52 protein-coding genes are annotated in these 55,692 nt (G+C 73.2%); 21 read left to right on the top strand and 31 right to left on the bottom strand.

Annotated features, from left to right (window positions below):
* Positions 1-110: 110 nt before the first annotated feature.
* The 6 genes from ACIP2X_RS11600 to ACIP2X_RS11625 all read right to left on the bottom strand — a co-directional run bounded on the left by ACIP2X_RS11600 (position 111) and on the right by ACIP2X_RS11625 (position 5,250).
* Positions 111-1,235, bottom strand: a complete 1,125-nt coding sequence (locus ACIP2X_RS11600) for a serine hydrolase domain-containing protein (RefSeq protein WP_401670672.1) — start codon at positions 1,233-1,235, stop codon at positions 111-113.
* Positions 1,232-2,149, bottom strand: coding sequence for a DUF6895 family protein (locus tag ACIP2X_RS11605; RefSeq protein ID WP_401670674.1), 918 nt, complete (start codon positions 2,147-2,149; stop codon positions 1,232-1,234). Before ACIP2X_RS11605 ends, ACIP2X_RS11600 begins: the two co-directional genes overlap by 4 nt.
* Positions 2,146-3,072, bottom strand: coding sequence for a DUF6895 family protein (locus ACIP2X_RS11610; protein ID WP_401670676.1), 927 nt, complete (start codon positions 3,070-3,072; stop codon positions 2,146-2,148). Before ACIP2X_RS11610 ends, ACIP2X_RS11605 begins: the two co-directional genes overlap by 4 nt.
* Entirely contained in the window at positions 3,069-3,758 is a 690-nt protein-coding gene (locus ACIP2X_RS11615) for a hypothetical protein (protein ID WP_401670678.1), read from the bottom strand. The genes ACIP2X_RS11610 and ACIP2X_RS11615 overlap by 4 nt, the downstream gene beginning before the upstream one ends.
* Before the next feature lie 22 nt (positions 3,759-3,780).
* Positions 3,781-3,969 carry a hypothetical protein gene (locus ACIP2X_RS11620; protein ID WP_401670680.1) on the bottom strand — a complete coding sequence of 63 codons (189 nt, stop codon included), beginning with the start codon at positions 3,967-3,969 and terminating at the stop codon, positions 3,781-3,783.
* A 129-nt stretch (positions 3,970-4,098) separates the two neighbouring features.
* Positions 4,099-5,250 carry an aromatic acid exporter family protein gene (locus tag ACIP2X_RS11625; RefSeq protein ID WP_401670683.1) on the bottom strand — a complete coding sequence of 384 codons (1,152 nt, stop codon included), beginning with the start codon at positions 5,248-5,250 and terminating at the stop codon, positions 4,099-4,101.
* 298 nt (positions 5,251-5,548) lie between these two features.
* On the opposite strand from ACIP2X_RS11625, the gene ACIP2X_RS11630 reads away from it, so the two are divergent.
* Positions 5,549-7,105 carry an APC family permease gene (locus ACIP2X_RS11630; RefSeq protein ID WP_401670685.1) on the top strand — a complete coding sequence of 519 codons (1,557 nt, stop codon included), beginning with the start codon at positions 5,549-5,551 and terminating at the stop codon, positions 7,103-7,105.
* A 75-nt stretch (positions 7,106-7,180) separates the two neighbouring features.
* Here the strand turns inward: ACIP2X_RS11630 and ACIP2X_RS11635 are convergent, their stop codons facing one another.
* The 5 genes from ACIP2X_RS11635 to ACIP2X_RS11655 all read right to left on the bottom strand — a co-directional run bounded on the left by ACIP2X_RS11635 (position 7,181) and on the right by ACIP2X_RS11655 (position 12,040).
* Entirely contained in the window at positions 7,181-8,389 is a 1,209-nt protein-coding gene (locus tag ACIP2X_RS11635; protein WP_401670688.1) for a cytochrome P450, read from the bottom strand.
* On the bottom strand, positions 8,386-9,096 hold the full coding sequence (locus ACIP2X_RS11640; RefSeq protein ID WP_401670690.1) for a tRNA-dependent cyclodipeptide synthase: 711 nt from the start codon (positions 9,094-9,096) through the stop codon (positions 8,386-8,388). Before ACIP2X_RS11640 ends, ACIP2X_RS11635 begins: the two co-directional genes overlap by 4 nt.
* Before the next feature lie 233 nt (positions 9,097-9,329).
* Positions 9,330-9,503: a CsbD family protein gene (locus tag ACIP2X_RS11645; RefSeq protein ID WP_401670692.1), complete on the bottom strand. Its 174-nt coding sequence runs from the start codon at positions 9,501-9,503 to the stop codon at positions 9,330-9,332.
* Between the two features lie 76 nt (positions 9,504-9,579).
* A complete protein-coding gene (locus ACIP2X_RS11650; RefSeq protein WP_401670694.1) occupies positions 9,580-11,112 on the bottom strand; it encodes an FAD-dependent oxidoreductase in 1,533 nt (510 codons plus the stop codon).
* A gap of 292 nt (positions 11,113-11,404) precedes the next feature.
* On the bottom strand, positions 11,405-12,040 hold the full coding sequence (locus ACIP2X_RS11655; protein WP_401670696.1) for a class I SAM-dependent methyltransferase: 636 nt from the start codon (positions 12,038-12,040) through the stop codon (positions 11,405-11,407).
* A gap of 141 nt (positions 12,041-12,181) precedes the next feature.
* On the opposite strand from ACIP2X_RS11655, the gene ACIP2X_RS11660 reads away from it, so the two are divergent.
* From ACIP2X_RS11660 to ACIP2X_RS11685, 6 genes are all read left to right on the top strand, one after another.
* Positions 12,182-13,048, top strand: a complete 867-nt coding sequence (locus tag ACIP2X_RS11660; protein WP_401670699.1) for a fructosamine kinase family protein — start codon at positions 12,182-12,184, stop codon at positions 13,046-13,048.
* Positions 13,049-13,183: 135 nt separating this feature from the next.
* Complete coding sequence (locus ACIP2X_RS11665) at positions 13,184-13,813, top strand: lipoprotein (RefSeq protein WP_401670702.1); 630 nt, start codon at positions 13,184-13,186, stop codon at positions 13,811-13,813.
* A 188-nt stretch (positions 13,814-14,001) separates the two neighbouring features.
* Entirely contained in the window at positions 14,002-16,539 is a 2,538-nt protein-coding gene (locus tag ACIP2X_RS11670) for a SpoIIE family protein phosphatase (RefSeq protein ID WP_401670705.1), read from the top strand.
* Between the two features lie 174 nt (positions 16,540-16,713).
* Complete coding sequence (locus tag ACIP2X_RS11675; RefSeq protein ID WP_401670708.1) at positions 16,714-19,509, top strand: SpoIIE family protein phosphatase; 2,796 nt, start codon at positions 16,714-16,716, stop codon at positions 19,507-19,509.
* Positions 19,510-19,675: 166 nt separating this feature from the next.
* Complete coding sequence (locus ACIP2X_RS11680) at positions 19,676-20,515, top strand: chitosanase (RefSeq protein ID WP_401670710.1); 840 nt, start codon at positions 19,676-19,678, stop codon at positions 20,513-20,515.
* A 209-nt stretch (positions 20,516-20,724) separates the two neighbouring features.
* Entirely contained in the window at positions 20,725-21,192 is a 468-nt protein-coding gene (locus tag ACIP2X_RS11685; protein WP_401670712.1) for a hypothetical protein, read from the top strand.
* A gap of 204 nt (positions 21,193-21,396) precedes the next feature.
* Here the strand turns inward: ACIP2X_RS11685 and ACIP2X_RS11690 are convergent, their stop codons facing one another.
* Positions 21,397-22,920, bottom strand: a complete 1,524-nt coding sequence (locus ACIP2X_RS11690) for a helix-turn-helix domain-containing protein (protein ID WP_401670715.1) — start codon at positions 22,918-22,920, stop codon at positions 21,397-21,399.
* A gap of 282 nt (positions 22,921-23,202) precedes the next feature.
* Here ACIP2X_RS11690 and ACIP2X_RS11695 point away from each other — a divergent pair, with 282 nt between their 5' ends.
* From ACIP2X_RS11695 to ACIP2X_RS11705, 3 genes are all read left to right on the top strand, one after another.
* Entirely contained in the window at positions 23,203-23,823 is a 621-nt protein-coding gene (locus ACIP2X_RS11695) for an L-threonylcarbamoyladenylate synthase (RefSeq protein ID WP_401670718.1), read from the top strand.
* Positions 23,824-23,954: 131 nt separating this feature from the next.
* Positions 23,955-24,710 (top strand): dienelactone hydrolase family protein, encoded by a 756-nt coding sequence (locus tag ACIP2X_RS11700; RefSeq protein ID WP_401670720.1) that lies wholly within the window; start codon positions 23,955-23,957, stop codon positions 24,708-24,710.
* A gap of 162 nt (positions 24,711-24,872) precedes the next feature.
* Positions 24,873-26,072 carry a glycoside hydrolase family 64 protein gene (locus tag ACIP2X_RS11705; RefSeq protein ID WP_401670722.1) on the top strand — a complete coding sequence of 400 codons (1,200 nt, stop codon included), beginning with the start codon at positions 24,873-24,875 and terminating at the stop codon, positions 26,070-26,072.
* Positions 26,073-26,134: 62 nt separating this feature from the next.
* Here the strand turns inward: ACIP2X_RS11705 and ACIP2X_RS11710 are convergent, their stop codons facing one another.
* Positions 26,135-26,467 (bottom strand): hypothetical protein, encoded by a 333-nt coding sequence (locus ACIP2X_RS11710; RefSeq protein WP_401670724.1) that lies wholly within the window; start codon positions 26,465-26,467, stop codon positions 26,135-26,137.
* A gap of 203 nt (positions 26,468-26,670) precedes the next feature.
* Between ACIP2X_RS11710 and ACIP2X_RS11715 the strand changes: the two genes are divergently transcribed.
* The 3 genes from ACIP2X_RS11715 (at position 26,671) to ACIP2X_RS11725 (ending at position 30,156) form a co-directional block, all read left to right on the top strand.
* A complete protein-coding gene (locus tag ACIP2X_RS11715; RefSeq protein ID WP_401670727.1) occupies positions 26,671-27,252 on the top strand; it encodes a gluconokinase in 582 nt (193 codons plus the stop codon).
* An 18-nt stretch (positions 27,253-27,270) separates the two neighbouring features.
* Positions 27,271-28,224, top strand: a complete 954-nt coding sequence (locus tag ACIP2X_RS11720) for a DUF389 domain-containing protein (RefSeq protein ID WP_401670730.1) — start codon at positions 27,271-27,273, stop codon at positions 28,222-28,224.
* A 93-nt stretch (positions 28,225-28,317) separates the two neighbouring features.
* The gene (locus ACIP2X_RS11725) at positions 28,318-30,156 is read left to right on the top strand and encodes a glycoside hydrolase family 15 protein (protein ID WP_401670732.1); all 1,839 of its coding nucleotides are present in this window, start codon (positions 28,318-28,320) and stop codon (positions 30,154-30,156) included.
* Between the two features lie 7 nt (positions 30,157-30,163).
* On the opposite strand, the gene ACIP2X_RS11730 is transcribed toward ACIP2X_RS11725, so the two are convergent.
* The 8 genes from ACIP2X_RS11730 to ACIP2X_RS11765 form a co-directional block, all read right to left on the bottom strand.
* Positions 30,164-31,930, bottom strand: a complete 1,767-nt coding sequence (locus tag ACIP2X_RS11730; RefSeq protein ID WP_401670734.1) for a cation:proton antiporter — start codon at positions 31,928-31,930, stop codon at positions 30,164-30,166.
* Between the two features lie 42 nt (positions 31,931-31,972).
* Complete coding sequence (locus ACIP2X_RS11735) at positions 31,973-33,013, bottom strand: cytochrome d ubiquinol oxidase subunit II (protein WP_401670736.1); 1,041 nt, start codon at positions 33,011-33,013, stop codon at positions 31,973-31,975.
* The gene (locus ACIP2X_RS11740; protein WP_401670738.1) at positions 33,010-34,494 is read right to left on the bottom strand and encodes a cytochrome ubiquinol oxidase subunit I; all 1,485 of its coding nucleotides are present in this window, start codon (positions 34,492-34,494) and stop codon (positions 33,010-33,012) included. Before ACIP2X_RS11740 ends, ACIP2X_RS11735 begins: the two co-directional genes overlap by 4 nt.
* A 50-nt stretch (positions 34,495-34,544) precedes the next feature.
* Entirely contained in the window at positions 34,545-35,384 is an 840-nt protein-coding gene (locus tag ACIP2X_RS11745) for an SDR family oxidoreductase (RefSeq protein WP_401670740.1), read from the bottom strand.
* Between the two features lie 163 nt (positions 35,385-35,547).
* Positions 35,548-37,128 carry a GMC oxidoreductase gene (locus tag ACIP2X_RS11750; RefSeq protein ID WP_401670743.1) on the bottom strand — a complete coding sequence of 527 codons (1,581 nt, stop codon included), beginning with the start codon at positions 37,126-37,128 and terminating at the stop codon, positions 35,548-35,550.
* Between the two features lie 127 nt (positions 37,129-37,255).
* Complete coding sequence (locus ACIP2X_RS11755) at positions 37,256-38,227, bottom strand: cyclase family protein (RefSeq protein ID WP_401670745.1); 972 nt, start codon at positions 38,225-38,227, stop codon at positions 37,256-37,258.
* 166 nt (positions 38,228-38,393) lie between these two features.
* Complete coding sequence (locus tag ACIP2X_RS11760) at positions 38,394-39,782, bottom strand: chloride channel protein (protein WP_401670748.1); 1,389 nt, start codon at positions 39,780-39,782, stop codon at positions 38,394-38,396.
* Positions 39,775-40,053, bottom strand: a complete 279-nt coding sequence (locus ACIP2X_RS11765; protein WP_401670751.1) for an SHOCT domain-containing protein — start codon at positions 40,051-40,053, stop codon at positions 39,775-39,777. The genes ACIP2X_RS11760 and ACIP2X_RS11765 overlap by 8 nt, the downstream gene beginning before the upstream one ends.
* A 352-nt stretch (positions 40,054-40,405) precedes the next feature.
* Between ACIP2X_RS11765 and ACIP2X_RS11770 the strand changes: the two genes are divergently transcribed.
* The gene (locus ACIP2X_RS11770) at positions 40,406-41,437 is read left to right on the top strand and encodes an LLM class flavin-dependent oxidoreductase (protein WP_401670753.1); all 1,032 of its coding nucleotides are present in this window, start codon (positions 40,406-40,408) and stop codon (positions 41,435-41,437) included.
* Position 41,438: 1 nt separating this feature from the next.
* On the opposite strand, the gene ACIP2X_RS11775 is transcribed toward ACIP2X_RS11770, so the two are convergent.
* A complete protein-coding gene (locus ACIP2X_RS11775; protein WP_401670755.1) occupies positions 41,439-42,407 on the bottom strand; it encodes a TauD/TfdA dioxygenase family protein in 969 nt (322 codons plus the stop codon).
* Positions 42,408-42,587: 180 nt separating this feature from the next.
* On the opposite strand from ACIP2X_RS11775, the gene ACIP2X_RS11780 reads away from it, so the two are divergent.
* Both ACIP2X_RS11780 and ACIP2X_RS11785 read left to right on the top strand, forming a co-directional pair.
* Positions 42,588-43,418: an aldo/keto reductase gene (locus ACIP2X_RS11780; protein ID WP_401670758.1), complete on the top strand. Its 831-nt coding sequence runs from the start codon at positions 42,588-42,590 to the stop codon at positions 43,416-43,418.
* Positions 43,419-43,463: 45 nt separating this feature from the next.
* The gene (locus ACIP2X_RS11785; RefSeq protein ID WP_401670761.1) at positions 43,464-44,069 is read left to right on the top strand and encodes a DNA polymerase ligase N-terminal domain-containing protein; all 606 of its coding nucleotides are present in this window, start codon (positions 43,464-43,466) and stop codon (positions 44,067-44,069) included.
* A gap of 39 nt (positions 44,070-44,108) precedes the next feature.
* On the opposite strand, the gene ACIP2X_RS11790 is transcribed toward ACIP2X_RS11785, so the two are convergent.
* The 4 genes from ACIP2X_RS11790 to ACIP2X_RS11805 all read right to left on the bottom strand — a co-directional run bounded on the left by ACIP2X_RS11790 (position 44,109) and on the right by ACIP2X_RS11805 (position 46,975).
* Positions 44,109-45,140 carry an alpha/beta hydrolase family protein gene (locus tag ACIP2X_RS11790; RefSeq protein WP_401670763.1) on the bottom strand — a complete coding sequence of 344 codons (1,032 nt, stop codon included), beginning with the start codon at positions 45,138-45,140 and terminating at the stop codon, positions 44,109-44,111.
* 27 nt (positions 45,141-45,167) lie between these two features.
* On the bottom strand, positions 45,168-45,653 hold the full coding sequence (locus tag ACIP2X_RS11795) for a peroxiredoxin (RefSeq protein ID WP_401670765.1): 486 nt from the start codon (positions 45,651-45,653) through the stop codon (positions 45,168-45,170).
* Between the two features lie 77 nt (positions 45,654-45,730).
* A complete protein-coding gene (locus tag ACIP2X_RS11800; RefSeq protein ID WP_401670768.1) occupies positions 45,731-46,252 on the bottom strand; it encodes a MarR family winged helix-turn-helix transcriptional regulator in 522 nt (173 codons plus the stop codon).
* A 72-nt stretch (positions 46,253-46,324) separates the two neighbouring features.
* Complete coding sequence (locus ACIP2X_RS11805) at positions 46,325-46,975, bottom strand: TetR/AcrR family transcriptional regulator (RefSeq protein WP_401670770.1); 651 nt, start codon at positions 46,973-46,975, stop codon at positions 46,325-46,327.
* Positions 46,976-47,724: 749 nt separating this feature from the next.
* Between ACIP2X_RS11805 and ACIP2X_RS11810 the strand changes: the two genes are divergently transcribed.
* From ACIP2X_RS11810 to hemC, 4 genes are all read left to right on the top strand, one after another.
* Positions 47,725-48,414, top strand: coding sequence for a response regulator (locus ACIP2X_RS11810; RefSeq protein ID WP_401670772.1), 690 nt, complete (start codon positions 47,725-47,727; stop codon positions 48,412-48,414).
* Between the two features lie 73 nt (positions 48,415-48,487).
* The gene (locus ACIP2X_RS11815; protein ID WP_401670775.1) at positions 48,488-49,471 is read left to right on the top strand and encodes an ATP-dependent DNA ligase; all 984 of its coding nucleotides are present in this window, start codon (positions 48,488-48,490) and stop codon (positions 49,469-49,471) included.
* A 143-nt stretch (positions 49,472-49,614) separates the two neighbouring features.
* Positions 49,615-50,391: an NPP1 family protein gene (locus ACIP2X_RS11820; RefSeq protein ID WP_401670778.1), complete on the top strand. Its 777-nt coding sequence runs from the start codon at positions 49,615-49,617 to the stop codon at positions 50,389-50,391.
* A 49-nt stretch (positions 50,392-50,440) separates the two neighbouring features.
* Complete coding sequence (gene hemC, locus ACIP2X_RS11825) at positions 50,441-51,373, top strand: hydroxymethylbilane synthase (RefSeq protein ID WP_401670781.1); 933 nt, start codon at positions 50,441-50,443, stop codon at positions 51,371-51,373.
* Positions 51,374-51,392: 19 nt separating this feature from the next.
* Here hemC and ACIP2X_RS11830 read toward each other — a convergent pair whose 3' ends face one another.
* The 4 genes from ACIP2X_RS11830 to ACIP2X_RS11845 form a co-directional block, all read right to left on the bottom strand.
* A complete protein-coding gene (locus ACIP2X_RS11830) occupies positions 51,393-51,914 on the bottom strand; it encodes a hypothetical protein (RefSeq protein ID WP_401670784.1) in 522 nt (173 codons plus the stop codon).
* Between the two features lie 178 nt (positions 51,915-52,092).
* On the bottom strand, positions 52,093-52,941 hold the full coding sequence (locus ACIP2X_RS11835) for an ABC transporter permease (protein ID WP_401670786.1): 849 nt from the start codon (positions 52,939-52,941) through the stop codon (positions 52,093-52,095).
* Positions 52,901-53,746, bottom strand: a complete 846-nt coding sequence (locus ACIP2X_RS11840; protein ID WP_401670789.1) for an ABC transporter ATP-binding protein — start codon at positions 53,744-53,746, stop codon at positions 52,901-52,903. Before ACIP2X_RS11840 ends, ACIP2X_RS11835 begins: the two co-directional genes overlap by 41 nt.
* Positions 53,743-54,234, bottom strand: coding sequence for a MarR family winged helix-turn-helix transcriptional regulator (locus ACIP2X_RS11845; RefSeq protein ID WP_401670792.1), 492 nt, complete (start codon positions 54,232-54,234; stop codon positions 53,743-53,745). The genes ACIP2X_RS11840 and ACIP2X_RS11845 overlap by 4 nt, the downstream gene beginning before the upstream one ends.
* Before the next feature lie 256 nt (positions 54,235-54,490).
* On the opposite strand from ACIP2X_RS11845, the gene ACIP2X_RS11850 reads away from it, so the two are divergent.
* A complete protein-coding gene (locus tag ACIP2X_RS11850; RefSeq protein ID WP_401670795.1) occupies positions 54,491-55,285 on the top strand; it encodes an RNA polymerase sigma factor SigF in 795 nt (264 codons plus the stop codon).
* 24 nt (positions 55,286-55,309) lie between these two features.
* On the opposite strand, the gene ACIP2X_RS11855 is transcribed toward ACIP2X_RS11850, so the two are convergent.
* Complete coding sequence (locus tag ACIP2X_RS11855) at positions 55,310-55,642, bottom strand: ANTAR domain-containing protein (RefSeq protein WP_401670796.1); 333 nt, start codon at positions 55,640-55,642, stop codon at positions 55,310-55,312.
* Positions 55,643-55,692: the final 50 nt, after the last annotated feature.

Below are 55,692 nucleotides of genomic sequence, written 5' to 3' on the forward strand. Positions count from 1 at the left end.
CCCCCCCGCGGGGGGGGGTGGGGGGGGGGGGGGGGGGGGGGGGGGGGGGGGGGGCGCGCCCCCCCCCCCCCCCCCCCCCCCCCCCCCCCCCGCCCCCGTGGCCGGCGCCCTCACCCCTCCGCGAGCAGCGCGTACGCCGCGGCCGCGAACGGGTCCCCGGCGCGGAAGCGGCGGGTGCACAGTGCCGCGACGGCCGTGCCGGTGTCCGGCCGGAACCCCAGGAACGCCTGCTGCCCGAGGGTGGCGCCGCTGTGGAAGTACATCGGTCCGCCCGCGGAGGTGGGGTGGCGGAACCACGCGACGGTGTGGACGTGCCGGTGACCGAGCCCGCGCCGCAGCACCGGGGTGCGCACCGCGCTCAGCGCGCCCGCGAGGGGTGAGCCGCCGGGGTCGAGATGCGCTTCGAGGAACGTCAGCAGGTCGTGCGGGGTGGCCCGGACCGCGCCCGCCGCGGTGAAGCCCCCGGCGTCGAAGGCGGGGAGCGTCCCGGTGCCGTCCTTGGTGTGACCGACGGCGTCCAGGTGCGGGCCGCGGGCCCGCAGGGCGGTGCCGCGCAGGCGCAGAGGGCGCAGCACGTGCTCGGTGAGCAGGTCCTCCCAATCGGCGCCCAGGGCCGGGGCCAGCGCGTGGCCGAGGACGGCGACGCCGAAGTTGGAGTAGTGCCAGCGGGTTCCGGGCCGGTGCCGGGGGCGGTGCCGCAGGAACGCGTCGACGACCCGTGCCGCGGGGTAGCGGGCGTAGGGGTTGGTGTGCCAGGCGGGCATGGCCCGGAGGTAGAAGTCCCGGGGCAGGGCGGGGAGTCCGGACGTGTGGGTCATGAGGTGGGCGAGCGTGACGGGGGCGCCGCCGGTGTCCCGGCCCGGTCCGAGGAGGCCGAGTGCGGGCTCGCCGCCGGTCAGCCGGCCACTGTCCACGAGATGGGTCAGGAGCAGGCCGGTGAAGGCCTTGGTGGCGGAGCCGATCTCGTAGCGCAGGTCCTCGCGGGGCAGGTTCGGGGGCGGTGCGGTGCCCCCGGAGCGCAGGGTGCGGCGGCCGTGGCGGGTGACGGCGAAGACGACGTCGGGGGCGTCGGAGGCGGCGACCGCGTCCTCCAGGAGGAGTGCCAGCCGTCCGTCCTCCTCCCAGGTGACCGCCGGTGCCTGGGGCAGGGGCTGCACGGTGGCGAGGGGGGCGGCGTCACGCGGTGGCTCCGTGTCGAACGGTGCTCCCGGCCACGGCGTGCGGGCGCCGGTCATGAGGCGTGGGCCAGTTCGCTCAGGGCCCGGGAGGTGGCCAGCACGGAGGCGAACGCGGCGACCAGCGTGGGGTGGTAGACGAGGTCGAAGACCTCGTCGGGGCTGCCCTCGGGCATCGTGCGCAGCGCCGGCATCGCCCCGTCGGGCTGCTGGGCGGCGGCGAATCCCTCCCACGCGCGCGGGTCCAGGGTGGGGCGGGGCAGGCAGGCGTCGACGACGAGCAGTTCGCCGAGCAGGTCCCAGCGTCGCAGGTCCAGCCAGTCGTCGAGCCACACCGGCAGCCAGGTGGCGAGGTACTCGGCGAGGTCGGGCGGCAGCCGGTCGGGGTGCTCGCCCCAGTCGGTGAGGTGGAACACGGTGTGGGTGACGGTGTAGGCGATGTGGCCCTCGACCGTCCACGGCTCGGGGGTGCGGGCGAGCCAGGTGGCGCCGAGGGCCTCGGCCTCGGACGGGCGCGGCGCGAGTCCGAAGCGGCGCTGGAAGGCGGACAGGCCGAGCCGCCGGGTCGGGTTGGCCTCGAACGCGGACCAGCTGCCGAGGCGGTGGTTCAGTACGGCGGCCCGCTCCACCTCGGGCTGGCTGTAGCCGAGTTCCTTGAACGGCAGGTACACCTCGAACGGGATCGGCGAGATCGGCTCGATCCGCTGGCCGCGTACCAGCATGCGGCCGCCGTCGAGGGTGTCGCGCCAGGTGTGGTCCAGCAACGCGCGTGCCATCCGGGCCTGTTGCGATCCGGCCACACCCTCGCGGAACAGCACCTTGCAGATCAGGGCGAGTTCACCGATCGGCTTGAAGCGGTCCAGGAAGCCCACTTCGGGGTCGACGTCCGGCTCCAGCCGGAAGTGGTCGCGGTGGGTCCACAGCCACTCGATGGCGGCGACGCCGACGTGGTGCATCAGGCGGGTCTCGGTCATCGGAGCACCTCCAGCTGCTCGCGGCCGGTGGGACGGAGCGTCGACGCGGCGGCGAGGACGGCCATCAGGGTGGAGTGGTAGCAGTGGGCGAAGCCGTCACCGTCGTGACCGCCCTCCTCCGGGACGGCACCGGTGGGCAGTTGCGCCGCCGCGACGTGGGGCCAGACCGCCGACGCCGTGGCCGCGAGGCGGGGCACACTCCCGGCCACGGCGAGGAGTTCGCAGCTCAGGTCCCACATCCGGGCCTCCACGCAGGTGTCGAGCCAGGCCGGGAGCCAGTCGGCGAGGTAGGACTCCAGTTCCGGCGGCAGGCCCCCTTCGGCGCGTCCCCAGTCGGTGAGGTGGAAGACGACGTGGGTGACGGCGTATCCGGCGGCGCGTTCGAAGGTCCAGGGTTCCGGCAGGCCGCCCAGCCAGGTGCGGTCCAGCGCCGCCGCCCACGGGCCGTGTTCCGGGACGCCGCTGCGGGACTCGGCGTTGAGCACGCCGAGGCGCCGGGTGGGCTCCTGTTCGGTGAGCCGCCAGCCCCGGGTGCGGGCGACGACGGCGGTGGCGGCTTCGTACGGCTCGTACCGCAGTCCCGCCGCGGCCAGGGCGGCGTACACCTCCAGGGGGTAGGTGGCGAAGGGTTCCAGGCGCTGGAGCCGGAGGAAGAGCTCGCCCTGCCCGGTCTGTTCCCAGGCGAACGCCAGCAGCTCGCGGGCGGGCGCGTGCAGGGGGTCGCAGGGCGGCCGGGTGCGGGTCACGGTCGCGCAGACCTGGGCCAGTTCGCCGAGCGGTTTCCAGCTGGCGTCGACACGCCCGTCGGCGGCCAGCGCGTCCTCGCCCAGGGCGAACTCCTCGAGGTGCGCGCCGAGCCAGGCGAGGGCGGCCGCGGCGAGCTCCGCGACGCCCCGGTCCTCCCGCACGTCGGCGGCGGTCACGCGAACGCACCCTGCCGCGTCAGTCGTGCCGCCTGCAGGTGCAGGGCCACGCGCGGGTCCGCCCCGCCCATCAGGTCCACGAAGTCCAGTCCCGCGTCCAGGCCCAAGGTGTCGGGCACCCCGGGCAGCAGGGTCAGCCAGCGTCCGGCGCCGGCGGCCTGGTACCAGTCCCTGCGGCGCACCGCCCGGACGAAGCCCCGGGCGACGTCCACCGGGCGGCGCTCGGCCACGCGGGTGACCGCGCAGTGCTCGCCGGGCCGGGCCAGCGGGGCCAGCACCGCGAGCTGGTGGGTCAGGTGCTGCCAGCCGGCCTCGTCGAGCCAGGCCGTGCCGGGTTCCCCGGCGACCGGTGCGCCCGCGTCGAACAGGCGCAGCGTCCGGGTCATCGCCCAGTGGCTCCAGGCGACGGTGCCGCCCGCGCCCGGACGGGGCGGGTAGGTGGCCACGGCCTCCCGGAACAGGCCGAGTTCGCCGGGGGTGGGGGTGGTGTGCAGCAGTACGTGCGGCAGAAGCACGTCGGCTCCCACCACCCGGACCGCCGCCGAGGCGATGCCGTGTTCCGACTCGCCCGTCACCGCGGTGCTCTCCTCTCGCATGTGGTCTCCGCTCCGAAGAGCGGAGACCACACCGGAAGCGAGCTCCCGCACCGCGCCCTCCAGGAGGGCGGAAGTGCCAGACTGCTCCATGTCGCTGCTCCCGTCGATCCGGTCAGCCCTTCTTGGGCCGCGGGGTCGGCGGCGACAGCAGCAGCGAACCGCCGCCCTCGGACAGGGCGAGCGCCGCGCACTCGCGGCTGTCGCGGTAGACGCCGTCGGCCTCGGCCGGGTCGAGCACCGCGTCGAGGTCGGCGTTCTCGATGCCGGTGATTTCCGTGGTGATCTTCTCGGTGGAAGGCATGTCACCATCTCCCTCAGGGTGTACTGCGGATCCTTCGGCTACCGGTGTCACCGCATCCACGCGAATGATGCGAACGCCTTCAAAATTCGCATAGTTACCCAGTTCAACTTCTCCTCGGGTGACGCGGCGTCACTCCTCCGGGCGCGCCTCGCGGGGCAACTGCTCCGCGAGGCGGCCGGCCTGCGCCAGCAGCGCGCCGTGGACGGCCAGCGCCTCGGGGTCGTCCTGGACCGATCCGGGCAGCCGCGCGCGCAGGGCGTCGAGGGCCTCGTCGAGTCTGCCGACGGCCGCCCGCAGCTCGTCCTCGGACCCGTCGCCGAAGCGGGTCCGGGCGTAGAGGTGGATAGCCTCGGCGGCGCGGCACAGGAAGTCCGCGTACGGGCCGGTGATCCGCGGGTCGGGACGGCGCGCTCCGCGCCTCTCCTCGGCCACCTCCATGAAGGTGCGGGTCACGCCGGCGGCGTGCACGGCCACGTAGTCCAGGACGGCGACGGCGTCGTCGTACGCCGGGCCGGGCGAGTGGCGCCGGCGCCAGCCGAGCGGATTGACCCGCAGGCTCTCGCGGCTCCAGCCGAGCGAGGAGCGGGCCTGGTCGACCAGCCGCCGCAGGCGCAGCGCCCGTTCGTGCCGGCCCTCGGCGCGGTGGGCGTCCCGCTCGTCGTCGCGGATCCCGTCGGCGACGGACATGAGGATGGCGCGGGCCTCCCCCGCCGCGTCCTCGAGGGCGGCCCGGGTGTCGCGCAGGTAGACGGGCGGGCGGATCAGCGCGTTGACCGCGATGCCCACCAGCGCGCCGAAGACGGCCTCGGCGATCCGGGCCGCGGACCCGGTGACGCTGACGTGGGGGTCGGTCAGGACGAAGAGCGCGCCGGTGGCGGCGTAGATGCCCTGGCTGCCCAGCTGCCGCCAGCTGCCCACCAGGACGGCCACGGGGAGGACGACCGCCATCGCGGCCATGGCGTCGCCGAGGGCCAGTACGCCCGCGGTGGCCACCACCGTGCCGAACGCGATGGCCGCAAGTTGCTGCAGACCGTGCGCCAGCGACCGGAACACGGTCGCCTCCACCAGGACGACCGCCACCCAGGGCGCGACGAACGCCATGGGCGCCTGGAGCCACCACCCCACCACGGCCCACGCGACGCACGCGGCGAGCGCGGCCTTGCCCGCCTGCACCGCCAGGTCGCGTTCCCGCCCGGGGGCCGCGCAGGCCCGTCGTATCGCGTCCACGGCGGCGTCATAGCCACGCCGCCCCCGGTGTCCTGTCGTGCGCATCCATCCCATGCCCCCCAGGTGCCACGTATTCCGGGGCCTCCAACCTGCGGAAAGGTGAACGGGCGCGAGGGCGGTGTGGTGCGGATCACTCGGAAAGATCACGAGGCGCCGCACGGGGCCTCGCTGCGATTACCGAATATCGGACAGCGGGAAAACGACTTTGGAACTCCGGAGTGACACCCCTCATCAACCTTTCAATCACAGGTTCCATGCAAGACGCACCGTCGAATGAGCGGAACTTGCCCTCCGGTCGCCGTCCGCGTCAAGGCGAGCCGGCACGGATACCGCAGGAATTAACGTCCTGTTCATGACTCAGCTGGACGTACGGCCCCAGGCCGGAGACACGGGCGGATCCCCCACCGGGGGGATCCGCGCCAAAGGCCTGAGCGGGAACTCCGTCGGCCTGCTGGGCAGCGCGGTCATCGGTGTGTCCACCGTGGCCCCGGTGTACTGCCTCACCTCCACACTCGGCTCCACCGCGGGAGAGGTGGGCGTGCAGATGCCCGCCGTGTTCCTCGCGGGGTTCCTGCCGATGCTGCTGGTCGCCTTCGCCTACCGCGAGCTGAACAAGGTGATGCCGGACTGCGGCACCTCGTTCACCTGGACGGTCAAGGCGTTCGGGCCGCGGGTGGGCTGGATGTGCGGCTGGGGCCTGGTGATCGCCACGATCATCGTGCTGTCGAACCTGGCCGGCGTGGCCACCTCGTACTTCTGGCTGCTGGCCGGCGAGGTCACGGGGAGTGAGTCCGTCGCCGCGCTGGACGGGAACAAGGCCGTCCACATCCTCACCTGTCTCGCGCTGATCGCGCTCGCGACCGTGATCAGCTATCGCGGCATGACCGCGACCAAGGGGGTGCAGTACGCGCTGGTGGCGCTCCAGCTGGTGGTGCTGGCCGTCTTCGTGGCCATGGCCTTCGGCAAGGCCGGCAGTGTCGACTTCCCGACCTCGGTCCCGTTCTCGTGGTCGTGGCTGAATCCCTTCGCCGTGCAGTCGTTCGGCGCGTTCACCGCCGGACTGTCGCTGTCGATCTTCATGTACTGGGGCTGGGACGCCTGTCTGACCGCCAACGAGGAGACCAGCGGCAGCAGCCGCACCCCCGGCCGCGCGGCCCTGGTCGCCATGGTCGTGCTGGTCGGCTCGTACCTCGCCACGGGTGTCGCGGCGCAGATGGTCGTCGGCTCCGGCGACCAGGGGCTCGGCCTCGCCAACCCCGAGACGTCCGACAACGTCTTCGCCGCGCTCGCCGGTCCGGTGATGGGCCCGGCGCTCGGCATCCTGCTCTTCGTCGCCGTCCTCGCCTCGGCCGCGGCCAGCCTGCAGACCACGTTCATCCCGGTGGCCCGTACGGTGCTGGCGATGTCCACGTACGAGGCCCTGCCCGCCTCGTACGCCCGGGTGCACCCCCGCTTCCGGACGCCGGGGCGGGCGACGGTGACCGCGGGTGTCGCGACCGGTGTGTTCTACACGGTGATGACGCTGGTCAGCGAGCATGTGCTGGTCGACACCATCTACGCGCTCGGCCTGATGATCTGCTTCTACTACGCCCTGACGGCCTTCGCCTGCGCCTGGTACTTCCGCGGGGAGCTGCTGCGCTCCGGCCGCGACCTGGTCTTCAAGGGGCTGTTCCCCGTGGTCGGCGGCGCGCTGCTGGCGGCGGTGTTCGCCAAGACGCTGATCGACATGTGGGACCCGGCGTACGGCAGCGGCTCGTCGGTGCTGGGGGTCGGGTCGGTGTTCGTGATCGGCGTGGGGCTGCTCGCCCTGGGCCTGGTGATCATGTCCGTCATGCGGTGGCGCAGCCCGGCCTTCTTCCGGGGCGAGGTGCTGACGGCCTCGACGCCGGCGCTGGTCGCCGAGGACTGACGCGCCGGGCCGGTGAGCGGCCCGGCCGACGAGCGAGGCCCCGTCCCCGGGTGGGGGGACGGGGCCTCGCTCGTGCTACCAGGCGACCGGCAGCCGCTCGGGGATCCGCTTCATGAAGCCCGTGCGCCACACCAGCTGCTCCACCGGAACGGCGAGGTTCAGCTCCGGCAGACGCCGCTGGAGCACCTCCAGGGCGATCCGGGCGTGGGCGCGGCCCAGGGCGGTCGCCGGGCAGTAGTGGGAGCCGCCGCCGAAGGAGAGGTGGTCCCCGGCGTTCTCGCGGTACGCGTCGAAGCGGTGCGGGTCGGGGAACTTCTCCGGGTCGAGGTTGGCGCCCTCGACGAGGACCAGCACGAGTTCACCCCGCCTGATCCGCACGTCGCCGAGCCGGACGTCGGCGAGGGCCAGCCGGGGCAGGGCGTCGCCGATGGAGAGGTTGACCCTCAGCAGCTCCTCCAGGCCTCGGTCGAGCACTTCCGGGTGGTCCCGGAGCAGGTCCCAGGTGGTGCGGTGGACGAGCAGGTGGACCAGCGCCATGGCGAGGAACCCGGCGGTGGAGACGACGCCCGCGCCGAACAGGGTGACGCCCACGGTGGCCAGCATCTCGTCCGTGAGGTGCGCGTACTCGGGGTCGTCGCGCAGCGCGGCGAGCTCGCCCATCAGGCCCTCGGACCCGGGATCGTCCAGCAGCGCGGTCATGCGGCCGATGTCCCGGTCCCAGTTGATCTTCGCCCCGGTGACGGGGCAGGGCGAGTTCATGAACGCGATGTCGAGGCTGCGCAGGAACCGCGGCGCCTCGCTCTGCGGGATGCCGAGTATCCGGCAGTGCATCGCGGCCGAGTACGGATCGCAGAACGCGCCCCGCAGGTCCGCGGTGGGCCCGGCCTCCACCAGGGCGTCGACGAACCGCTCGGCCTCCGCGCGCATCCAGTCGCTCAGTCCCGGCGACTTGGGGCTGAGCGCCTTCATCACCGCCCGGCGCAGTCCCGCGCCGGTGATGTTGCCCATGTTGTTCACGACCTCGGGCGGGATCGTCAGGGCGTACTGGCGCGGGACGCCCGCGGCGGAGGTGTCCTTCAGGGAGAACCGGTCGTCCTCCAGGACCTGGCGGCACAGGCTGTGGGAGGACACCAGCCAAGCCTCGTCGCCCGCGATCGTACGGACCCGCCGTACCGGGGTCGTGGCGCGCAGCGCCGCCACCTCGGCGGGCACCCGCGTCCCGTCCCACGAGAACGGGAAGTCGAGGACGTCCGTGGCGCGAGCGGCGTCAAGGGCGGTGGTCATGCGGTGGCTCCTTCGGCGGTGGCGGGGGTGACCACGGCGTGGCCCTGGTTGCGCGAGGCACGCAGGCCGGCGCCGCGCGAGTAGAGCAGTTCCGCCATCGGCAGGAGCTGGTGGTAGCAGTTGAGCGAGGACGGCACACCGAGGATCGCCGGGGTGTCGAGGAAGAGCGGGGCCTCGGCGCACACGTACTCCAGGCACACCGCGCGCCGCTGCTCGCTCGCCGCCTCCCCGCGGGCGGCCAGGAAGCGGCTCACCAGGCCTTCGCAGACCGCGCGGAAGTCGTCGTCCGTGAGCAGCCGGTCCTTCAGCCGCCGGTGGATCTCCTGGTAGGACGGGTTCGCGCGGAGGTCGGACATGGGCTGCCAGCGCAGCCGCGCTCCGCCCGGGTCGGCGGCCGTGACGGCGTCACGGACCTTGGCGCGCACGCCCCTGAGGTTCTTGACCGCTTTTCTGCGGGCGTCGTCGGGGGTGTAGCCGGACGCCTCGTACATCTCGGCCAGGTACAGGTCGGTGTAGACGAAGTCGATCTTCTCGAACTGGTCCAGCCCCCAGCGGGCGAGGTCGTGCAGTCGCCGGGCGGAAAAATAGCTGTTTCCCGGCGAGACACCGATGACGGCATGTGCGCCCTCGGCGTGGATCACCTCGCAGTGGGATGTGTAGGGCTGGACCTGGAAGACGTCGGCCATCAGCACGGATGCTGTGGTCAAAGGGGTAGGCCTCCGCCGCGCGCAAGTCCCTGCGGGGCCCTGTGCCCCCGGTGTGGCGACGCGGCGCGCTCACGCTATCCGCACGGGACGTGCCCGCCTAGTCACGCTCTGAGTTTGGCCGAAAACGTTCGTAGCAACGGTCGAGGAACGGGGCCCGCACGCAGAGGAGCCGGGGCCCGCACGCAGAGGAGCGGGCCCCCCGCTACAGGGACCCGCTCCTCGTTGCGGCACGTTCAGTGCTTGAACGTGTCCTTGGTCTTCTCCTTGGCCTGGCGAGCGTCGCCCTTGGACTGCTCCGCCCTGCCCTCGGCGGTCATCCGCTCGTTGCCGACCGCGCGGCCGGCCGCTTCCTTGGCCTTGCCCTTGGCCTGTTCCATCTTGGCCTTGGCCTTCTGGTCTCGCGCCACGATCGTTCACTCCAAGCATCGACGGCGTTCGCTGGCCCCTTCCGAGTGGCCCGAATCGGCGAGTCCCAAACGCCGCTCAGATGTCCCGCTGCTCCAGGGGGTGTACCGCCGGACCCTGCAGGACCCGGCCGTCGGGGGCGAAACGGGAACCGTGGCACGGGCACTCCCAGGCCTGTTCGGCCCGGTTGAACGCCACGAGGCAGCCCAGATGGGTGCAGCGTGCCGACACGGCGTGCAACCGCCCGTCCTCGTCGCGGTGGACCGCGCAGCGCCGGCCGCCCACGTGCACGACGGCGCCGTCACCCGGGGCGAGATCGTCCACGCCCGGCCGGGTCAGGCCGGGCAGCCGGTCACCGATGAAGTGCCGGGCGACGGTGGCCTGGTGGCGCAGGAACTGGCCGCCCTCGCGCAGGACGGGGGTGATGCGGCGCGGGTCGTACAGCTCGCTCCACGGCGGCACCTGGCCGCCGGTGATGCGGTCGCTGAGCAGCCGGCCGGCCATGATGCCGCCGCTCAGGCCCCAGCCGCCGAAGCCGGTGGCGACGTGGACGTGGCGGCTCGCGTGATGCAGCGGGCCGACGAGCGGGACGTGGTCGGTGGAGTCGTTGTCCTGGGTGGCCCACCGGTGGCTGAGGTGCAGCGTGCCGAAGTGGCGCTCGGCCCAGCTGGTGAGCTTCGCGAACAGTTCCTCGGTGTCCACGCCGCTGCCGGGGGTGAAGTGCTCGCCCGTCACGATGAGCAGGCGCTTGCCGTCGGCGTACGGTGCCGTGCGCACCGAGCGGGTGCGGTGCTCGGGCGTGATGTACATGCCCACCGGCGCCTGGGCCGCGTCGACGGGGGCGGCGATCACCAGCTCGCGGCGGGGCGAGAGACGGGTGAAGAGCAGGGCGCGGTCGAAGACCGGGTAGTGCGTGGCGACCACGACGGACCGGGCGCTCACCCGGGCGCCCTCCTCCGTGGTCAGCACGCACGGCTCCCCCTCGGTGAGTCCGGTGACGCGGGTGCCCTCGTACAGCTGCCCGCCCTCGGCACGCAGCGCGTCGGCCAGGGCGAGCAGGTACTTGCGCGGATGGAACTGCGCCTGGTCCGCGACCCGCACGGCGCCCTCGACCGGGAACGGCAGGTCCGTCTCCGTGACGAACTCGGCGGCCAGGCCCGCCTCCTTGGCCGCCTCCGCCTCGGCCCGCAGCTCGGGGACGCGGCGCCGGCCCTGGGCGAAGGTGTAGGCGGCGGTGTCCTCCCAGTCGCACGCGATGCCCAGCTCGTCGACGATCTCCGCGGCACGGCGGACGGCCTCCGTCTGCGAGCGGGCGTAGAGGCGTGCGGCCTCGGCGCCGCGGGTGCGGCGCAGCCGGTCATAGATCAGGGTGTGCTGGGCGCTGAGCTTCGCGGTGGTGTGCCCGGTGACGCCGGCGGCGATCCGGTCGGCCTCCAGCACCGCGACCCCGTGCCCGCGCCGGGTCAGCTCCCACGCCGTGCTGAGACCGGCGATGCCGGCGCCGATGACGGCGACGTCGACCTGGACGTCGCCGGCCGGCGGGGGCGCCGGTTCGCCGGGCGGGGCCGTGTCGAGCCAGTACGACGCGTGGAATGCTGCCTGCTCGGTCATGGCCGCCGAGTGCCCTCGGCGGGTGCCGATCACACGGAGCTGTTCGCACCGGGCGGAAGACACCGCTGTGCGGGGCCGTGGGGGGCTCCCGTCGTGCGGGGTGCGCGCGGGGCGGAGGGCACCGGCACGCCAGGCCGGCCACGCCGCCCCAGGGAGTCGAGAGCTCCCGTCACGCCGGCCCGCCGTACCGGGCAGAGGACGCCGGGCTGGGCGGCAGGCGCCGGGGCCGGACCGCAGGTGGCGGCCAGGACCGCAGACGCCGGACCGGGCAGCAGGCCTCGGCACGGGCGCGTCAACGGCGCCGGAAGCGCCACACGTTGTCCTCGCGGAAGCCTTCCTCGCCCTCGGGCGACACGCTGGGCCGCCGTACCGTCTCCGAGGTCTCGACCGTCCAGTGCGCCTCCGGCAGCGCCAGTTCGGCCATCACGCTCTCCCGCGTGGGGAAGACGTGGGCGAAGGGCGGCTCGGTCTGCCAGGAGGGCCAGCCGGCGTGCATCACCACCAGGAGCGTGCCGTGTTCGGCGACGGCGGCGGCGGCGCTCCGCAGCACCGCCTGCTGGTCCAGGCCGACCGGCGACTGGAGGTACTGCGCGTTGACCAGGTCGAAGCGGCCCTCGGGGAAGCTGAGGCCGAGTTCGTGCCGTTCCCAGGCGGTGCGGTCGCCGACCCCGGCGTCGGCGGCGTGCCGGGCCGCGCGTTCCAGGGCGGTGGGCGAGATGTCCACGCCCGTGACCCGCCAGCCCTGCGACGCCAGCCACACCGCGTCGGCGCCCTCTCCGCAGCCCAGGTCGAGGGCGGTGCCGGGCCGCAGACCGGTCACCTCGCGCACGAGCAGGGCGTTGGGGCGGCCGCTCCAGACCCGGTCGGTGTCGCGGTAGCGGCTCTCCCAGAAGGCGGCGGGCTCGGTGGGCGCGGGGAGTTCGGTCATGGTCTCTCCTCGGTGGCGACGGCGCTGATCGGCGCCGGTCGGGCGCCCGTGACCGAGCCTGTCCCGGCCCGGACACGCGCCACAAATGTCTTTGCCGATACCGCAACTGCCCCTCCTTGGCGCTGCCGTACGGTGGTGGCCGTGCAGACCAGCGACCAGGGGCCCGAGGCGGCGGCGACCCGGTTCACCGGGCGGGCGCCGACCGGCGCGCGGCGCGTGTCCGGCACGCTCGCCGAGGTCACCCTCGACGACGGGCGGGTGGTGATGGTGAAGCGCCAGGACGCGCCCGGTGGTGTGGGAGCAGAGGCGGCGGGCCTGCGGTGGCTCGGTGCCGCCGGCGCGGTGCGCGTTCCCGCCGTCCACGGTCACGACGAGCGGTGGCTGGTGACCGACCGGGTGCCCGCCGGACGGCCCACCGCGCACACGGCGCTGCGGTTCGGGCGGGACCTGGCCGCGCTGCACGCCTCCGGCGCGGCGGCGTTCGGGGCTCCGCCGCCGGGCGGCCCCGCGCAGGCCTCGATCGGACTCGCCCCGATGCGCAACGTCCCCGGCACCGACTGGCCCCGGTGGTACGCCGAGCACCGCGTCCTGCCGTACCTGCGGCGTGCCGTGGACGACGGCACCCTGCACGCCACCGAGGCGGGCGTCGTCGAGCGGGTCTGCGAGCGGCTCCCGCACCTCGCGGGGCCCGCCGAACCACCGGCCCGGCTGCACGGCGACCTGTGGAACGGCAATGTGCTGTGGGACGCCGACGGACACGCCTGGCTCATCGACCCGGCCGCGCACGGCGGGCACCGCGAGACCGACCTCGCGATGCTGCGGCTCTTCGGATGCCCCTATCTCGACGAGGTGCTGCACGGCTACCAGGAGAGCGCCCCGCTCGCCACGGGGTGGCGCGACCGGGTCGCGCTGCACCAGCTCTTCCCGCTGCTCGTGCACGCCGTGCTCTTCGGGCGGTCCTACGCCGTGCGGGCGCTGGAGGCGGCGCGGGCGATCCCGGCCGGCTGAGCCGACGGGCGCCCGTGCGCTCGCCGGGCCCGCCCGCCGCGCGTGTCGGCGCCCGGGATACAGTTCCGCCTTCGGCCGAGAGGAGAGACGACGGTGCGGGTCGGGGCGGGGTGCACGTGGCGAGGGCTGGTCCACGTGGCGTTGGTGGCGGGGCTGTTGACCGGCTGCGGGGCGGCGGGCGACTCCGAGCAGTCCTCGGGCACGTCGGCGGACGGCGCCGGGCAGCGGGCCGACAAGGGGGACGCGGGCGAGCGTGTCGCGAGCGGCGGCACGATCGGCGCCGAGGGCTCCCCCTGTGAACTGCCCGTCACCTTCGACATCGCCGCGCAGTGGACGGCCGAGTCCGTCAGCGGCCCCGGCAAGGACGCGCCCGAGGATCTCGCGGACATGATGTGGCGGCAGGGGCCGGTCACCGCCGCCTGCGAGGTGGACGCCAAGCCCGCCGGGCACATCGGCTTCCTGCGGGTATGGACCGGTGAGCCGGGTGCCGCCGACGCGCGCACCGTGCTGGAGGGGTTCGTCGGCGCCGACACGGGCGCCGGCGAGGAGAAGTACCGGCGGTTCGAGGCGGGGGGCCTCGTCGGCGCCGAGGTGGAGTACCGCTACACGAGCGAGCTGACGGAGGACACCAAGACCGAGCACGCGCTCGCCGTCGTCACGCCGGCCGGCCCGGTCGTCCTGCACCTCGGAGGGCTGGACACCGCCGAGCACGAGGCGATGCTCCCCGCGTACGAGCTCGCGAAGCGGACCTTGCGGGCATCCTGACCCTCGCGGCCACCGGCCCGCGCCACCGGACGCGCCCTTCGGCGGATCGGCGCCGTCCGGGCGGGTTCCGCGGAGCGCCCCATGGCGTACGCTCCGGACTCACTCCCGCCCGGGTGCGGGCAGGGGGCGTCGTGGCGCATTCTTGCTGTGTCGCCTGCGCGACAGCGCGCATGGACGAGGTAGGGCCGATGACTGGGAGCGCGAGCGCCGAAGGCCGCAGCGGGACACCCGGTGGGCTGGCCACGCTGCTGGCCGACGCCGCCTGCGAGGCCGTCCGCGCCACGGACGGTCGCGCCGCGGGCATCTACCTTCCGTCCAGCAGCCCCGGTGTGCTGCGGCTCGCGGTCCTCGTCGGTCTGCCCGGCCGGCTGTACCGGCCCTGGTGGCGGCTGCACGTGGACCGCCGGTTCCCGGTCGCCGACGCCTACCGGCTCGGCGTGAAGGTGGTGCTGCCCAACAGCACCGAGAGCATGCGCCGCTATCCGCAGTTCGCCGCCGGGCTGCCGTTCCCGGTCGGCACGATCAACGTGCCCGTGATGGGGTCCTCGGCACCCTTCGGCGTACTGACCGTGCTGCTGCCGTCCGTCGCCGACGGCACCGAGCTGCTGGCGCGGCGGGACCGGCTCGCCGAGATCGCCGAGGAGCTGGCGACCGGCGTGCGGCGCTTGCAGGGGGCCGGGGTGCCGCTCGTGTGGGAGGACGAGCCGCTGTGCATGCGACCGCCCGGAACGCGCCACGCCCCGGGGCGGATCGGGCGCTTCACCTGGCAGCCGGCGACCGATGTCGTCACCGTGGACGACAGCGCCCGGACCCTGCTCCGGCTGGCCGAGGAGGACCGGCCGTGGGCGTCGGAGGCGCTGGTGCGCGCGGTGGCCGCGGAGGACGCGGGGCGGTTCGCGGATCTGCTGCGCGAGGCGGCCGGCGGCAGGCAGCCGTGCGGTCCGCTGCGGGTGCGCACCCTGGAGGGCGCGCCGCGGCTGGTGGAGCTGTGGAGGCCGGACGCCGCCGAGCACGGCCCGGACGAGCCGGTCGGCGGGATCGTGCTCGACGCGAACTCGATGGCGGACGCGGCCGCCGACCAACTGCCCCAGGGCGTGTTCTGCATGGACCGGCTGGGGCTGATCGTCTACGCCAATCCGCGCGCCGCCGAGCTGCTGGGCGAACCTCGGGCCCGCTTCCTCGGGCGTGCGCTGTGGGAGGGCGTGCCGTGGCTCGGCGGGTCGGCGTGCGAGGACCATCTCCGGGCCGCGCTGCTGGCCCCCGAGCCCGTGCACTTCCACGTCCGGCGGCCGCCGCCGGGCGAACGTGAGACCTGCTCCGAGTCGGCCGAGGCGTACGACGGTGACTGGCTGTCCGTCTCCGTCCATCCCGGCCCGGACTTCCTCACCTGCACCGTGATCCCCGGCCATCGCGGTGCGCGGGCCCCAGAACCTCCCGAGGCACCGGCCGAGGTGACGGCGGCGGACGACGTGCCCGGCACCGAGGTCGCCAGGACCTCGCTGGTGCACCGGCCCATCGTCCTCGCCATCGCGCTCACCGAGGCGACCACCGCCCGTCAGGTCTCCGCGGTGGTGATGCAGGAGCTGCTGCCCGCGTTCGGCGGCCGCCGGCTCGCCATCTACCTGCTGCAGGAGCGGCACCTGTACCTGGCCTGGGAGACCGGCTTCCCCACCGGGTTCCTCGCGCCGTTCGAGGGAGTGGGCCTGGACGCCCGGCTGCCCGGCGTGGAGACGCTGACCACCGGCCAGCCGCTGTTCTTCGACTCGATGCAGCAGCTGGCGGCCACCTACCCGGGCATTCCCCTGGACGCGACCGAGGGGGCGCGCGCCTTCCTGCCGCTGATCGCGTCGGGACGGCCGGTCGGCTCCTGCATCCTCGGCTTCGACAGGTCCCGCAGCTTCAGCACCGAGGAGCGCACGGTCCTCACCGCGCTCGCCGGACTGATCGCGCACGCCATGGAGAAGGCGCAGCGCTACGAGACCGAGGCCGCGCTGGCCCGCGGGCTCCAGCGTGCCCTGCTGCCGCGGCGGCTGCCGGTCCATCCCCGCGTGGAGACTGCGGGCCGCTATCTGCCCGGCACCCAGGGAATGGACGTCGGCGGCGACTGGTACGACGTCGTCGAGGCCGGGGACGGGCTCGCCCTGGTGATCGGTGACGTGCAGGGGCACGGGGTGCAGGCGGCGGCGACCATGGGTCAGCTGCGCAGCGCGGTGCGCGCGTTCGCCCTCGACGACCGGCCGCCGGACGACGTGCTCAGCGGCACCAACCATCTGCTCATCGACCTCGACCCGGGCCAGTTCGCCACGTGCTGCTACGTCCGGCTCGACCCGCTCACGGGCCGGGCCATGGTGGCGCGCGCGGGGCATCCGCCGCCGCTGCTGCGCCGCCCGGGCGGCCGTACGCTCGTGCTCGACATTCCCGGTGGTGTGGTGCTCGGCGTGGATCCGCTCGCCCATTACCCGGTGACGGAGCTGGTGATGGACCCCGGCGCGGTGCTCGCGCTGTACACGGACGGGCTCGTCGAGCGGGCCGGCGACGACATCGACGTGGGGATCAGCGCGCTGCGGGTGGCGCTGGCCAAGGCCGGCGCGTCGGCGAGCCGTCCAGGCGGCCGTTCCCTGGTGAGCCTCGCCGACCGGCTGACGGCCACCGCCCGGCACTCCGCGAACCGCCCCGACGACATCGCGTTGCTCCTCGCGGCCCGGCGGGCCGGCAAGCCGGTCTGAGACCCCGGACCGCGGACGGTGCCGCCGGCCCGGAGGCAGGCCCGGCACCGTTGCCGGCGCCCCGGAAGAGCCGCCCGAAGACCCTGTTCCCGGGCCCCGTCACCTGGCACAAGCGGCTCACCACACGGCGTGACTTCCCTCGCCTCCTCGGGCTCGGGAGTGTAGACAGGGCTCATGGTCCGCCCATTGGGCCGGTCGCGGACTCGGCCCACCCGTCCTCCCGCAGCAGAGCACGCCGCACGCACGCCTGTTTCCGGGCAGAGCGAGCGGCGGCCCCGGTCTGCCACGGGCGACGGGCCCGACGGGCCACGGCACGGCGGCCGTTCACGGTGGAGTCCCGCCGCGGCGGTGCGCTCCGCGCTGAGCGGACGCAGCGTCGCCGGACAGGTGTTCGTCTTCCAGGTCCTGATCGTGCTGCTGCTGGTGGTGGTGGCCGTGGTGGCACTGGTCCTGCAGAGCCGCAGCGACACCACCGAGGAGGCCCGCAACCGGTCCCTGGCGGTCGCCGAGACCTTCGCCAACGCGCCGGGCACCCGTGCGGCACTGAAGAGCCCCGACCCGTCGGCCATTCTGCAGCCGAGCGCCGAAGCCGCGCGCAAGGCGACCGAGATCGACTTCATCGTCGTGATGAACACGGACGGCATCCGCTACACGCACCCGGTCCCGGACCGGATCGGCAAGCAGTTCGTCGGCACGATCGGGCCCGCGCTGGCCGGGGGGACCGTCGTCGAGGAGGTCGAGGGGACCATAGGGTCGCTGGTGCAGGCCGTGGTCCCGGTCAAGGACCCCGACGGCAAGGTGGTCGGTCTCGTCTCGGCCGGCATCACCACCGAGCACGTGGGGGGCGCGGCGAACCGGCAGCTGCCCCTGCTGCTGTTCACCGCGGCGGCCGGGCTCGTCATGGCGACGGCGGGCACGGCGCTGGTGAGCCGGCGGCTGCTGCGCCAGACCCGGGGCCTCGGCCCGCGCGAGATGACCCGGATGTACGAACACCACGACGCGGTGCTGCACGCCGTCCGCGAGGGCGTGCTCATCGTCGGCGCCGAGGGCGATCTGCTGCTCGCCAACGACGAGGCCCGCCGACTGCTCGGTCTGCCCGACGACGCCGAGGGCCGTGCGGTCGACGACCTCGGGCTGCCGGCGGACATCGCCGCGCTGCTGGCGTCGGGGCAGGCCGTCACGGACGAGGTCCGGCTCGTCAAGGACCGGCTGCTGGCGATCAACCAGCGCCCCACCCATCTGCGCGGTGGCCCCCACGGCAGCGTCGCCACCCTGCGCGACTCGACCGAACTGCGGGCCCTGTCCGGCCGCGCGGACCTGGCGCGCGAACGCCTCGACATGCTGTACGCGGCCGGTGCGGGCATCGGCACCAGCCTGGACGTCACCCGGACCGCAGAGGAGCTGGCGAACCTGGCCGTGCCCCGGTTCTCGGACTTCGCGACCGTGGACCTGTTCGACGCCGTGCTCAGCGGTGAGCAGCCCGAGGCCGGGACCGAGATGCGCCGCACGGCCCTCGCGGGCGTGCGCGACGATCCGCCGCTGTATCGGGTGGGCGCGCGGATCCAGTTCGTGCACTCCTCGCCGCAGGCCCGCAGCCTGCGCGCCGGGCAGGCGACCCTGGAGCCGCGCCTGCGCGACGCGCCGGGCTGGCACGCGCAGGACTTCGAACTCACCTCGCAGGCCCTGGACTACGGGATCCACTCGCTGATCACGGCGCCGCTGCGGGCGGGCTCCCTGATCCTCGGCATGGTCACCTTCTGGCGCGGGGCGGGCTCCGCGCCCTTCGACTCGGAGGACCTGACGCTCGCCGAGGAGCTGGTCGCCCGCGCCGCCGTGTCCATAGACAACTCCCGCCGCTACACGCGCGAGCACACGATGGCGGTGACGCTCCAGCGCAGCCTGCTGCCCCGCACCCTGCCCGAGCAGAGCGCCCTGGAGATCGCCTACCGGTACCTGCCCGCCCAGGCCGGGGTCGGCGGCGACTGGTTCGACGTGCTGCCGCTGTCCGGCGCCCGCGTCGCCCTGGTCGTCGGGGACGTGGTGGGGCACGGGCTGCACGCGGCGGCCACGATGGGCCGGCTGCGCACCGCGGTGCACAACTTCTCCTCGCTGGACCTCGCGCCCGACGAACTGCTCGGCCTGCTCGACGAACTGGTCGGCCGGATCGACCAGGACGAGGAGGCCGAGGGCGGCACCGCGCCGGTCACCGGCGCGACCTGCCTGTACGCGATCTACGACCCGGTGGTCAGCCACTGGTCGATCGCCCGCGCCGGCCACCCCCCGCCGGCGCTGGTGCGGCCGGACGGCACCGTGGAGTTCCCCGACGTGCCCGCGGGGCCGCCGCTGGGACTCGGGGGTCTGCCGTTCGAAACCGCGGAGATCGAGGTCACGGAGGGAAGCCGGCTGGTGATGTACACCGACGGGCTGGTGGAGGACCGGGACCGCGACATCGACGTCGGCCTCGAACTGCTGCGCGCCGCGCTGGAGCAGGCCGGGCCGTCGCCGGAGGACACCTGCCGGGCGGTCCTGGACTCCCGGCTGCCGGCCCGGCACAACGACGACATCGCCCTGCTGGTCGCCCGCACGCAGGCCCTCGGCCCGGACCGGGTGGCCGCCATCGACGTACCGTCCGATCCGGCGGCCGTGGCCGAGGTGCGTGCCACGGTCACCCGGCGCCTGACCGAGTGGGGCCTCGAGGAGCTGGCGTTCACCACGGAACTCGTCCTGAGCGAGCTGGTCACCAACGCGATCCGCTACGGCGGCCCGCCCATCCGGGTGCGGGTGCTGCGGGACCGGAGCCTGATCTGCGAGGTGTTCGACGGCAGCAGCACCGCGCCGCACCTGCGGTACGCGGCCATGACCGACGAGGGCGGGCGCGGCCTGTTCCTGGTCGCGCAGCTCGCCGAACGCTGGGGGACGCGCTACCTGCCGGGCGGCAAGGTGATCTGGGCCGAGCAGCCGCTGCCGTGAGCTGAATCCCGCCCCGGTCCGTACCTGATGGTGCCCGAGGTGTTCTCAGCGCGCTCCATATCTGGTAGGAAACTTTCCTGTCGGTTCGCGCCGTGCGCCTGTCACGGCACGCGCGCCCCCCACAGGACCCTTCCCCCACCCCCCCCCACCTCATCGGGAGCCCCCCGTGACACACCCCTCGCACGACGCGAGCACCTCTCGCCGTACCGTCCTCGGACTGATCGGCGCCTCCCTGGCCGCCGTCCCGCTGCTGGGCGGCGCACCCGCGTCCGCCGCGGGCACGCCCGCGACACGGGCGCCGGGACTGGACGACCCGGCCAAGAAGGAGATCGCGATGCAGCTGGTCTCCAGCGCGGAGAACTCCTCGCTGGACTGGAAGGCCCAGTACCAGTACATCGAGGACATAGGCGACGGGCGCGGCTACACCGCCGGCATCATCGGCTTCTGCTCCGGCACGGGCGACATGCTCGACCTCGTCGAGCTCTACACCGCCCGGAAGCCCGGCAACGTGCTGGCGTCCTACCTGCCGGCGCTGCGCCGGGTCGACGGCACCGACTCGCATGCCGGGCTCGACCCGAACTACCCGAGGGACTGGCGCAGGGCGGCCCAGGACACGGCGTTCCAGCAGGCGCAGAACGACGAGCGCGACCGGGTGTACTTCGACCCGGCGGTGCGGCAGGGCAAGACGGACGGGCTGCGGGCGCTGGGCCAGTTCGCCTACTACGACGCCCTCGTGATGCACGGAGACGGCACCGACCCGCTCAGCTTCCGCAGCATCCGCGGGCGCGCCCTGCGCAGCGCGCTGCCGCCGGCGCAGGGCGGCGACGAAGTGCGGTACCTCGACGCCTTCCTGGACGCGCGGGTGTGGGCGATGCGGCAGGAGGAGGCCCACAGCGACACCAGCCGGGTCGACACCGCGCAGCGCGTGTTCCTGCGCAACGGCAACCTGGACCTGAACCCGCCGCTGGACTGGAAGGTGTACGGGGACAGCTTCCACATCGACTGACGGCACCCCGCACACCCGAGGGCCCGGCCGTACGGCGCGCGACGCGCGGGTGGCCGGGCCTGCGTGATGCGGACACACGGCCGGACGTCGAACGGAATCGCCGTAAACGCCAGCCCGCGCCACCCCTTCCGCCGGATAGAAATATCTACCAGCATGCATATGCCAGATCGGCCCCGTCGGGACCGGACGGACAGCACCCGGAGCGGAACATGAGCGAGCTCGGCTGGACGCGCGCGGTGGAGTGGCTCGCCGCCGCCGCACCCGATCCCAGGGCGTGCAAGCGGGACTGGGACCGGGGCGAGGGCGTCGCCCTGCTGGAGGCCGGGCGCTTCTGGGACGTGCTGAGCGTTCCCGACCAGCTGGGCCTGCTCACGCTCGATCTGCTGTGGCGGCCGACGCTGCCGATGCCGGGCCCGACACTGGTGGACATCGCCGCCCACCGGGTCGGCTTCTTCCTGCCCCCGGACCCGGACAGCAAATGGATCGGCGCCGGACTGCGCACCGCCGGCCGCGGCGCGTGGCTGGCGGCCCCGCCGCCCTACCGGTCCACCCGGTGCCTGGAGTGGCTGATCCCGCCCGACGGCACGGGCGCGCTGCACTCGCCGACGACACTGGAACTGGCCCTGCGTCAGGCGAACAGCAGCCTCGCGGTGCTGGCGCCGATGTGCGGCACCTGAGGTTCGCGCGCTTGCGGGCGGGTGCCTTCGTTCCTGGCGTTCGGCCGGCGGGAGTGCCGGTACGGCTGCGGAGCCGAGGCGGGGCACCGCCCGGGGCCCGACCGGTCCCCCGTTCCGGTCGTGCCCCTGCGGCCCGCCTCGAACCTACGTGCACGGTCGGCCCCTTGTGAATCGCGTCCATGCCCGTTCCGGGACGGCGAGGACTCAACCGTGCACAGGTGCGTCCGGATGGCCCGAATTCGCCCCGTGCAGGACGGGCTGGTCCAGGTCACCGAGCGCCAGATGGGCCAGCACCACCTCGTAGAGATCGCTGCCTCCGGCCAGAAGTTGCCGTTCGAGGACGGGCTCGGCGCTGCGCACGTGCTCGCGCACGGTCTGCGCGTGGACGCCGAGAAGATGCGCGGCGCGTTCGGCGTTGCCGCCTGCCGCGATCCAGGTGCGCAGCGTACGACGCGGGTTGCGGGTGTCGGAGTCCAACCGGCACAGCAGCTCGCCGGCCCAGGTGCGCAGGGCGCGGCCCGCCAGCAGATCGGCAAGGCGGGTGTCCGCGCCGCCGTCGCCGTCCGGCAGCTGGGCCTGGCAGGCCTGGGTGTTGAGGGCCAGGTGGACGGTGGCCCGGACGGTGAGGTCCGACAGATCGGTGCCCAGCAGTCCCTCGGCGCGCTCCATCCGGGCGCGCACGGTGTTGCGGCTGACGCCGAGCACCGCGGCCGCGTTGACGGCCGTGAACTCCAGCCCCAGCCGGGTGGTGGCGAGGAGTTCGGCGCGGGTGTGGTGCGGCAGCGCGTCGAGCGGACGCAGCACTCGCGCCGCCCAGTCGCGCAGCGCCGCCGGGTCCATGAGCCGCTCGGGGTGCGTGCGCTCGGCGTACACCGCCGCCCGGTCCGGGCGGAAGTGGGCGACGGCGAGGGCGCTGACGGCCTGTCCGTACGCGGTGGCGGTCCGGGCGAGGCTCTGCCGGGCGCTGCCGCCGAGAAAGGTGCCGGGGCGGTCGGTGACCAGCTCCCGCAGCTCGGCGCCGGCCGCGTCGCCCGGCGTCACGACGATCACGTGCGCGTCGATGGCCGGGCACCGCACGACGAGGGCCTGCTCCGCGGTGGCGCTGACGCACTCCTCGGCGAGCCGGTCACGGTCCTCGGTGCGGCTCTCGGCGACGTAGACGCAGGCCGTGTCGGTGTCGAGGAGCCCGGGCCAGAGCCCGGCGGCGACCCGGCGCGCGGAGACGGTGTCCTCGACCATCAGCAGTTGCAGGATCGCCAGCCGCAGGTCCGAGGTGGCACGCCGCAGGCGGTGTCCGGCGGCCGCGGTCTCCCGGGCCCGCAGCAGGAGTTCGAGGACCCCGGCGGTGTGGGTGACGATGTCCGCGGTGCGCCGGTCGAAGGGGGCGGACCGGGCGACGGCCAGGACGCCCGCCCCGGCGGGGGACGGGAGGTCGACCCTGACCAGCCGGAGGTGACGTGCGTGGTCCTGGAGCGCGGCGGAGGCGATCCGGCCGGTGGTGATGTCGGCGGCCAGGCCCTCGTCGAGGGGGATGCGGGTGCCGGCGAGGAGGGTGCCGGCGTCGTCCTGGAGCGCCACGTCCGCCCGCGCGGCGCCGGAGAGCCAGGCGACCACCTTGGCCACGTCGCGCCCGGACGGCCGGAGATGGTCGAGCAGCTCCTGCGCCCACGTCACGTCCGCGCCCTCCGCCGACTCCGCGCGACGGCCCTCGCCCTCTCGCCCGGCCACGTCCTCTCCCTGCCCCTTCACCTCGCTTCGCGCCCGCAACGGGCACATAGGTCGGGGACCTTACCTCAAGGTGAACGGGACGGCGCCGCGACCTTCGCGTGACGGCGGGGCGGACTGGCGGGGAAACGGGCGGGGAACGGGCATCGCTCGCCGTGCCGAGGACGGAGCCGGTGCCCAGGCGCGACACCGCTCCCCGACGGCACCGGCCCCGACGGCACCGGATGACCGCCTCACCGCCCGGCCCGTTCGTCCGCGCGCGGCCGCGCGGCATAAGCTCGGCAGATGGCGAAGTACTACGACGTGCACCCCGACAACCCCCAGCCGCGCACCATCACCCAGATCGCCGACAGTGTCCGGTCGGGGGCGCTCATCGCATACCCCACCGACTCCTGCTACGCGCTCGGCTGCCGGCTGGGCAGCAAGGACGGCACGGACCGGATCCGGTCCATCCGGCGGCTCGACGACCGGCACCACTTCACCCTGATGTGCCAGGACTTCGCGCAGCTCGGCCAGTTCGTGCGGGTCGACAAGGACGTGTTCCGGGCGGTCAAGGCCTCCACGCCGGGCAGTTACACGTTCATCCTGCCCGCGACGAAGGAGGTGCCGCGCATGCTGCAGCACCCCAAGAAGAAAACGGTGGGCGTGCGCATCCCCGACCACGTCGTCACCCAGGCGCTGCTCGCCGAGCTGGGCGAGCCCCTGCTCTCCAGCACGCTGCTCCTGCCGGACGAGGAGGAGCCGATGACGCAGGGCTGGGAGATCAAGGACCGGCTCGACCACGTCCTCGACGGGGTCGTCGACTCCGGGGACTGCGGGACCGAGCCGACGACGGTGATCGACTTCTCGGAGGGCGAGGCCGAGATCGTGCGGCGCGGGGCGGGTGACACCACCCGGTTCGAGTAGCCCGGGCGAACGGCGGAGCCCGGCGGGTCGGCCGACGGGGCTCTTACCTGCGCGTGCCACCATGACCGCCGTCGGGCCCGCCGAGCCGGCGGGCCCCTCGTCGCCGGACCGCGCAGAGAGGCAGCACCGCCATGACAGCCGTACAGGGAACGGACATCGACATCCCCACCGAGGACGGCATCGCCGACGCCTATCTGACCCGTCCCGCTGACGGCGGCCGGTACCCGGCGGTCCTGTTCTACATGGACGCCTTCGGCCTGCGGCCGCAGCTGAGGTCGATGGCCGACCGGCTGGCCGGGGCCGGCTACACGGTCCTGGTGCCGAACCTCTTCCACCGCCACGGGCGCGCCCCCGTCGTCGCGTTGCCCGACTTCATCGACGACGCGTCGCGCGGCGGGTTGTTCCAGCACATCCTGCCGATGCTGCAGGCCCTGACGCCCGAGGTCGCGATGCGTGACGCCGGGGCGTACCTGCGCCGGCTGGCGGAGCTCCCCGAGTCGGCGGACGGTCCGGTCGCGGTGACCGGCTACTGCTTCGGCGCGCGGCTGTCGCTGCTGACCGCCGGCAGCCATCCGGAGCGGGTCGCGGCGGCGGCCGGCTTCCACGGCGGCCAGCTGGCGACCGACGACCCGGACAGCCCCCACCTGCTGGCCGACCGGATCACCGCGGAGCTGTACTTCGGCCACGCCGACCACGACCCGTCGCTGCCTCCGGAGCAGGTCAGGCGCCTGGAGGAGGCGCTGACGGCGGCGGGCGTACGGCACCGCTGCGAGGTCTACCCGGACGCGCCGCACGGTTTCACGCAGGCCGACACGGGCTCGTACCAGGCTCAGGCCGACCAGCGGCACTGGGCCGCACTGCTGGACCTTCTCGACCGCACCTTCTGACAGCCGACCCCGTACCGCCCCTCCCCGGCGGCGCCCGCAACACACGGGCGCCGCCTTTCTGTTGCCGAAGTCATTGACATGCTCGCGCCCTGGCGCAAATCTGAGAGCGCTCTCAAAAACAGGTACGGACCAACTCCCCCCACACCCGCACGGAGGTGGAGAGTGCTCGCACGCCTCACACACCGGCTCCTCACGGCAGCCGCGGCGTCCACCCTGCTCGGCGCCCTGATCACGTTCGGCGCCGCACCGCCCGCGGACGCCGCGGTGCCCGCCACGATCCCCCTGAAGATCACCAACAGCTCCGGCCGGGGCGACCCGGTCCACATCTACACCCTCGGCACCTCGCTGACGACAGGTCAGCAGGGCTGGGCCGACGCGAACGGCACCTTCCACGCCTGGCCGGCCGGCGGCAACCCGCCGACCCCGGCACCGGACGCGTCGATCCCCGGCCCGGCCGCCGGGCAGTCCAAGACGATCCGGATCCCCAAGCTCTCCGGCCGGATCTACTTCTCCTACGGCCAGAAACTCGACTTCCGGCTCACCACCGGCGGCCTCGTCCAGCCCGCGGTGCAAAACCCCAGCGACCCGAACCGCAACATCCTCTTCAACTGGTCGGAGTACACCCTCAACGACGCCGGTCTGTGGCTCAACAGCACACAGGTCGACATGTTCTCGGCGCCGTACTCGGTCGGGGTGCAGCGCGCCGACGGCAGCGTGGCGAGCACCGGCAAGCTCAAGTCCGGTGGCTACACCGGGGTGTTCAACGCCCTGCGGGCCCAGGGAGGCGGCTGGGGCGGACTGATCCAGACCCGTCCCGACGGCACGGTCCTGCGGGCGCTGTCACCGCTGTACGGGGTGGAGACCGGGGCCCTGCCGGCGTCGGTCATGAACGACTACATCGACCGGGTATGGCAGCGGTACGCCACGACGACGCTCACCGTCACCCCGTTCACCGACCAGCCGAACACGAAGTACTTCGGCCGGGTCTCCGGCGGCGTCATGAACTTCACCAACGGTTCCGGCGCGGTCGTCACCAGTTTCCAAAAGCCCGACGCGAGCAGCGTCTTCGGCTGTCACCGACTGCTCGACGCCCCCAACGACCAGGTGCGCGGCCCCATCTCGCGCACCCTGTGCGCGGGCTTCAACCGCTCGACGCTGCTGACCAATCCGAACCAGCCGGACACCTCGTCGGCGAACTTCTACAAGGACGCGGTGACCAATCACTACGCCCGGGCCATCCATGAGCGGATGGCCGACGGAAAGGCGTACGCCTTCGCCTTCGACGACGTCGGCCACCACGAGTCCCTGGTGCACGACGGCAACCCGCAGCAGGCGCAGCTGACGCTGGATCCGTTCAGCTGACGCGACCTCGCGGTGCCGGGCCGGGGCCCTCGGGTCCCGGCCTTCGCCGTGCGACGCGGCCCTCAGTGCACGACGGTGAAGCTGCGCCACAGGCCCGTGGCGCGGACCGCCTCGTCCGACGTCTCGGTGGGCAGGTAGACGCTCTGCCCGCCACGCGGCTCGGTGCAGTCGGGTGTGGTGTACAGGATGATGTCGTTGAGCGTTTGATTGTTGACGTGCACCACCCCTTCACGGAAGCGGTTGCACCCTTCGACCGGGGGGTCCGAGAGGATCTCGACCGTCTCGCGCTCGGTGCGCACCTCGATCGTGCCGAGCGCGTGATCCTCGCAGGCTGTCACCACGAGGCCGAGCGCCACGACCCCGGTGAGCGCGGTCAGCGACCGTCTGGCGGCCATCGAACCTCCTGTGCGTGGCGAGGAGCCGGCTGGAACGTCGTCCCGGCACCACTATCCGCCGCCACCGCCGGATGCGCCCGGTGGGGACGGCCGTTGCGGGGACGCGGACGCGCGGCGCGCGCTGCGCGGGCGGGCGTCCCGGGCGACAGTGGACGGAGACCGAAGGACGTTCCGGTGTCGTCTCGGAAGGCTGGTCGGCCGGCATGGTCCAGGGAGCGCGGGTGGTGATCGTCATGGGGGTGTCGGCCTCCGGGAAGTCGACCGTGGGCACGCGTCTCGCGCAGCGGCTCGACGTGCCGTTCCTTGAGGGCGACGACCTCCACTCCGCGGCGAGCCGGGCCAAGATGGCGTCCGGACACGCCCTCGACGACGCCGACCGCCGGCCCTGGCCGGCGGCGCTCACCGAGTGGGTCCGGTCGGCCGGGGCCAGTGGACGCGGGGGCGTCGTCACCTGTTCGGCGCTCAGGCGGGAGTACCGGGACGGGTTTCGGCGTACCGGCGCGGACGTGTGGTTCCTGTACCTGGCCCTGGACCGCGCGGTGGCCGCGGAGCGTATCGCGCACCGCACGGGCCACTTCATGCCCCCGCGGCTGCTCGACTCCCAGTTCGCCCTGCTGGACCCGCTCCAGGCGGACGAGCCGGGCGCGACCGTGGACGCCTCCGGCAGCCCGGGACACGTCCTGGCGGCGGCCCTGCGGGCGTCGCCCCGGGCGACGGGTCCGAGGGCGGCCCGCCGTACCGACGGCCCTGACCCCCAGGGGCCCGCCGTCCGCGGCACACCCTGACCCCCGGGAGGCGTTCGGATGGACCTGGTCCACTTCCGCGTGGTCATGCCGAGCACGCTCACCCGGCCGGTCGTCGACCTGCTCGACGCGCACCGCCAGGTGCTCAACCTCGTGGTCGTGGCCGCGGGCCGTCCGCCGGACCGCGACGCCCTGGAGTGCGACGTGGTGCAGGGGGCCGCGAACGAGGTGCTGGGCGACCTGCGCGCACTGGGTGTCGACCGTGCCGGGTCGATCGCCGTCGACGGCGTCGACCTCATGTTCTCGCGGGAGGCGGAAGCCATCGAGGCCGCGCAGCCCCGGGTACTGGTCCGCACCCCGTTGTGGGCCGCCGTCGAGGCGCGCATCCGGGCCGAGGCGACGTACGCGCCGTCCTTCTACCTGTTCCTGGTCATCGCCGGCCTCATCGGAGCGGTCGGCATCATGACGAACTCGCAGATCCTCATCGTGGCGGCCATGGTGGTCGGCCCCGAGTACAACGCGATCACCGGCGTCGCCCTCGGTCTCGACCGCCGTGACCGCCGCAGGATCCGGGAGGGCACGCGCGCGCTAACGGTCGGCTTCCTGCTCGCCATCGCGGTCACGCTGGGATTCGCCGCGCTGTCCCGGGGCGCCGGACTGCAGTCCGAGGCGTTCGAGCTGGGACTGCGGCCGGTCTCCCACCTCATCGGCACGCCGAACTTCTTCTCCGTCGCCGTGGCGTTCCTGGCCGGCGTCGTGGGGATCGTCTCCCTCACCGAGGCCCGCGGCAGCGCGCTGCTCGGTGTCTTCATCTCGGTGACGACGATCCCCGCCGCCTCGGACATCGCCGTGTCGCTCGCCTTCACGGCCTGGCGCCAGGCGGCGGGCTCGCTGATCCAGCTGCTGCTCAACGTGCTCGTCCTCGTGGCGGTCGGCATCCTCACCCTGCGCGTGCAACGCCGGCTGTGGCACCGCGCGACGCGACGGGCGGCGGCGGAGCGCCCACCGCGGTAGCGCCCCGGTCCGACAGGCCGAACCAGGGCCTGCGGCTTAACCTGATCCGGGGGGCGCGTTCGGGTGAATCGCACACCGGAAGGGGCCGCCCCGATGGACGACTACCCACTGATCGAGGACCACGGGCTGATCGGCGACCTCCAGACCGCGGCGCTCGTGACGACGCACGGCACCGTCGACTGGTTCTGCGTCCCGCGCTTCGACTCGCCCAGCGTCTTCGGCGCCCTCCTGGACAAGGACAAGGGCGGCGAGTGCACCGTACGGCCCCGGCACACGACTTACGCGACGCGGCAGTTGTACTTCCCCGACACCGCGATCCTCATCACCCGGTTCATGACCGAGGCCGGCGCCGGCGAGGTCATCGACTTCATGCCCGTGACGGGCACGACGGCCACGGACAGCCACCGCCTGGTACGCATGGTCCGCTGTGTGCGCGGCTCCATGACGTTCGAGGTCGGCATCGCCCCGCGCTTCGACTACGGGCGCACGCCCCACCGGCTGCACCTGACCGAGCAGGGAGCGGTGTTCGCCGCGGAGGACGGCTCGCGGCTCACCGTGCACCCGGTCCGCGAGCCGGAGGACGATCGGCTGCTGGACGTCCTCGTGGACCGGGAGAACGACCTGCACTTCACCCTGACCCTGCAGGCCGGCCAACAGCGCGGGCTGGTCCTGGAGTCGGCCGCCGCCGGGCCGCCCCGCCAGATCACCCTCGCCGAGTACCAGCGACTGCACGACGACACCGTCCACTACTGGCGCTCCTGGCTGCGGCAGTCGCAGTACTCGGGGCGCTGGCGGGAGGCGGTGGAGCGTTCCGCGATCACGCTCAAGCTGATGACGTACGCCCCCAGCGGCGCGCTGGTGGCCGCCCCCACGGCGGCGCTCCCCGAGCAACTGGGGGGCGAGCGCAACTGGGACTACCGGTTCACCTGGATCCGCGACGCCTCGTTCTCGGTGTACGCCCTGCTGGGGCTCGGCTTCACCGAGGAGGCACGGGCGTTCATCCAGTGGATCGGCAACCGGGTCACGGAACGGGCCGAGCGGGGCAGCGACACCGGTCCGATGAACATCATGTACAAGGTGGACGGCTCCTCCGACCTGGACGAGGAGACCCTCGACCACTGGGAGGGGTACGCGGGTTCCGCGCCGGTGCGGATCGGCAACGGCGCCGCCACCCAGCTCCAGCTGGACATCTACGGCGAGGCGCTGGACAGCATCTACTTCGCGCACCGGCACGGGCTCCAGGTCGGGCACCGCGGCTGGAACGAGCTGCTGACCAAGCTCGACTGGCTGGCCGACAACTGGGACCGGGGCGAGGAGGGCCTGTGGGAGACCCGCGGCGGCCGGCAGGACTTCACCTACGGCCGGGTGATGTCGTGGGTGGCCTTCGACCGCGCCCTGCGGCTGGCGGAGGCGACCGGCCGTCCCTCCTCGGCCGCACGCTGGAGCAGCACCCGGGACGAGATCTACGGGCAGGTCATGGCCAAGGGGTGGAGCGAGGAGCGTCAGGCCTTCGTCCAGCACTACGGCAGCGAGGTGCTCGACTCCTCGCTGCTGCGCATGGCGACGGTCGGGTTCATCACCCCGGAGGACCCGCTGTGGACGTCGACCCTCGACGCCATGGAGAACGAACTGGTGAGCGACAGCCTGGTCTACCGCTACAACCCCGAGGCCTCGCCCGACGGCCTGCGCGGCTCGGAGGGGACCTTCTCGCTGTGCACCTTCATGTACGTCGACGCGCTGGCCCGCGCGGGGCGGACCGAGCAGGCTCGCCTGGTGTTCGAGAAGATGCTCGGATACGCCAACCACCTGGGCCTCTACTCGGAGGAGATCGACCCGACGGGCCGTCAGCTGGGCAACTTCCCGCAGGCGTTCACCCACCTCGCCCTGATCGACGCGGCGATCACCCTGAACGGGATTTTGTGCCGGAGGTAGCCGGCGGTCAGACGGCCCGGGCGGGCGTGGGCCCCAGGGACACCACCGAGTCGCCCTCCCCCGCGCCGGCCGGCAGGGCGTCGGTCACGGGCTCCAGCCGGCCGTCCCGGGTGACGAGGAAGAGGGGCTCGTCACCCGGCGGGGGCGGCTCCGCCGCGGACCGCACACGGAAGGCGGCGCCCTGCTGGTGACGCGTGCTCAGGACGTGGCGTGGGAGCCGCGCTCCGAAGACGGTGTCCCCGGCCGTGTACGGGGCGAGAACCCCCTCGCTGTCGGGGGGCGGGCCGACCCGGTGGACCGGTCCGTCGACACCGTCGCGCAGGACGGCCGAGGCGAGCGCGTTGAAGTCGTCGTCGTCCGTGAGGAGGTACACCGACGTCACCCCTTCCAGACGGGCCTCCGGTTCGGCGGCCACGGCCATGAACTCCCCGGCGGCCAGCTCGATCCCCGCCTCCCTGATCCGGCCCCGCTCCTCGGCGGACCCCGCCCACATCAGCACGTCGACCCCGGCCGCGCGCAGCGACCGGGCCAGATCGACGGCCCAGGGAGCGCCGCCCACCAGCAGCGGCCGGGCACGCGGGGGCCGTACGACGCCCATCCGGGCGGCCATCGGGGCGGCGGTGAGCGCGTAGAGCACCACCGTGCCGACGATCACCAGAAACGTGATGGGGAGGATCTGCTCGGCCCCGCGCAGTCCGGCCGCGGTCAGCGAGGCGGAGAAGGTCGTCGCGGTGGAGGCGGCGACGATGCCGCGCGGTGCCATCCACCCGACGAAGGCACGTTCCCCGGTGGTGAGGTCCGTTCTCGCGGTGGACAGCAGGGCGACCAGGGGCCGCACGACCAGGACGAGTACCGCGACGAGGACGAGGGCGGGCAGCAGCACGGGAGTGAGGGAACGCGGCGTCACCGTGGCCGAGATGGAGACGAACAGCAGGCCGATGATCAGCTGTACCAGCGTCTCGAAGAACGGCCTGCGGGCGGGCATGTCGAAGCCGGGCAGGTTCGCGGCGATCAGGCCCGTCACGATCGCGGCGATGAGGCCGGTGTCGTCGTACGCCATGTCGCAGGCCGCGGACACGACGACCACGGTGGCCAGTTGGGCGAGCGTGCCGAGCGTCTCACCGAGGCGGAGCAGCCGGAGGGTGAGCCAGAGCAGCGCGGCGCCCACCGCTCCCCCCACGAGCCCGATGGCGATGCCGCCGAGGAAGGCGCCCACGTGGAAGTGTCCGGGCCGCAGCCCGCCGGCGAGCAGGGAGTGGAAGACCACGGCGCCGAGGATGCCGCCGACGGGGTCGATGAGGGACCCCTCCCACAGCAGCACGCGCCGGACCTTGTCCGAGGGGCGGACGTGCTCCAGCAGCGGGCCGACCACGGTGGGCCCGGACACCACGAGGATCACGCCGATCATGCTGGCCGCCGCCACCGGCAGGCCGAACAGGACCGGCCCGAGCCCGAGGACGGCCACCCACGTGAGCAACGTGCCGCACAGCAGCAGCCGCAGGACGACGGCGCGTGTCGCGCCCCTGAGGCGGCGCAGGTCCAGCGCCAGCCCGGCGTCGTAGAGGATGAGCGCCACCGACAGCGACACGAGGGCGGAGAAGTCGTCCCCGACGAGCCGGTCGGGGTGGACGACGTCGGTGAGTGCCCCGGCGGCGAATCCGGCCGGCAGCAGCACGATCAGGGCGGGGATCCGCAGCCGGCTCGCGAGGATCTGGGAGCCGACCGCGAGGGCCACGGTCAGACCGAGGCCCAGCAGGATCTCGTCCTCCGTCACCGTGCCGCCACCTCCCGCGGGCCGCCCGGTGCCGGCGCGAGGTCAGCCCTCGTCAACGGCACCACCGCGCCGCAGGTCGGCGTCGGTGAGGCCCTCCAGCTCCCCACGGGTGTCCAGCCAGTACAGCAGGGCGACCGCGGGCAGGACGAGCACCACCGCGACGAGGGTGACGAGGCCCAGCCAGCGCAGCGAGGTGTGCGCGCCCGCGCCGTCGGCGACGGTCAGGGAGGTCGGGACGAGGTACGGGCGCTGCGCCATCCCCCAGGCGATGACGGCCGACGCGACCACGCCGACCGCCGCGATCCGTGACCAGGCCCCGGAGGGACGGATCAGCAGCCAGGCGGTCAGGAGCGTGGCCAGCGCCGCCACGACGACGAAGAAGAGCCCCACGCCGTGCGTGAGCCCGCGCCAGACGTAGGGGGCGTCCTGATGCGTGACCGCCAGGGTGATCACGGCGAGCACGGCGACGACGGCCAGGGCGCCCAGGGCGCGGCGGCGGAAGTAGCCGTCCAGGTCCGGCGCGTCGAACCGCCGGGCGTCCGCGGCCAGGAAGACCGCTCCGAGCAGGGCCGTGGTCGCGACGGCGAGCAGCCCGAAGAGTACGGAGGTGGGGTTGGACCAGGCGTCCGCCGACGCCGTCGTCCCGGCCGTCACCCGCCCCGAGGCCACTCCCCCGGCCGCGGCGCCGAGGAAGAACGGCGTCAGAAGGGAGGCGACGGCGAAGATCGCCCCGTACAGACGACGGCCTGCCAGCCGCCGTGCGGGCTTGCGCAGGGCGAAACCCGCGCCGCGCAGCACGGTGCCTACGGCGGCCAGGGCCAGCGGCAGCCACATCGCGGTGAACACCTGCTGGAAGAGGACGGGAAAGCCCGTCCACATGATGACCAGCACGAAGATCAGCCAGACGTTGTTGACCTCCCACACGGGGGCCATCGCGTGGTCGATCAGCCAGCGGGGGCGCTTGCCGCGCTCGGCGCCGCCGGCGGTCAGGTCCCAGAACCCCGCGCCGTAGTCGGTGCCGCCGGCGCAGGCGTAGGCGGCGATCGCGAGCAGCAGGACGACGGCGATGACTCCGGCGATCATGGCTGGTCTCCCGGTGACGAGGCGGTTCCCTCGCCCCCGGGCCCGGCGGCGCTGCCGGCCGGGACCCTGGAACGCGGGCCGTACGGGGTGTCCGTCTCCGGTGTCCGGGCCGTCGCTCCCGGCTCACCCGCCTCGCCCGCGAGCCGCCAGCAGGTGCGCATCTTCAGCAGCACGGCGAGGAACGAAGCGAAGATGAAGACGTACACCACGACGACGAGGCCGAACATGATCCACAGACCGGTGGACCGGGTCGCGGTCACCGCCTCGGCGACCCGCATGTTCTCGTAGACGATCCAGGGCTGGCGGCCCACCTCCGTGGTGATCCAGCCGCATTCGACGGCGACGACGCAGGCGACCCCGGCCACCGCGGCGGCGCGGTAGAACCACGGCGAGGCGGGCAGCCGCCGGCGGCGCAGCCACACCAGGCCGTACCAGAGGGCGAGCAGCAGCAGGGCGGAGCCGATGCCGACCATGATGTCGAAGGCCCAGTGGGCGATCGTGGCCTGGGTCGGGTTCGGCCGCTGGTCGGCGGGGACGGAGGTCAGTCCGGTCACCTTGGTGTCCGGGCTGAACCCGGCCAGGATGGAGTCGAGTTGCGGGATCTTGATGCCGCCGGTGACGGTCCCGTCCGGGTGCAGCCTGCCGAAAAGGTACTCGGGGACGCGGGTGTCGGTCTTCCAGACGATCTCCATGGCGGCGAACTTCACCGGCTGCTTCTGGAAGACCTGGCGCGCGATGGAGTCGCCCAGCACGAACTGCACCGGCGTCAGCACGGCGGCGACCGTGAAGGGGATCGTGAACCCGAGCCGGTGGTAGCGGTCCCGGCGTCCGCGCAGCCAGCCCGTGGCGTAGACCCCGGCCACGACATAGCCGGCGGTCAGCAGCATGGCCACGACGAAGTGCCAGTACTGAGGGCCGAACATCGGCGTGAAGATCGCCTTCCAGATCCTCACGTCCGTCGGGTTGCCCGCGGCGTCCAGGGTGAAGCCGCGCGGGGTGTTCATCCAGGAGTTGGCGGCCAGGATCCCGAACGCGCCGAGCAGGGCCGCGGCGGGCAGCGGCAGTCCGAGCAGGAAGTGGGTGCGCGCGGGCAGCCGCCGCCAGCCGTAGAGGTAGATGGCGATGAGGACGGCCTCCAGGAAGAAGGCCCATGCCTCGACCCCGAACCCGATGCCGAAGACGTCGCCCCACCTGCCCATCAGGCCCGGCCACAACAGTCCGAACTCGAAGGACAGCACCGTGCCGGTGACGACGCCGATCGCGAACTGGACGGCCATCACCGCCGACCAGCGCCGCGCCAGCAGCAGGGCGGTCGCGTCACCGCGGCGCAGTCCGTAGCCGTGCATGATGAGCGTGATCAGCGGCAGCGCCACGCCCAGGGGCACCAGGATGATGTGGGAGGCGAGGGTGAAGGCCATCAGCGATCTGGCCGGGAGCAGTTGCGCGGGCGCGTCCGCGAGCAACTGGACCGTGTCGTGCATAGGACTCTCTTCATAGGACCGGCCGAGGGAGCCGAGGCGGGTGAGGTGCGTCAGCCGCCGGTGGCGAACCCCGGGAAGAGAGTCATGCCGCCGTCCACGTAGAGGGTGGTGCCCACCACGTAGTCCATCAGGTCGGAGGCGAGTCCGACGGCGACGTGGGCGATGTCGTCGGGCTCGCCGATGCGCTCGTAGGGGATCAGCTTCAACAGGTCCGTCTGCGCGTCGGGGGTCTCCCAGGCGCTGCGGTTGATGGGGGTCTTGATGGCTCCCGGGGCGATCGCGTTGACCCGGATCTTCTTCGGCGCGAGCTCCTGGGCCAGCGTCTCCATCATCATCTGGACGCCGCCCTTGGACGCGGCGTAGTTGACGTGCCCCGCCCACGGGATGATCTGGTGCACGGAGCTCATGCAGATGATCTTGCCGGCGGCGCGCGAGACCTCGGGGACGACCCCGCGCCGCATGAACTCCTTGGCCGCCTCACGCGCGCACAGGAACTGCCCGGTGAGGTTGACGTCGATGACCTTCTGCCACTGGGCGAGCGTCATCTCCGTGAAGGCGGCGTCGCGCTGCATGCCGGCGTTGGCGACCAGGATGTCGATGGTGCCGAACTCCTCGACCATCCGGTCCGTCATGGCGACCACCTGGCCCTCGTCGGAGACGTCCGCCTGGTAGGCGGCCGCCCGCACGCCGAAGGAGGCGATCTCCTCGACCACCTTGTCGGCCTCCTCGGGGCCTGCCACGTAGTTCACCACCACGTCGGCGCCGGCCCGGCCGAGGGCCACGGCGGTGGCCTTGCCGATGCCGGAGTTGGCGCCCGTGACCAGGGCCTTCTGGCCCTTGAGCAGTTGTGCGGGGATCACGCCCTGGGGTGCGCCCTCGGGGGAACTCACGATGACCGTCTCCTCGACTGGTAACCCGGACCGGCCGGGCCGGGCCCGGACGTTCAGCCGCACACAACCACCGGGCCCGGGCGGCGCAGCGCCGGGCGCGTGCCCGTTGCGCCGACCGGCGCAGGATCTTCACCCCGGCAGGCCGCCCCGCGGGCGGGGCCGCTCAGCTCAGCCGCTCCACGAGGTGGTCGCCCACCCGCAGGGCGTTCGCGATGGCCGTGAGGGACGGGTTGACCGCCCCGATGCTCGGGAAGAAGCTCGTGTCGACGACGTACAGGTTGTCCAGGTCGTGCGCCTTGCAGTCGACGTCCAGCGCGGAACTCGCCGGGTCGGTGCCGAAGCGCACCGTGCCCGCCTGGTGGGCGGTGGCGCCGATGGGCATGCCCTTGTGCAGGTAGATGCTGTGCGACAGCAGATGGTGCTCGTGCATGCCGAGACGGCCGAGCATGTGCTGGAGTTTGTGGCGCAGGCGCCCCAGTCCGGCGACGTTGTTGTCCTCGTCGAGCGTGAGCCGGATGCGGCCGTCGCCCTCCAGCGTGACCCGGTTCCCGGGCAGCGGCAGGTCCTCGCCGCACAGCCAGAAGTCGACGGCGTGGTGGGCCAGGACCTCGAAGGGCATGTCCGGTGCCACCGCGCCGGCCCAGCGCGGCGCCTCGCCGTGGATCTGCTCGGCGTCCGACTTGCCGAGCATCTGGATGCCGCCGAGCGGGTACTCCCAGTCGTCCGCGCCCAGATACCAGTCGTGCAGGGCGAGGGTCTTCTGGAACTGGGTGTCGTTCGGCTCCTTCGACACGGCCATCAGGGCGAGGTTGTTGTGCCGCATGTAGTGCCGGCCGACCACGTCCGAGCTGTTCGCCAGACCGTTCGGGTGCGCCTCGTTGGCCGAAGCGAGCAGCAGCGCCGCGGAGTTGACGGCGCCGCAGGCGACGACCACGACGTCCGCCGAGAAGCGGGCCTCCTCCTCGCCCTCGAACCGTACGACCACCGCGGTGACGTTGCGTCCCTTCGGGTCGGTCTCCAGCCGCGTCACCCGGGCGTGGGTGAGCATCTCCACGTCGGGGTGCAGCAGGGCCGGCTCCACGCAGATCACCTGGGCGTCCGACTTGGCCCGCACCAGGCAGGGGAAGCCGTCGACCCGGTTGCAGCGGATGCAGGCGCTGGCGTGCGTGGCCCGGCCGTCCTCGCCCTGGGTCAGGTCCACGCCGATCGGCAGGTGGAAGGGGTGCAGTCCCTGCTTCTCCAGGTCGTCGCTCAACTGCTGGATACGCGGCTCGTGTTCGACGGGCGGATGGGCGTACTGGGCGCCGCACTGTCCTTCCCAGGGGTCCTCGCCGTGCCGGCCGTGCACGCGGTAGAGGTGCTCGGCCTGCGTGTAGTACGGCTCCAGGTCCTCGTAGCGGATCGGCCACGCGGGAGAGACGCCGTCGTGGTGGCGCAGTTCCGCGAAGTCCTCGGGCCGCAACCGGAACAGGGCCGCGCCGTAGAACTTGGTGTTCCCGCCGACGTAGTAGTTGACCTCGGGCGGGAACTCGTCGCCGTGCCGGTCGAGCCAGAACTCCGGGGCGCGGTACTTCCCCTTGACGAACACCGCGGTCGAGTCCCAGTTGTCGCGTTCGCGCGGCAGGTAGTCGCCGCGTTCGAGGATCAGGACGCGTTTTCCCGAGGGCGCGATCCGGTGGGCGAGCGTGCCGCCGCCGGCACCGCTGCCGATGACGATGACGTCGTAGTGGGGGAAGTCGCCCATGGCGGCCCCCTTTCCTCGCTGTCGCGCCCTCCGGCGACCGCCGGGGCGCTGCGGCTCTGGCCCCTTTTCGAACGTACGCGCCCTGCGGCCGGGCGGCATTTCGAGGCGGCGGGCGGGTGCGGACCGCTCAAAGGACGGCGATCGGATTCACCGGGGACCCCGTTGCCGCCGGCAGCCGCAGCGGAGCCACCACGCCCAGGAAGTGCCACCGGGACAGCCGTTCGCACTGCGTCGCCAGTTCGTCGAGGTCCAGGTAGTCGAGGAGCGGCATCCCCATGGCGTGCACCGCGAGGACGTGCATCGGGAACCCGATGGCGGCCACCGCGCTGGGGGCCGTGTCGTTGTTGCCGTCCGAGCCGAGGACGGCCACGCGCCGCTCGGCCAGGAAGCGCGCCGCATCGGGATGCAGACCGGCCCGGGCCTCGGCGGCGTCCCAGGCGCCGAGCCTGCGGCGCCGGAGACGGTGCCCGACGCGCACGAACAGCAGGTCGCCCGGGCCGACCGTGACGCCCTGCGCCGCCTCGCACGCCACGAGGTCGTCGGCGGTCACCTGGTCGCCGGGCTCCAGCCAGGGCACCCCGCGCAGCCGCGGGACGTCCAGCAGGACGCCGCGGCCGGTGATGCCGTCGGCCACCAGGTCCACCGTCAGCGCGCCGGCGCCCTGCGGCGTCACGGTCCCGGCGGGAACACCGCCGTAGAGCGTGCCGTCGAACATCACGTGGCACAGCGCGTCCAGGTGGCTGTCCGCGTCCCCGTGCACATTCATGGCGAACCGGTCGCGGGCGAAGGCGAGACCGGCCGAAGGGGGCCGCTCACCGGCGGCCGGTGCGATCATGCGGTGGGTCGCCGGCCGGGCGTCGTCCGGGCCGGGGCGGGTCTCGACGGGGGCCGCCAGCGAGACGGCACGCCCGTGGCGGACGCCCTGGGCGGCGGCCACGACACACGCGGGTGTGATCCGGCTCAGCGCCCCGCGCCGGCGGTCCGCTTCGTCCAGGCCCTCGGCCGCGAGCGCGCGCACTTCGCGGTAGAGGGCGCGGAAGGCGGCCTCGGACAGGGGCTGTCGCGCCTCGGCCGGGGGCGGCGCGGGAGGCGGGCTCATGGCGACCGACGGCCTGACACGGAGGCGCGGCCCGGACCGCCGGAACTGCGCGCCGGACCGCCGACTCGCACGGGTGGCACGCGAACGCCCTGCACGCCGGGCGGGCGGACTCCCCGAGCGCGCGACACACGGCGGCCCCGTACGGCGGGAACGGCCGACGCGGCTGTCACGTCGCCCCCTTCGGGTCGGCGGGCGACGGCAGGGGGCGTCCGGCCGGCAGCAGCTGGACCGTAACGAAGGACACCACGGACGCGAGGATCACCACGGGCATCACCGACTCGCTGCGCAGTACCAGCGCCACCAGCACCACGCTGCTGACCGGCAGCCGCAGGGTCGCCGCCGCCGCGGCCGCCATGCCCGCCGCCATGCCGGGCACCACCCCCAGTCCGGGCAGCGGCGCGAGCAGCACACCGGTGGCCGCCCCGAGGAACAGCGCGGGGAAGATGGGACCGCCGCGCAGACCGCCCAGACACAGCGCGTACGCCACTCCCTTGCAGAGCAGTACGGCGATCAGGGCGCCCGCGCCCCAGGCATGGGGATCCTGGGCCAGCACGGCGAGCGTTCCCTGGCCGGACGAGGCCACGTCCGCCGGCGTCCGGTCGGCCGTCAGGGTGTAGACGGCGGCGCAGACCCCGGCGGCGAGGGCGCACAGCACGGCGCCGGTGACGGGCCGCCCCGCGACGAACCGCGCCACCCGCCGGCCCGTCGCCACGATCGTGTGCATGGCGACGGCGATGCCGACGGACAGCACGATCGCCCAGAGCACGTCCCCGGCATCGAGGCGGGGCACCGGAGCGCCCACGTCCAGCGACAGGTTGCCCGTGGACAGGCCGGTCCAGCGGCCGAACCCGGTGAAGACGATGGCGCCGATGCCGCTGGACAGGAGCGCCGGCAGGATGACCACGAACAGCTGAGGGGCGCCCACTCCGGCCATCTCGATCAGCATCACGGCGGCGACCAGCGGATTGCCGAAGATCGCCGCCAGTGCCGCGGCGGCACCGGCCGAGCCGACGAGCGCCTTGCCGTCCGCGGTGTTGAGCGTCCGGACCTGTTGGGCGACCAGCACGGCGAGGCCGCTGCCCAGCGCGATCAGCGGGGCCTCCGGGCCCAGCGTGGCGCCCAGCGGCAGACCGATGAACGCCGCGAGGACCACCCCGGGCAGGGCTGAGGGTTTCGTCCCCTTGGCGTTCAGGCCGGCGGCGGGGATGTGCCCTCCGGCGCCCGGCAGATGCTTGACGACCAGCCCGACGAGGAGCCCCGCGACCGCCAGCAGCGGCAGCGGCCACCACCACGGAGGGATGCCCTGGCCGAGCCGCGCCGGGACGTCGGTCCACATCAGCCGCTCCAGCGCGTGGAGACCGGCCAGGAACCAGAAGGCGGCGAACGAGACCGGGACGCCGATGAGCGCCGAGAGGACGAGGGCCTTCTGGTACGCCGGGGAGCGCAGCAGGTCCCGGAGCCGGTCCGCCTCCTCCGGCTCGGTGCCGGAGGAGGCGGCGGCCCCGGGCTCCCGCGCACGCTCCCGGGCGACTCCGCGCCCCTCCGCCTCAGGCAAGGACCCGGCGCCTCTGAGCTTCGAACTCCTCTTCGGTGAGGACTCCCTGGGCCTTGAGGTCGGCGAGCTGCTTCAGTTGCTCGATCCTGCCCGTCATGTCGGCGCCCGGATCGGACGCGAGCGACGCGGGTGCGGCCGGCGCGGCCGGCTGCGGGTGGGCGTCCTGCTCGGTCCACCGGCCCGCCTGCCGCCGTGAGACCCGGTGGGACACCGCGGTGGCGCTACCCGCGACCACGGCGGTGCGGGCGCCACCACGAAGCAGTCCTGGCATGCTCACTCATCTCCCATGCGGTCTCATCTGCCATGCGGTCCGTACGAAGGTGCGGCGAGGCGCCGGCGGGGGTCCTGGAGGGCCGGTTCGCCAGGGCCCGGAGGCCGGTCAGGACGTCGCCCGCTCCGTCGCGTCCAGCGAGCTGAGCAGCGTGGCCGGCGAAATGCGGCCGCTCGCCACCAGTTGGACACCGGTCCCCCTCGGCGCGGCCGGGAGGTGGCACCTCCCGTCATTGCAGCACCCGAACTGGGGCCCCGCACGTCCACGCCTGCCGGGGCCGGCGGGAACACCGCGGGCCGCCGTCCTGTTTGCGACGGCACAGGGAAGGTTCGACGGACCACGGAGGGGCCGAGTGGCGCCGACATCACGACCACTGCGCAAGCTGGGTTTCCTGACGATCGGGCTGTTCGACGAGGCGGACCCGCGCCAGGGGCACGAGTCCACGCTCCGGTTGATCGAGCTGGGGGAACGGCTCGGCTTCGACAGCGCCTGGCTGCGCCACCGCCATCTGCAGTACGGCATCTCCTCACCCGTCGCCGTCCTCGCGGCCGCCACGCAGCGCACCCGCCGCATCGAACTGGGCACCGCGGTCACGCCGCTCGGCTGGGAGAACCCGCTGCGCCTCGCCGAGGACCTGGCCACCGTCGACATCCTGTCCGGAGGCCGCCTCAACCCGGGCATCAGCGTCGGCCCGCCGCTGCACTACGACCGGGTCAAGGACGCGCTGTACCCGGACACGGCGGACGCCGAGGACTTCGGCTACGGACGGGTGGAGCGGCTGCTCGACTTCGTGCGGGGCGTACCGGCGACCGGCTTCAAGGGGGTCGAGGGCATCGAGGTGTTCAGCGACCGGGTGCAGCCGCACGCGCCGGGGCTGGGCCGGCGCATGTGGTACGGCGGCGGCAGCACCCGTTCCGCCCGGTGGGCCGGCGAGCACGGCATGAACCTGCTGACCAGCAGCGTCGTCAAGGCCGAAGGCGCCGAGGGCGAGCCGGTGGACTTCGCCGCGATCCAGCTCTCCCACATCCGTGCCTTCCGCGCCGCGCACCCCGACGGCGAGGCCGCCCGCGTCTCCCAGGGCCTCGTCGTCATCCCCACCGACTCCGCGTCGCCCAAGCAGCGCGCCAAGTACGAGGAGTACGCCGCCGGGCGACTGGCCCGCACGGCGTCCCCGCAGGGTCCGGCGCGGCTGCTGTTCGCGCCGGACCTGGTCGGCACGTCCGAGGAACTCGCCGAACGGCTGTTCGCGCACGCCGCGTTCCGGGAGGTGGACGAGGTGGCGTTCGCGCTGCCGTTCAGCTTCGCCCACGAGGACTACGAGCAGATCCTCACCGACATGGCGACGCGACTGGCCCCGGCGCTGGGCCGGCTGCCCGCCGCCTGAGTCACCAGCGTCCCGGCTCGGTGCCGGTGACCGGCTCCGAGGGCTTGCCGTCCACGCCGACGGGGACGTCACCGGCGAGCATCACCCGGTGCATGATCCGGGGGTGGTCGAGGTGGGCGTTGTCGCTGGGCGCCAGGTGGATGGTCGCGCGGTTGTCCCAGAAGGCCACGCTGCCCGGCTCCCAGCGGAAGCGCACCGTGTACTCGGGGCGGACGGCCTGTTCCAGGAGCATCTCCAGCAGCAGCCGGCTCTCGGGGCGGGAGACGTCGATGATCTGCTCGACGTAGTAGCCGTTGACGTAGAGCACCCGCTCGCCGGTCTCGGGGTGCACCCGCACCAGCGGGTGCACCGAGGCGACCTGGCGGTCCAGCAGGTGCCGCAGGTAGGCGTCGTCGCCGGGCCGGGGCTGGTAGCCGACGCCGAGCCGGTGCTCGGCGCGCAGCCCGTCCACGAACTCCCGCACCGGGGCGGACAGTCCGGCGTACGCCGCCGCAAGGTTCGACCAGGTCGTGTCGCCGCCGTAGGGCGGGACGGTCTCGGCGCGCAGGATCGTCGCGGCCGGCGGGTCGATCCTTGCGCCGTGGTCGCAGTGCCAGCCGCGCAGCAGGGTGTGCCGACGGCGCCGGAGCCACTCGTCGTGCTCCATGCCGAACCGGCCGCCGAGCTCCAGCCGGTCGGCGGTCGTCTCGATCTCGGGGAAGCCGGCCGGTGAGGCGCTGCCCCGCCGGGCCTGCACCACCGGCTCGCCGAACCGCCGGGCGAACGCCACATGCGCGGCGTGGTCCAGGCGCTGCCCCCGGAAGAAGACCACCTTCCAGCGCAGCACCGCCTCGTGGATGGCGGCCACCTGGGCGTCGTGCAGCTCACCGGCGAGGTCGACACCGGTGATCTCGGCTCCGATGTGCCCGGCGACGGGGTGCACCCCCACCTCCGCCGCCCGCTCGTCCGCCATGGCCCTGTCCGTCGTCATGCGCACTCCGTTGGTCGTCCGGCCGGCTCCGTCACAGAGCGTGCCAGCGATCTTCCGCCGTGGCGAGCCGCACCCGGCCCGTCCGGAGCGCTTCCGGCCGCGCGGCGGCCCCAGTATGGGCGGGCCCGGCCGGGCCCGCCCATACTGGCGGTACGGCACAGCAGAGCGGAAGGGTGGACCGTGGACGGCATTCCGGCGCACACGCTCAACGACGGCACGACGCTCCCCGCCATCGGCCTGGGCACCTGGCCGATGGACGACGCGGACGCCGAGCGGGCGGTGCTCACCGCCCTTGAGCTGGGTTATCGCCTCATCGACACGGCGACGAACTACCGCAACGAGACCGGTGTGGGCCGCGCGATCGCCCGCAGCCGGGTCCCACGCGAGGAGATCGTCGTGACGACGAAGCTCCCTGGCCGGCACCACGGCTACGAGGAGACCCTCGCCTCCTTCGAGGAGTCCCGCCGCAGGCTGGGTGTGGAGCAGGTGGACCTGTATCTGATCCACTGGCCGCTCCCCCGGGTCGGCAAGTACGTCGACTCCTGGCGGGCCATGATCAAGCTGCGCGAGGAGGGCCTCGTGCGTTCCATCGGGGTCTCCAACTTCACTCCCGAGCACATCGAGCGGCTGGAGAAGGAGACGGGCGTGCTGCCCGCCGTGAACCAGATCGAGCTGCATCCCTACCTCCCGCAGGAGGAGGCCCGGGCGTTCCACGCCGAGAAGGGCGTCGTCACCGAGAGCTGGACCCCGCTCGGCCGGGGCACGGACCTGCTCCAGGACCCCGTCGTCGTCACCATCGCCGAGGGGTACGGCGTGACGCCCGGTCAGGTCGTGCTGCGCTGGCACACCCAACTGGGCGCGCTGCCCGTCCCCAAGTCGGCGGACGCCGAGCGGCAGCGGCAGAACCTGGACGTCTTCGGGTTCACGCTGGGGCCCGCCCAGATGCAGGCCATCGCCGACCGCGAGCCCCGGCGCACGGGGGGTGACCCCGAGGTGCACGAGGAGTTCTGAGGCCCACCGCGGGGTACCCGTTGGCGCGCACGGAAGGAGTGCCGGGTGGGTGACGGCGACCGCCTGCGGACCTACCGCGGCAAACGGCATTTCGGGCGGACCGCCGAGCCCGAGGGCCGGGCGGCCACCACCGGCGACGCCCCGCGGTTCGTGGTGCAGATCCATGACGCGAGCACCCTGCACTTCGACTTCCGCCTTCAGGTCGACGACGTGCTGAAGTCCTGGTCGGTGCCGAAGGGGCCGTCCGCCGACCCCAAGGACAAGCGGCTCGCGGTGCCGACGGAGGACCATCCGCTGGAGTACGAGGAGTTCGAAGGCGTCATCCCCGCCGGGGAGTACGGCGGCGGCACGGTGATCGTCTGGGACAGCGGGACGTACGAGCCGATGAGCCACGACCGCAAGGGACGCCCGGTCGATTTCGGGGAGTCGCTGGAGCGGGGGCACGCCACGTTCCGGCTGAACGGCGCGAAGCTGCACGGGGAGTACGCCCTCACCCGGTTCCGGGGCGATCAGGGCGACGCCGAGGCCTGGCTGCTGGTGAAGGCCGGGCACGCGGGGGCGGGCCGGGGCACTCCGGATCCGCGGCGGGCCCGCTCGGTGCGCAGCGGCCGCACGCTCGCCCAGGTCGCCGCGGACGACGAGGGGGACTGATTCCCGCGGCCAGGCACCGGCGTCTTGCCCGGCCCGGCGTCAGCGCAGGTGTCGTGCGAAGAAGTCCATGGTGGTGTCCATGGAGGACCGCCAGCGGGCGGAGAACGTGTGCCCCTCCCCCGGCTGCTCGACGAGCCGGACGTCCTTGCCCGCCGCCGCGAAGGCCGCCGCGGTCTGCTCGGACCACTTCAGGGGGCAGGTGTCGTCGGCGGTGCCGTGCTGGATGAGGAGCGGCTCGGTCACCCGGTCGGCGTAGGTGACCGGTGAGACCTCACGCCAGAACGCGGGGTTCTCCTCGGGAGTGCCGTGCGCGGCCTCGATCTCGGCGACCACCGGGTCGCCGTCGGGACGCTGGAACCGGTCGATGTTCTCCTCGGGACGCGAGCTGACCGGCGCGTACACGACGGCGGCGTCCACCAGGCCCGGCGCCACCACCAGCGTGTTGTACACGACGCCGCCGCCCATGGAACGGCCCAGCAGGCCGATCCGGTCCCCGTCGATCTCCGGGCGGCCGGCGCCGCGCAGGGCCTTTACGGCGGCCACGACGTCCTCGGTGTAGCCGAGGCGGAGGTTGACGTCGTTGTCCGCGTCGTCGTCGGAACCGGCGTGGTTGCGGTAGTCGGTGTGCAGCACGACATAGCCGTTGCGGGCGAGCAGGTCCTGCTCGCGGGCGAGTCCGCGGCCGGTGGTGTAGACGGCGGGGTCGATGTAGCCGTGCGCGAGCACCAGCGCCGGGAAGGGACCCTTCCCCTCGGGCACGTTCATGAGGCCGGAGATGGTGAGGCCGTTCGCCTCGTAGGTGACGGCGTACTGGGTGTAGGCGGCGTTCCGGGTCCGTACGGCACCGAGGCGCAGGCCGGAGCCCGTGTGCTCGCGGGCGATGAGGGCCGGGAGGGACACGGGGTCGGGCGGCTCGGGCGCCGGGGAGAGGGAGGCGGAGGTGGCGGGGCGCTCGGTGCGGGTCGCGGCCGGCTCGGATCTCTCGGGAGCGCCGGCCTCGCCGTTCGTGCAGCCCGTCACGACCGCCAGCACCAGGCAGGCGGTCACGCAGGCCCTGCCTCGCAGCCGCATGGCCCCAGTATCGCGGATGCGGCTCCGTCAGTCAGTGGCTCCGGCGCTCCGGTGCGCGCGCAGGGCGGCGAGGGCCCGGTCGGCGTGGGTGTTCATCCGCAGTTCGCTGCGGACGACCTCGAGGACCGTGCGGTCCTCGGCGACGACGAAGGTGACCCGCTTGGTGGGGGCCAGCTGGAAACCCCGCTTCACACCGAACCGTTCACGGATCGCGCCGTCCACGTCGGACAGCAGCGGCATGCCCAGCGTGTGCCGCCCCGCGAACTCCGCCTGCCGCTCGACCGGGTCCCCGCTGATGCCGACGGGGCGCCCGCCGGCGGCGGCGAACTCCGCGGCCAGGTCCCGGAAGTGGCAGGCCTGCGCGGTGCAGCCGGCGGTGAGGGCGGCCGGGTAGAAGAACAGCACGACGGGTCCGTCGGCGAGCAGTTCGCTCAGCAGACGGGGCGTGCCCGTCTCGTCGGGCAGCTCGAAGTCCTCGATCTTGTCGCCGACCGACGGCTGGGACGGGGCCACGGTTCCTCCTCGGGTCGCCTGCCGCGAGATCCTACTCGCCGGTAAGGCGGTTGTGGCACCCGGTGCGTGACCCGGGTTCAGGACGTGGCCGCCTCCGCGGGGGGCCGCTGCTCGGAGTCGTCGTCGACGGTCACGGCGAGGAAGTCGTCGACCATCCGGTGGAACAGCGTCGCGAGCCGGCGCAGTTCCTCCGGCGACCAGGCGGACAGGGCCAGTTGCATGCCCCGCGCCCCGACGTCGCGGATCCGCTCGATGGCCTCGCGCCCGGTGTCGGTGAGCTCGATGCGCTGGGCGCGCCGGTCGTCGGGGTCGGGGACACGGGAGACGAACCCGGCGCGCTGCAACTGCTGCACGGTTCGCGTGACGTGCGAGGCCTCCACGCCGAGCCGGTTGGCGAGCTCCCCGGGACGCAACGGCTCCGAGTCCGCCACCTGCCGCAACAGCGCCACGGCCGCCCGGTCCAGCGGGACTCCGGCCAGCGCCATCAGTCGATCGTGCTGCCGGGCGCGGGTGTTGAGGTAGGTGATGCGATTCAGGGCCCGCTCGATCTCGACGATCTCGGGGGACACGGGGCCCGGGGGGAGCGGCGGTGTGGGCATGCCCCCCACTTTACCATTTGTTGCCTAACTCAAGTAAATTCCGTTTCGCGGTCCGCGGCACGGTCCGCCGCGTCAGCGGCTCGGGGTGACGGGGGCCGTCCACATGGCGACGATGGCGTCGATCAGACCGGTCGCGGCGTCGTGCCAGCTCCGCCTCGGGGTCGGGGTGTTCTCGGCGAGGGCGCGCTCGCGTTCGGCGCAGGTGTGCAGGATCAGGTGACGTGCCATCGCCGCACGCTCCGCGCCCACCTCGGCGGGCAGCTCCGGCAGGCACCGGAGCAGCCGGTCGCGGATCTCCCGCAGCGACGGCGAGGTCAGCGACTCCTCGACCATGATCCGGTACAGGGCGGGGTCGGTCATCACCTGCGCGCAGAACCTCGCGTACCAGGTGGGGCTGCCCAGCTCGGCCAGATGCCCGGTGACCGGCCGCACCAGACAGGCCACCCAGTCGCGCACGTCCGTCGAGTCGCCCGCCTCGGCGAGCATGCGGGCGCGGCCGTCCTCGATCCGGGCGTCGTGCCGGGCGGCGACGGCGCGGACCAGGTCGGCCTTGGTGCCGAAGTGATAGCCGACGGCGGCGTTGTTGCCCTGGCCCGCGGCCTCGCTGACCTGCCGGTTGGACACGGCGTACACGCCGCGCTCGGCGAAGAGCCGCTCGGCGGCGGTGAGGATCAGCTCCCGCGTCGCGTCGGCCTGCTGCGCCCGTGCCGTCCTGCCGGCCATGCTCACCACCACACCTTCCTGCGTCGGAGCCTACGCAACCGCAGGTGGGGGGCGGTGACCGGCTCGGGTCGCGCTCGGGGGGCGGTGACCGGCTCAGGTCGAGCTCGGGAGGGGCGGCTCGGGTCGCGACCGGAGGGCAGTGGCCAGGCTCAGGTCGCTCCAGGGGGGACCGGCTCGGGTCGCACCTGGGGGCGAGGGCGCGCTCAGGTCACACCCAGGGGCGAGGGCGCGCTCGGGTCCCGCCTGGGGGCGAGGGCGCGCTCGGGTCCGCCCCGGGGCGAGGGCGGGCTCGGGTCCCGCCCAGGGCGGTGGCGCGCCCGGATCCCGCCCAGGGCGAGGCCTGGCTCGGGGTGCCACCCGGGGGCGGTGGCGCGCTCAGGTCACACCCGAGGGAGTGACCGGCTCAGGTCACACCCAGGGGCGAGGGCGCGCTCACGGTCACACCCGGGGCAGTGACCGGCTCGGGTCCCGCCCGGCGGCGTTGGCGCGCTCAGGTCGCACCCAGGGGCGAGGGAGGGCTCGGGTCCTGACCGGGGGCGGTGGTCGGGCCGGGAGCGGCGTCGGGGACACGGTGGGCCGCGTGTCGGGGCGGGGTACCTCGCGCGGATGACATGTGCCGTCGGCGGGCGAAGCCGAGCGGCCTTATCGGGGGAGATCGCCCACCATGGGACGAGGGATCACGTCACCGACGAGGTCACCACCGTGCCGCCGCGGCACCCCCGCTCCCCAGGCAAGGGAAGACGCACCTCATGACCATCCGCGTGTTGCTCGCCGACGACCAGGCCCTGCTGCGGGCCGCCTTCCGGATCCTGATCGACTCCTGCGACGACATGGAGGTGGTCGGCGAGGCCGTCGACGGCGCCCGGGCGATCGAGCTCGCCAGGGCCCACCGGCCCGACGTCGTCCTGATGGACATCCGCCTGCCCGGCAGCGACGGACTGGCCGCCACCTCCGCCATCTGCGCCGACCCCGAGCTGTCCGCGACCCGGGTGCTCGTCCTCGCCACGTCCGAGATCGACGAGGACGTCGCCGAGGCGCTGACGGCCGGGGCCAGCGGATTCCTCGGCAAGGAGGCCACCCCCGACGCGCTGCTCGACGGCGTCCGGACCGTGGCGGCCGGCGAGTCCCTGCTCTCCCCGCTCGCCACCCGCGCCCTGATCAGCCGTTTCCTGTCCGCTCCCGAGAAGGGCGCCCGGCTCGCGTCCCCGGAGGACCTCGCCGCGCTGACCGCGGCGGAGCGCGAGGTGCTGGGCCGGGTGGCCGAGGGCCGGACCAACGCGGAGATCGCGCAGAAGCTCGCGATCAGCCCGCCCGACGTGCGCTCCCACGTGGACCGGGCGATGACGAAGCTGCGCGCCCGGGACCGCGCCCAACTGGTTGTCATCGCCTACCAGTCGGGGCTGGCGGGAGCCATGCCGCCGCCGTCCGCGGCACTCTGACCCCGCCCTCCGTTCAGGGGAAACCTGCGGGCGGGGCGCGTGGCGCCGCCCCGCCCCGTCGACATCTCAAGCCGTGACCCTGCCGCTGATCGCCCCCATGCTCGCCACCCCCGGCGCCCTGCCGCCCGCCACCCAGGACGCGCGCTGGGCGTACGAGACCAAGCAGGACGGCCAGCGCGCGGTGGTGTATCTCCCCGGCGACGGAAGCCTCGTGCTGCGCGCCAGGTCGGGAGAGGAGATCACCGGCGCCTACCCCGAACTGCTGCCGCTCGGTGCCGCCCTCGGCTCCACGGCCGCGGTGCTGGACGGCGAGGTGCTGGCCCTGGACGAACGGGGGCGCGCCGACTTCCAGTTGCTCCAGTCCCGTATGGGCCTCGCCCACTCCCCCGCCCGGGCGGCGCGCCGGGCGGCCCAGGTGCCGGTCCACCTGGTGCTGTTCGACGTGATGCACCTGGCCGGGCACTCCCTGACCGGGCTGTCCTACGCCCGGCGGCGCGCCCGGCTGGAGGAGCTGGGCCTGGCCGGACCGTTCTGGTCCACGCCGGGCGCGCTGGTGGGCCACGGCGCCCAGGCCCTCCAGGCCACCGTCGACCACGGTCTGGAGGGCCTGGTCTGCAAGCGGCTGGACTCGGTGTACGAGCCAGGGGTGCGCTCCCGCGCCTGGATCAAGATCCGCAACATGCGCGGCGAGGACGTCGTGGTGGGCGGCTGGCAGCCGGGCAAGGGACGGCTGACCGGTCTGCCCGGCGCGGTGCTGGTCGGCCAGCGCGACGCGGCCGGACGGCTGCGCTACGTCGGCGGCGTCGGCACCGGCTGGAGCGAGGCCGAACGGATCGAGCTCGCGGCGCTGCTGCGCGAGCACGCCAGCGACGTCTGCCCCTTCGACCCGGTGCCGCCCGCGCCGGGCGCGCGCTGGGTGCTGCCCCGGCTGGTGGGCGAGGTCCGCTACAGCACGCGTACCCGGGCCGGGCTGCTGCGCCAGCCGTCCTGGCTGCGGCTGCGGCCCGACCTGACGCCCGAGGAGTCCACGGCCGATCTGCCGGAACACCTCGGCTGACGTCGATTCAGCAGACAACTATTGGGCTGTCCTTCACCAACGGGACGCCTGTGACCTCTTGGCGCGGACGGGCATTCCCGGGAAGCTGAACTGCCTTTCCCCCCACAGCCCTTGGGCTGCGCCCGAACCAGGAGGAGGACGCAGTGTCGTCGCAGAAGTCCGTCGTGCACCGCAGGAGATGGCTCACCGTGCTCGGTGGTGCCGCCGCGGTCGTCATAGCCTTTCCCGCCACCGCATTCGCCGCCCCGCCGCCGGCGCTGCCCGGCAACGCCGACAGCATGGAGCGCACCTTCCAGCCGGCTTTCGACTACGACACCGACGGCTGCTACGCGACCCCCGCGATCAGCGCCGACGGCACGGTCAACTCCGGCCTCAACCCGACCGGGGCGCTGAACGGCAACTGCCGGGACGCCTCGGACCTCGACAACACGAACAGCTACTCCCGCTACAAGTGCAACAACGGCTGGTGCGGCATCGTGTACGGCCTGTACTTCGAGAAGGACCAGGCCCTGCCGGGCACCAGCCTCGGCGGGCACCGCCACGACTGGGAGCACGTCGTGGTGTGGGTGCAGGACAACCAGGTCAAGTACGTCTCGACCTCCAACCACGGCTCCTTCACCGTGCACAACGCCTCGGCGATCCGCTTCGAGGGCACGCACGCGAAGGTCGTCTACCACAAGGACGGCATCAGCACGCACTGCTTCCGTGCCGCCAACTCCAACGACGAGCCGCCGGAGAACCACAAGGGGACCTGGCAGTACCCGACGCTGGTCGGCTGGAACGGCTACCCGGCGGGCGTGCGGGACAAGCTGTCGTCGTACAACTTCGGCAGCGCCAACTTCGGCCTGAAGGACGCCAGCTTCAACTCCCACCTGGCCTCGGCCAAGCCGTCCGGCATCGCGTTCGATCCCAACGCCTGACATACGCGCTCGTGCGCGGCGGGGGCCGGTGACGGTCTATCGTGTCCGCATGCCGGTCCCCGCATTGATCCGCATCGTCTCCCGCGACTCCCCGATGGCGCTCGCCCAGGTGGCCCGCGTGCAGGCCGAGTTGACCGCCCGTCACCCCGGGGTGAGAACCGAGGTGCTCCCGGTGAAGACCACCGGTGACAAGTGGCTCGGTGATCTCTCCCTGGTCGAGGGCAAGGGCGCGTTCACCAAGGAGGTCGACGCGGCGCTGCTGGCCGGCGAGGCCGACCTCGCGGTGCACTGCGTCAAGGACGTGCCCGCCGACCGTCCGCTGCCGGCCGGGACGGTGTTCGCGGCGTTCCTGAAGCGCGACGACATCCGTGACGCGCTGGTGCATCCGGGTGGGCTGACCCTGGACGAGCTGCCGGCCGGCACCCGCATCGGCACCTCCTCGGTGCGCCGTGTCGCCCAGCTGGCCGCCACGCATCCGCACCTGGAGTGCGTGCCCTTCCGCGGCAACGCGGGCCGGCGGCTGGACAAGCTCGCCGCCGGTGACGCGGACGCCCTGCTGCTGGCCGTCTCCGGTCTGGAGCGCCTCGGCCGCCAGGACGTGATCAGCGAGGTCCTCTCCCCCGAGGTGATGATGCCGCCCATCGGCGCGGGCATCCTCGCCCTGCAGTGCCGCGAGGGCGACAGCGACCTGATCGACGCGGTCAGCGTGCTCGGCGACCCCGCCACCCACCGGGAGGCGACGGCGGAGCGGATGTTCCTGCATGTGCTGCAAGGGCACTGCAACAGCCCGATCGCCGGGTTCGCGCGCATCGACCACGGCGAACTCTCCCTGCGCGCCTGCGTGTTCACCCCGGACGGCAAGGTCCGTCTGAACGCGCACGAGTGGGCGGGGCGGCTGGACCCGGCCACCCTCGGCACGTCGGTCGCCGTGGCCCTGCTGCGTCAGGGTGCCCGCGAGATCATCGACGGCATCCCGCACTGACGGCTCCGGCCGACCGCCGTCAGGCGGTGCCCTCCTCGGCCTGGTCGCGCAGGAAGTTGCTCACCTGGTGGGCGAGGCTCTCGCGGCCGGCCCCGGCCGGGGCGCACGGGGTGGACTCGTCCAGTCCGATGCCGCCCGTCCAGAGCCGGCGGTCGGCCCAGTCGTCGTCCACCCGCATCTGGATCTGGACGTCCACCTGTCCGAGCGCCGCCTCGGGTCCCGCCCCGTACATCACGGCGGTGGCCCGGCGCAGCGGGTAGACGTCGTAGCCCTCGATGAACTGTGAGTTGCGCCAGTCCACGAACGCGCTCTCGCCGTCGGGGCCGATGCGTACGTCGATCTGGCCGTCCTCCAGGTGGATGCCGAAGCGCTCCTCACCGCGGTTCTCCACGGTCACCCGCAGCCGGAAGTACGCGAGTCCCTCGGCCGCGTCGTCGCGTCCGCGGGGCGGCTCGGCCCGTTCAAGACCGTGGACACGAACGCGCAGACCGGCATGCTCGTCGTACTCCTGCCAGTCCCCGACCACGTTCGGCTCGTACACGCTCCACCTCTCGACCTCTCGAAGCTGCTTCCTATCCGTGGGCTCAGCGCAGTGTCAAATGGGCGGAATGGGCTGTGGCCAGGGATTTCCCGCGTGTGATCGCTGATCAAGCCGTGCGCAGGGAGAATCCGTTCGGGCCTCGTCCCGGGCGTGCCGCACATCACGTTCGCGCCCCGGGTCAGCGTGCCAGCCGCCCCAGCAGTGAGGAGGCGGCGGCGATGCCGAGCGCGGCGGCGACCGCCAGCACCGCGAAGTCCGTCCCGAGATGTGCGGGCGTGCCCAGCAGCAGTCCTCGCAGCGCGTCCACCTGGTAGCTGAGCGGGTTCACCTCGCTGACGGCGCGGAGCCAGCCCGGCATGACCGACAGCGGGTACAGCGCGTTGGAACCGAAGAACAGCGGCATGGTGATCGCCTGCCCGAAGCCCATCAGCCGGTCGCGGCTGAGGACGACGCCCGCGATGGTCATCGACAGACAGGAGAAGAAGGCGGAGCCGAGGACGACGGCCCCCGCGACGCCCAGCAGCCGGAGCGGGTTCCAGGTCAGGGCCACGCCGAGCGCGGCCGCGATGACGATCACGACCATGGCCTGGATCAGCGCCTTCACACCGGACGCGAAGGCCTTGCCGGTGATCAGTGCCGGGCGCGGGGTAGGAGTGACCAGCAGTTTGCTGAGGACGCCGGCGTCCCGCTCCCAGATGATCTGGATGCCGTAGAAGATCGCGATGAACATCGCGGACTGGGCGATGATCCCCGGCGCCAGATAGTCGAGGTAGGGGACGCCGCCGGTCGGGATCACATGGAGCCGGGTGAAGGTCTGACCGAAGATCAGCAGCCAGAGGGCCGGCTGGACGGCGCGGGTGTACAGCTCGGTGCGGTCGTGGCTGAGCTTCTGCAGCTCGACGACGCACATCGCGGCGACCCGGGCGGGCAGCAGCCGCCAGGCGGGCCTGGCGGGAGGCGGTCGCAGCAGCAGGCCGAGGTCGCGGTCAGCCGACGCGGCGGGCGGTGCGGCGGGTGCTTCGGACATCGCGGAACTCTCCTGACCTCTCGTCCGGCCTCTCGTCGAGTCCGCTGCCGGCGACGGCGCGGAAGACGTCCTCGAGGGTGGGAAGGGTGTCGGCGCGCAGCCGCTCGCGGAGCCCCTGGCGCAGCTCGGCCGGGGTACCGAGGGCCCGGACGCGCCCGCGGTGCATCAGGCCGACGCGGTCGCAGTACTGGTCGGCCTCCTCCATGTAGTGCGTGGTGACCAGCACCGTCATACCGGTGGCGGCACGGACGGCGTCGATCTGTTCCCAGACACCCGTTCGGGCGATCGGGTCGAGACCGATCGTCGGTTCGTCGAGGATCAGCAGTCGCGGAGCGCTGACGAGTGCCTGGGCCAGTTCCAGCCGGCGCACCATGCCGCCGGAGTAGGTGCCGGCGAGCCGGTCGGCGGCGTCGGCGAGACCGACGGCCGTCAGGGCCTGGCGGACGCGTTCGGCGCGTTCACGGCGCGGCACGTCGAAGACCCGGGCGAACAGGGCGACGTTCTGCCGTCCGGTGAGCGCCGCATCGGCGGACAGCTGCTGGGGGACGTAGCCGAGCAGCCGCCGTACCGCCGTCCGGTCGCCGGCGGCGTCGTGGCCGAAGACGCGGACCGCCCCGGCGGGCACCGGCAGCAAGGTCGTGACGCAGCGGATCGCGGTGGTCTTGCCGGCGCCGTTGGGGCCGAGCAGTCCGAAGACCTCGCCCGCGCGCACCGTGAGGTCGAGTCCGTCGACGGCCCTCGTGCCGCCGAAGGCGTACACGAGCCCCGTACAGGTGAGGGCGGCCTCGTCGGCACCGTCGGTCATGGCTGATCGGCCTCCTCCCGCAGGGTGACGGCCAGCTTCCGCAGGGCCGGGACGGCGGCGCGCAGCGCGTCGCGGTCCGCCGCGTCGAGCAGGGCGAGCTGCCGGCGCACCAGGTCGGCGCGCCGGCGCCGCCAGGCGGCGAGGCGTTCCTCGGCCGCCGGGGTGGGCAACAGGCGGGCGGCCCGGCGGTCGGCGGGGTCGGTCCCGCGGACCAGCCATCCCTGCCGGACCAGCTGGTTGACCAGCGTCGAGACCGAGTTGCCCGCCAGGCACAGCTCCCTGGCCGCGTCGGAGACGCCGATACCGGGGCGCGCGGCGACCAGGCGCAGCAGCTCGACCTCGGCGCCGCGCAGGGGGGCGAGGGGCATCTCGGCACGCAGTCGGCGCCGGATCAGCCGCTGGACGCCGACGAGCGCGTCGGCGAGCTCCTCCGGGAAGGTCTCCGCCCTCTCGTCGTCGCCCTGGTGCAGTCTGCCGTCGACGTCCACGCTTCGACGGTACCTCTGTGTCGGAGCTAAAGGGTTCAAGGAGGAGTCAAGCCCGGGGGAACACCTTTCGACCACATCGCATACCTGAAGTGCGTTTCGTGTGTGTTTATTACGGGAAGACCTATTTGAGTGCTTCGGACAGGAGGCACGTCCGTGGGACCGCGATGTCGCTCCCGCACGGCTTCCTGTGTGCAAGGGTCCGGGCGCGCCACCCACGGTGTCTGTCCACCCGGCACCTGCTGAGGGAGGCGCGCAGATGCGTACCGCCAGCAGAACGAAGCAACACCCCCACGACGACGCTCCTGACACGGCCGCCGATTTCGTACGCCTGCGTGCGCTGCCGGACGGTCCCGAACGCAAGGCCCTGCGGGACGAACTGGTCCGGGTCTGGCTGCCCATGGCGGAGCGGATCGCCGTGCGTTTCCGGGGCCGTGGCGAAGCCCTGGAGGATCTGTACCAGGTCGCCGCCCTCGGTCTGGTCAAGGCCGTCGACCACTACGACCCCGAACGCGGCCGCGCCTTCGAGGCGTACGCCGTACCGACGGTCACGGGCGAGATCAAGCGCCACTTCCGAGACCACATGTGGACGCTGCACGTCCCCCGTCGCGTCCAGGACCTGCGCAACAGGGTGCGGCGCGCCACGAAGGAGCTCTCCCAGACGACCCCCGGCCGTCCCCCCACCATCGCCGAGATCGCCGCGTACGCGGACCTCAGCGAGGACGAGGTGCGCACCGGCATGGAGGCCCTGGAGTGCTTCACCGCGCTGTCCCTGGAGGCCGAGATGCCCGGGACCGACGGCTACGCCCTCGCCGACGCGCTCGGCGGGCTGGACCCGAGCTACGACATCGTGGTGGACCGCGTCGCGGTGGCGCCCTGTCTCCAGGCCCTGCCCGAGCGCGAGCGGACCATCCTCTATCTGCGCTTCTTCCAGGGGATGACGCAGAGCTGCATCGCCCAGCAGCTGGGCATCTCGCAGATGCACGTCTCCCGGCTGCTCAGCGCCTGCTTCGCCAGGCTGCGCGAGGAACTCGTCGCGGGGACACCTCGCTGAGGCGGCCGGGGGAAGCCGCCGGCGTCACTCCGCAGGGGCGCCGGGGATCTGTGTCGGACCGTGGCGGTCCAGGGCGTCCTCCAGTTCGGCACGGATCTCCGAAGGCATCTCCCCGTCGCGGCCCCAGATCAGCACCAGCTCCGCGACCGTGCGGAGCTTGGTGTTGGTGTGCTGCGAGACGTCCTTCAGCACCGCCCATCCCTCGTCCGGCGTCACCCTTCCGAGTGCCACCATCATGCCGATCGCCTGGTCGACGACGGCATGCGAGCAGACAGCCTCCTTGAGCTGGACGATCTCGTCCTCCAAGGCCCGGAGCCGGTCGGTGTCACCGGCGGGCTCGTGCGGTATTCCTGCCATTCCCCCATCCTCCCCACCGGGACTGACCGCTGCCACCGGGGTACTCGGCA

It is taken from the genome of Streptomyces sp. NPDC089424, assembly GCF_044749345.1.
GTDB lineage: Bacteria > Actinomycetota > Actinomycetes > Streptomycetales > Streptomycetaceae > Streptomyces.

What these genes read in the sequence shown, in the direction of transcription:
- ACIP2X_RS11600 (WP_401670672.1), bottom strand. Translation starts at nt 1,235, where the DNA reads ATGACCGGCGCCCGCACGCCGTGGCCGGGAGCACCGTTCGACACGGAG.
- ACIP2X_RS11605 (WP_401670674.1), bottom strand. Translation starts at nt 2,149, where the DNA reads ATGACCGAGACCCGCCTGATGCACCACGTCGGCGTCGCCGCCATCGAG.
- ACIP2X_RS11615 (WP_401670678.1), bottom strand. Translation starts at nt 3,758, where the DNA reads ATGGAGCAGTCTGGCACTTCCGCCCTCCTGGAGGGCGCGGTGCGGGAG.
- ACIP2X_RS11620 (WP_401670680.1), bottom strand. Translation starts at nt 3,969, where the DNA reads ATGCCTTCCACCGAGAAGATCACCACGGAAATCACCGGCATCGAGAAC.
- ACIP2X_RS11625 (WP_401670683.1), bottom strand. Translation starts at nt 5,250, where the DNA reads ATGGGATGGATGCGCACGACAGGACACCGGGGGCGGCGTGGCTATGAC.
- ACIP2X_RS11630 (WP_401670685.1), top strand. Translation starts at nt 5,549, where the DNA reads ATGACTCAGCTGGACGTACGGCCCCAGGCCGGAGACACGGGCGGATCC.
- ACIP2X_RS11635 (WP_401670688.1), bottom strand. Translation starts at nt 8,389, where the DNA reads ATGACCACCGCCCTTGACGCCGCTCGCGCCACGGACGTCCTCGACTTC.
- ACIP2X_RS11650 (WP_401670694.1), bottom strand. Translation starts at nt 11,112, where the DNA reads ATGACCGAGCAGGCAGCATTCCACGCGTCGTACTGGCTCGACACGGCC.
- ACIP2X_RS11655 (WP_401670696.1), bottom strand. Translation starts at nt 12,040, where the DNA reads ATGACCGAACTCCCCGCGCCCACCGAGCCCGCCGCCTTCTGGGAGAGC.
- ACIP2X_RS11670 (WP_401670705.1), top strand. Translation starts at nt 14,002, where the DNA reads ATGACTGGGAGCGCGAGCGCCGAAGGCCGCAGCGGGACACCCGGTGGG.
- ACIP2X_RS11675 (WP_401670708.1), top strand. Translation starts at nt 16,714, where the DNA reads ATGGTCCGCCCATTGGGCCGGTCGCGGACTCGGCCCACCCGTCCTCCC.
- ACIP2X_RS11685 (WP_401670712.1), top strand. Translation starts at nt 20,725, where the DNA reads ATGAGCGAGCTCGGCTGGACGCGCGCGGTGGAGTGGCTCGCCGCCGCC.
- ACIP2X_RS11695 (WP_401670718.1), top strand. Translation starts at nt 23,203, where the DNA reads ATGGCGAAGTACTACGACGTGCACCCCGACAACCCCCAGCCGCGCACC.
- ACIP2X_RS11700 (WP_401670720.1), top strand. Translation starts at nt 23,955, where the DNA reads ATGACAGCCGTACAGGGAACGGACATCGACATCCCCACCGAGGACGGC.
- ACIP2X_RS11710 (WP_401670724.1), bottom strand. Translation starts at nt 26,467, where the DNA reads ATGGCCGCCAGACGGTCGCTGACCGCGCTCACCGGGGTCGTGGCGCTC.
- ACIP2X_RS11715 (WP_401670727.1), top strand. Translation starts at nt 26,671, where the DNA reads ATGGTCCAGGGAGCGCGGGTGGTGATCGTCATGGGGGTGTCGGCCTCC.
- ACIP2X_RS11720 (WP_401670730.1), top strand. Translation starts at nt 27,271, where the DNA reads ATGGACCTGGTCCACTTCCGCGTGGTCATGCCGAGCACGCTCACCCGG.
- ACIP2X_RS11725 (WP_401670732.1), top strand. Translation starts at nt 28,318, where the DNA reads ATGGACGACTACCCACTGATCGAGGACCACGGGCTGATCGGCGACCTC.
- ACIP2X_RS11735 (WP_401670736.1), bottom strand. Translation starts at nt 33,013, where the DNA reads ATGATCGCCGGAGTCATCGCCGTCGTCCTGCTGCTCGCGATCGCCGCC.
- ACIP2X_RS11740 (WP_401670738.1), bottom strand. Translation starts at nt 34,494, where the DNA reads ATGCACGACACGGTCCAGTTGCTCGCGGACGCGCCCGCGCAACTGCTC.
- ACIP2X_RS11750 (WP_401670743.1), bottom strand. Translation starts at nt 37,128, where the DNA reads ATGGGCGACTTCCCCCACTACGACGTCATCGTCATCGGCAGCGGTGCC.
- ACIP2X_RS11755 (WP_401670745.1), bottom strand. Translation starts at nt 38,227, where the DNA reads ATGAGCCCGCCTCCCGCGCCGCCCCCGGCCGAGGCGCGACAGCCCCTG.
- ACIP2X_RS11765 (WP_401670751.1), bottom strand. Translation starts at nt 40,053, where the DNA reads ATGCCAGGACTGCTTCGTGGTGGCGCCCGCACCGCCGTGGTCGCGGGT.
- ACIP2X_RS11775 (WP_401670755.1), bottom strand. Translation starts at nt 42,407, where the DNA reads ATGACGACGGACAGGGCCATGGCGGACGAGCGGGCGGCGGAGGTGGGG.
- ACIP2X_RS11790 (WP_401670763.1), bottom strand. Translation starts at nt 45,140, where the DNA reads ATGCGGCTGCGAGGCAGGGCCTGCGTGACCGCCTGCCTGGTGCTGGCG.
- ACIP2X_RS11800 (WP_401670768.1), bottom strand. Translation starts at nt 46,252, where the DNA reads ATGCCCACACCGCCGCTCCCCCCGGGCCCCGTGTCCCCCGAGATCGTC.
- ACIP2X_RS11805 (WP_401670770.1), bottom strand. Translation starts at nt 46,975, where the DNA reads ATGGCCGGCAGGACGGCACGGGCGCAGCAGGCCGACGCGACGCGGGAG.
- ACIP2X_RS11810 (WP_401670772.1), top strand. Translation starts at nt 47,725, where the DNA reads ATGACCATCCGCGTGTTGCTCGCCGACGACCAGGCCCTGCTGCGGGCC.
- hemC (WP_401670781.1), top strand. Translation starts at nt 50,441, where the DNA reads ATGCCGGTCCCCGCATTGATCCGCATCGTCTCCCGCGACTCCCCGATG.
- ACIP2X_RS11835 (WP_401670786.1), bottom strand. Translation starts at nt 52,941, where the DNA reads ATGTCCGAAGCACCCGCCGCACCGCCCGCCGCGTCGGCTGACCGCGAC.
- ACIP2X_RS11840 (WP_401670789.1), bottom strand. Translation starts at nt 53,746, where the DNA reads ATGACCGACGGTGCCGACGAGGCCGCCCTCACCTGTACGGGGCTCGTG.
- ACIP2X_RS11850 (WP_401670795.1), top strand. Translation starts at nt 54,491, where the DNA reads ATGCGTACCGCCAGCAGAACGAAGCAACACCCCCACGACGACGCTCCT.
- ACIP2X_RS11855 (WP_401670796.1), bottom strand. Translation starts at nt 55,642, where the DNA reads ATGGCAGGAATACCGCACGAGCCCGCCGGTGACACCGACCGGCTCCGG.